This window comes from Chroococcidiopsis sp. [FACHB-1243] (genome assembly GCF_014696895.1).
In the GTDB taxonomy this organism is placed as follows: domain Bacteria; phylum Cyanobacteriota; class Cyanobacteriia; order Cyanobacteriales; family Chroococcidiopsidaceae; genus Chroococcidiopsis.
The window spans coordinates 1-57,671 of the sequence record NZ_JACJQX010000020.1; the positions used below are offsets into that span (position 1 = coordinate 1).

General features: G+C 43.4%; 56 protein-coding genes and 1 tRNA gene (1 of these 57 running past the window's edge). 35 read left to right on the plus strand and 22 right to left on the minus strand.

The features are described 5' to 3' along the window. Positions 1-90: 90 nt before the first annotated feature. Positions 91-1,152 carry an extracellular solute-binding protein gene (locus tag H6G17_RS15900; RefSeq protein ID WP_242038426.1) on the minus strand — a complete coding sequence of 354 codons (1,062 nt, stop codon included), beginning with the start codon at positions 1,150-1,152 and terminating at the stop codon, positions 91-93. A gap of 118 nt (positions 1,153-1,270) precedes the next feature. On the opposite strand from H6G17_RS15900, the gene H6G17_RS15905 reads away from it, so the two are divergent. The 4 genes from H6G17_RS15905 to rd all read left to right on the plus strand — a co-directional run bounded on the left by H6G17_RS15905 (position 1,271) and on the right by rd (position 3,154). Continuing rightward, positions 1,271-1,801: an alpha/beta hydrolase gene (locus tag H6G17_RS15905; RefSeq protein WP_192158765.1), complete on the plus strand. Its 531-nt coding sequence runs from the start codon at positions 1,271-1,273 to the stop codon at positions 1,799-1,801. Then, a complete protein-coding gene (locus H6G17_RS15910; protein WP_192158767.1) occupies positions 1,798-2,004 on the plus strand; it encodes a hypothetical protein in 207 nt (68 codons plus the stop codon). The genes H6G17_RS15905 and H6G17_RS15910 overlap by 4 nt, the downstream gene beginning before the upstream one ends. Positions 2,005-2,124: 120 nt before the next feature. Continuing rightward, positions 2,125-2,916, plus strand: coding sequence for a ChaB family protein (locus H6G17_RS15915; protein WP_192158769.1), 792 nt, complete (start codon positions 2,125-2,127; stop codon positions 2,914-2,916). 76 nt (positions 2,917-2,992) lie between these two features. Beyond that, positions 2,993-3,154, plus strand: coding sequence for a rubredoxin (gene rd, locus H6G17_RS15920; RefSeq protein ID WP_192158770.1), 162 nt, complete (start codon positions 2,993-2,995; stop codon positions 3,152-3,154). Here rd and H6G17_RS15925 read toward each other — a convergent pair. Both H6G17_RS15925 and H6G17_RS15930 read right to left on the minus strand, forming a co-directional pair. After that, on the minus strand, positions 3,151-4,662 hold the full coding sequence (locus H6G17_RS15925; protein ID WP_192158952.1) for an ATP-binding cassette domain-containing protein: 1,512 nt from the start codon (positions 4,660-4,662) through the stop codon (positions 3,151-3,153). The two genes, rd and H6G17_RS15925, sit on opposite strands and share 4 nt — an antisense overlap. Then, positions 4,659-5,723: a BMP family protein gene (locus H6G17_RS15930; RefSeq protein ID WP_192158772.1), complete on the minus strand. Its 1,065-nt coding sequence runs from the start codon at positions 5,721-5,723 to the stop codon at positions 4,659-4,661. The genes H6G17_RS15925 and H6G17_RS15930 overlap by 4 nt, the downstream gene beginning before the upstream one ends. A gap of 163 nt (positions 5,724-5,886) precedes the next feature. Between H6G17_RS15930 and H6G17_RS15935 the strand changes: the two genes are divergently transcribed. After that, entirely contained in the window at positions 5,887-6,381 is a 495-nt protein-coding gene (locus tag H6G17_RS15935) for an ureidoglycolate lyase (protein ID WP_192158775.1), read from the plus strand. Positions 6,382-6,385: 4 nt separating this feature from the next. Here H6G17_RS15935 and H6G17_RS15940 read toward each other — a convergent pair whose 3' ends face one another. Then, complete coding sequence (locus H6G17_RS15940; RefSeq protein ID WP_192158777.1) at positions 6,386-7,267, minus strand: NAD(P)-dependent oxidoreductase; 882 nt, start codon at positions 7,265-7,267, stop codon at positions 6,386-6,388. A gap of 241 nt (positions 7,268-7,508) precedes the next feature. Between H6G17_RS15940 and H6G17_RS15945 the strand changes: the two genes are divergently transcribed. Beyond that, positions 7,509-7,877 (plus strand): DUF1823 family protein, encoded by a 369-nt coding sequence (locus H6G17_RS15945; RefSeq protein WP_192158779.1) that lies wholly within the window; start codon positions 7,509-7,511, stop codon positions 7,875-7,877. 84 nt (positions 7,878-7,961) lie between these two features. Here the strand turns inward: H6G17_RS15945 and H6G17_RS15950 are convergent, their stop codons facing one another. The 3 genes from H6G17_RS15950 to H6G17_RS15960 all read right to left on the minus strand — a co-directional run bounded on the left by H6G17_RS15950 (position 7,962) and on the right by H6G17_RS15960 (position 11,014). Beyond that, positions 7,962-8,531, minus strand: coding sequence for a DUF4126 domain-containing protein (locus tag H6G17_RS15950; RefSeq protein ID WP_199316755.1), 570 nt, complete (start codon positions 8,529-8,531; stop codon positions 7,962-7,964). Positions 8,532-8,665: 134 nt separating this feature from the next. Continuing rightward, positions 8,666-9,961, minus strand: a complete 1,296-nt coding sequence (gene purB, locus H6G17_RS15955) for an adenylosuccinate lyase (RefSeq protein WP_192158955.1) — start codon at positions 9,959-9,961, stop codon at positions 8,666-8,668. A gap of 192 nt (positions 9,962-10,153) precedes the next feature. Continuing rightward, entirely contained in the window at positions 10,154-11,014 is an 861-nt protein-coding gene (locus H6G17_RS15960; RefSeq protein ID WP_192158781.1) for an SDR family oxidoreductase, read from the minus strand. 253 nt (positions 11,015-11,267) lie between these two features. On the opposite strand from H6G17_RS15960, the gene H6G17_RS15965 reads away from it, so the two are divergent. Next, positions 11,268-12,881 (plus strand): peptide ligase PGM1-related protein, encoded by a 1,614-nt coding sequence (locus H6G17_RS15965; RefSeq protein ID WP_192158783.1) that lies wholly within the window; start codon positions 11,268-11,270, stop codon positions 12,879-12,881. Between the two features lie 169 nt (positions 12,882-13,050). Further along, positions 13,051-13,215: a hypothetical protein gene (locus H6G17_RS15970; protein WP_192158785.1), complete on the plus strand. Its 165-nt coding sequence runs from the start codon at positions 13,051-13,053 to the stop codon at positions 13,213-13,215. 161 nt (positions 13,216-13,376) lie between these two features. Here the strand turns inward: H6G17_RS15970 and fabI are convergent, their stop codons facing one another. After that, entirely contained in the window at positions 13,377-14,153 is a 777-nt protein-coding gene (gene fabI, locus H6G17_RS15975; protein ID WP_192158787.1) for an enoyl-ACP reductase FabI, read from the minus strand. Positions 14,154-14,581: 428 nt separating this feature from the next. On the opposite strand from fabI, the gene ntcA reads away from it, so the two are divergent. The 3 genes from ntcA to H6G17_RS15990 all read left to right on the plus strand — a co-directional run bounded on the left by ntcA (position 14,582) and on the right by H6G17_RS15990 (position 17,342). Next, positions 14,582-15,253, plus strand: coding sequence for a global nitrogen regulator NtcA (gene ntcA, locus H6G17_RS15980; RefSeq protein ID WP_015152650.1), 672 nt, complete (start codon positions 14,582-14,584; stop codon positions 15,251-15,253). Positions 15,254-15,405: 152 nt separating this feature from the next. Continuing rightward, positions 15,406-16,920 carry a DUF3084 domain-containing protein gene (locus H6G17_RS15985; protein ID WP_192158789.1) on the plus strand — a complete coding sequence of 505 codons (1,515 nt, stop codon included), beginning with the start codon at positions 15,406-15,408 and terminating at the stop codon, positions 16,918-16,920. Positions 16,921-16,922: 2 nt separating this feature from the next. Next, positions 16,923-17,342 carry a pre-16S rRNA-processing nuclease YqgF gene (locus tag H6G17_RS15990; protein ID WP_192158791.1) on the plus strand — a complete coding sequence of 140 codons (420 nt, stop codon included), beginning with the start codon at positions 16,923-16,925 and terminating at the stop codon, positions 17,340-17,342. 70 nt (positions 17,343-17,412) lie between these two features. Here the strand turns inward: H6G17_RS15990 and H6G17_RS15995 are convergent, their stop codons facing one another. Then, on the minus strand, positions 17,413-17,676 hold the full coding sequence (locus H6G17_RS15995) for a DUF3146 family protein (protein WP_192158793.1): 264 nt from the start codon (positions 17,674-17,676) through the stop codon (positions 17,413-17,415). A gap of 212 nt (positions 17,677-17,888) precedes the next feature. Between H6G17_RS15995 and H6G17_RS16000 the strand changes: the two genes are divergently transcribed. After that, complete coding sequence (locus H6G17_RS16000; protein ID WP_192158795.1) at positions 17,889-19,325, plus strand: GTP-binding protein; 1,437 nt, start codon at positions 17,889-17,891, stop codon at positions 19,323-19,325. Positions 19,326-19,378: 53 nt separating this feature from the next. Here H6G17_RS16000 and H6G17_RS16005 read toward each other — a convergent pair whose 3' ends face one another. Next, positions 19,379-21,130, minus strand: a complete 1,752-nt coding sequence (locus tag H6G17_RS16005; RefSeq protein WP_192158797.1) for a mechanosensitive ion channel — start codon at positions 21,128-21,130, stop codon at positions 19,379-19,381. Between the two features lie 479 nt (positions 21,131-21,609). Between H6G17_RS16005 and H6G17_RS16010 the strand changes: the two genes are divergently transcribed. Further along, positions 21,610-22,050 carry an SRPBCC family protein gene (locus tag H6G17_RS16010; RefSeq protein WP_192158799.1) on the plus strand — a complete coding sequence of 147 codons (441 nt, stop codon included), beginning with the start codon at positions 21,610-21,612 and terminating at the stop codon, positions 22,048-22,050. Further along, positions 22,047-22,169: a hypothetical protein gene (locus H6G17_RS34155; protein ID WP_277876019.1), complete on the plus strand. Its 123-nt coding sequence runs from the start codon at positions 22,047-22,049 to the stop codon at positions 22,167-22,169. The genes H6G17_RS16010 and H6G17_RS34155 overlap by 4 nt, the downstream gene beginning before the upstream one ends. A 43-nt stretch (positions 22,170-22,212) precedes the next feature. Here the strand turns inward: H6G17_RS34155 and H6G17_RS16015 are convergent, their stop codons facing one another. Then, positions 22,213-23,034, minus strand: coding sequence for a tetratricopeptide repeat protein (locus tag H6G17_RS16015; protein WP_192158957.1), 822 nt, complete (start codon positions 23,032-23,034; stop codon positions 22,213-22,215). 195 nt (positions 23,035-23,229) lie between these two features. Here H6G17_RS16015 and H6G17_RS16020 point away from each other — a divergent pair, with 195 nt between their 5' ends. The 8 genes from H6G17_RS16020 to H6G17_RS16055 all read left to right on the plus strand — a co-directional run bounded on the left by H6G17_RS16020 (position 23,230) and on the right by H6G17_RS16055 (position 33,352). Then, on the plus strand, positions 23,230-24,687 hold the full coding sequence (locus H6G17_RS16020) for an ATP-binding protein (RefSeq protein ID WP_192158801.1): 1,458 nt from the start codon (positions 23,230-23,232) through the stop codon (positions 24,685-24,687). After that, positions 24,680-25,354 carry a response regulator transcription factor gene (locus H6G17_RS16025; RefSeq protein WP_192158803.1) on the plus strand — a complete coding sequence of 225 codons (675 nt, stop codon included), beginning with the start codon at positions 24,680-24,682 and terminating at the stop codon, positions 25,352-25,354. Before H6G17_RS16020 ends, H6G17_RS16025 begins: the two co-directional genes overlap by 8 nt. Before the next feature lie 77 nt (positions 25,355-25,431). Then, a complete protein-coding gene (locus H6G17_RS16030; RefSeq protein WP_192158805.1) occupies positions 25,432-25,848 on the plus strand; it encodes a hypothetical protein in 417 nt (138 codons plus the stop codon). Positions 25,849-26,076: 228 nt separating this feature from the next. Further along, the gene (locus H6G17_RS16035; RefSeq protein WP_192158807.1) at positions 26,077-27,051 is read left to right on the plus strand and encodes a glycosyltransferase family 2 protein; all 975 of its coding nucleotides are present in this window, start codon (positions 26,077-26,079) and stop codon (positions 27,049-27,051) included. Positions 27,052-27,210: 159 nt separating this feature from the next. Next, complete coding sequence (locus H6G17_RS16040) at positions 27,211-28,782, plus strand: hypothetical protein (RefSeq protein WP_347276436.1); 1,572 nt, start codon at positions 27,211-27,213, stop codon at positions 28,780-28,782. A 178-nt stretch (positions 28,783-28,960) separates the two neighbouring features. Further along, positions 28,961-29,911: a lysylphosphatidylglycerol synthase transmembrane domain-containing protein gene (locus H6G17_RS16045; RefSeq protein WP_192158809.1), complete on the plus strand. Its 951-nt coding sequence runs from the start codon at positions 28,961-28,963 to the stop codon at positions 29,909-29,911. 113 nt (positions 29,912-30,024) lie between these two features. Then, the gene (locus H6G17_RS16050) at positions 30,025-31,620 is read left to right on the plus strand and encodes an iron uptake porin (protein WP_347276434.1); all 1,596 of its coding nucleotides are present in this window, start codon (positions 30,025-30,027) and stop codon (positions 31,618-31,620) included. 682 nt (positions 31,621-32,302) lie between these two features. Continuing rightward, positions 32,303-33,352, plus strand: coding sequence for a calcium-binding protein (locus tag H6G17_RS16055; protein ID WP_192158814.1), 1,050 nt, complete (start codon positions 32,303-32,305; stop codon positions 33,350-33,352). A gap of 122 nt (positions 33,353-33,474) precedes the next feature. Here the strand turns inward: H6G17_RS16055 and H6G17_RS16060 are convergent, their stop codons facing one another. From H6G17_RS16060 to H6G17_RS16075, 4 genes are all read right to left on the minus strand, one after another. Further along, positions 33,475-34,203, minus strand: a complete 729-nt coding sequence (locus H6G17_RS16060) for a DUF4336 domain-containing protein (protein ID WP_192158816.1) — start codon at positions 34,201-34,203, stop codon at positions 33,475-33,477. Positions 34,204-34,212: 9 nt separating this feature from the next. Beyond that, on the minus strand, positions 34,213-34,350 hold the full coding sequence (locus H6G17_RS16065; RefSeq protein ID WP_192158818.1) for a hypothetical protein: 138 nt from the start codon (positions 34,348-34,350) through the stop codon (positions 34,213-34,215). A 139-nt stretch (positions 34,351-34,489) separates the two neighbouring features. Beyond that, positions 34,490-36,931: a PhoX family phosphatase gene (locus tag H6G17_RS16070; protein ID WP_192158820.1), complete on the minus strand. Its 2,442-nt coding sequence runs from the start codon at positions 36,929-36,931 to the stop codon at positions 34,490-34,492. Positions 36,932-37,521: 590 nt separating this feature from the next. Then, positions 37,522-38,028: a hypothetical protein gene (locus H6G17_RS16075; RefSeq protein WP_192158822.1), complete on the minus strand. Its 507-nt coding sequence runs from the start codon at positions 38,026-38,028 to the stop codon at positions 37,522-37,524. A 187-nt stretch (positions 38,029-38,215) separates the two neighbouring features. On the opposite strand from H6G17_RS16075, the gene H6G17_RS16080 reads away from it, so the two are divergent. Further along, the gene (locus H6G17_RS16080; protein ID WP_192158824.1) at positions 38,216-38,656 is read left to right on the plus strand and encodes a secondary thiamine-phosphate synthase enzyme YjbQ; all 441 of its coding nucleotides are present in this window, start codon (positions 38,216-38,218) and stop codon (positions 38,654-38,656) included. Positions 38,657-38,692: 36 nt separating this feature from the next. Here the strand turns inward: H6G17_RS16080 and H6G17_RS16085 are convergent, their stop codons facing one another. After that, positions 38,693-39,805 (minus strand): AI-2E family transporter, encoded by a 1,113-nt coding sequence (locus H6G17_RS16085; protein WP_192158826.1) that lies wholly within the window; start codon positions 39,803-39,805, stop codon positions 38,693-38,695. 174 nt (positions 39,806-39,979) lie between these two features. Between H6G17_RS16085 and H6G17_RS16090 the strand changes: the two genes are divergently transcribed. Further along, entirely contained in the window at positions 39,980-40,267 is a 288-nt protein-coding gene (locus tag H6G17_RS16090; RefSeq protein ID WP_192158828.1) for a YggT family protein, read from the plus strand. Positions 40,268-40,387: 120 nt separating this feature from the next. Here the strand turns inward: H6G17_RS16090 and accC are convergent, their stop codons facing one another. Further along, positions 40,388-41,737, minus strand: a complete 1,350-nt coding sequence (accC, locus tag H6G17_RS16095) for an acetyl-CoA carboxylase biotin carboxylase subunit (RefSeq protein ID WP_192158960.1) — start codon at positions 41,735-41,737, stop codon at positions 40,388-40,390. A gap of 158 nt (positions 41,738-41,895) precedes the next feature. On the opposite strand from accC, the gene H6G17_RS16100 reads away from it, so the two are divergent. From H6G17_RS16100 to folB, 6 genes are all read left to right on the plus strand, one after another. Next, positions 41,896-41,976, plus strand: a tRNA-Leu gene (locus tag H6G17_RS16100). A gap of 172 nt (positions 41,977-42,148) precedes the next feature. Continuing rightward, positions 42,149-42,760: a chorismate lyase gene (locus tag H6G17_RS16105; protein WP_192158830.1), complete on the plus strand. Its 612-nt coding sequence runs from the start codon at positions 42,149-42,151 to the stop codon at positions 42,758-42,760. A gap of 121 nt (positions 42,761-42,881) precedes the next feature. Beyond that, on the plus strand, positions 42,882-43,766 hold the full coding sequence (locus H6G17_RS16110; protein ID WP_192158833.1) for a restriction endonuclease: 885 nt from the start codon (positions 42,882-42,884) through the stop codon (positions 43,764-43,766). 197 nt (positions 43,767-43,963) lie between these two features. Beyond that, entirely contained in the window at positions 43,964-44,293 is a 330-nt protein-coding gene (locus H6G17_RS16115) for a type II toxin-antitoxin system PemK/MazF family toxin (RefSeq protein WP_192158835.1), read from the plus strand. Positions 44,294-44,391: 98 nt separating this feature from the next. Continuing rightward, positions 44,392-47,415: an FAD-binding and (Fe-S)-binding domain-containing protein gene (locus H6G17_RS16120; RefSeq protein ID WP_192158837.1), complete on the plus strand. Its 3,024-nt coding sequence runs from the start codon at positions 44,392-44,394 to the stop codon at positions 47,413-47,415. Positions 47,416-47,459: 44 nt separating this feature from the next. After that, on the plus strand, positions 47,460-47,822 hold the full coding sequence (gene folB, locus H6G17_RS16125; protein WP_192158839.1) for a dihydroneopterin aldolase: 363 nt from the start codon (positions 47,460-47,462) through the stop codon (positions 47,820-47,822). A 50-nt stretch (positions 47,823-47,872) separates the two neighbouring features. Here folB and H6G17_RS16130 read toward each other — a convergent pair whose 3' ends face one another. The 4 genes from H6G17_RS16130 to groES all read right to left on the minus strand — a co-directional run bounded on the left by H6G17_RS16130 (position 47,873) and on the right by groES (position 51,461). Beyond that, positions 47,873-48,658, minus strand: coding sequence for a DUF3891 family protein (locus H6G17_RS16130; RefSeq protein ID WP_192158841.1), 786 nt, complete (start codon positions 48,656-48,658; stop codon positions 47,873-47,875). A 17-nt stretch (positions 48,659-48,675) separates the two neighbouring features. Next, positions 48,676-49,200, minus strand: a complete 525-nt coding sequence (locus tag H6G17_RS16135) for a dihydrofolate reductase family protein (protein ID WP_192158843.1) — start codon at positions 49,198-49,200, stop codon at positions 48,676-48,678. Positions 49,201-49,403: 203 nt separating this feature from the next. After that, positions 49,404-51,044, minus strand: coding sequence for a chaperonin GroEL (groL, locus tag H6G17_RS16140; protein WP_015152680.1), 1,641 nt, complete (start codon positions 51,042-51,044; stop codon positions 49,404-49,406). Between the two features lie 105 nt (positions 51,045-51,149). Beyond that, the gene (gene groES / locus H6G17_RS16145) at positions 51,150-51,461 is read right to left on the minus strand and encodes a co-chaperone GroES (protein WP_192158844.1); all 312 of its coding nucleotides are present in this window, start codon (positions 51,459-51,461) and stop codon (positions 51,150-51,152) included. 188 nt (positions 51,462-51,649) lie between these two features. On the opposite strand from groES, the gene H6G17_RS16150 reads away from it, so the two are divergent. The 5 genes from H6G17_RS16150 (at position 51,650) to H6G17_RS16170 (ending at position 56,756) form a co-directional block, all read left to right on the plus strand. Then, positions 51,650-52,087, plus strand: a complete 438-nt coding sequence (locus H6G17_RS16150; protein ID WP_192158845.1) for a ferredoxin — start codon at positions 51,650-51,652, stop codon at positions 52,085-52,087. A 512-nt stretch (positions 52,088-52,599) separates the two neighbouring features. Then, positions 52,600-53,247 (plus strand): response regulator transcription factor, encoded by a 648-nt coding sequence (locus tag H6G17_RS16155; protein WP_015152683.1) that lies wholly within the window; start codon positions 52,600-52,602, stop codon positions 53,245-53,247. A 281-nt stretch (positions 53,248-53,528) separates the two neighbouring features. Continuing rightward, complete coding sequence (locus H6G17_RS16160; RefSeq protein WP_192158846.1) at positions 53,529-54,578, plus strand: pentapeptide repeat-containing protein; 1,050 nt, start codon at positions 53,529-53,531, stop codon at positions 54,576-54,578. 37 nt (positions 54,579-54,615) lie between these two features. Further along, positions 54,616-55,467 carry a DUF72 domain-containing protein gene (locus H6G17_RS16165; RefSeq protein WP_192158847.1) on the plus strand — a complete coding sequence of 284 codons (852 nt, stop codon included), beginning with the start codon at positions 54,616-54,618 and terminating at the stop codon, positions 55,465-55,467. 317 nt (positions 55,468-55,784) lie between these two features. Beyond that, positions 55,785-56,756, plus strand: coding sequence for a histidine kinase (locus tag H6G17_RS16170; RefSeq protein ID WP_347276435.1), 972 nt, complete (start codon positions 55,785-55,787; stop codon positions 56,754-56,756). A 46-nt stretch (positions 56,757-56,802) separates the two neighbouring features. On the opposite strand, the gene H6G17_RS16175 is transcribed toward H6G17_RS16170, so the two are convergent. Further along, positions 56,803-57,671 carry the 3' portion of an alkene reductase gene (locus H6G17_RS16175; RefSeq protein WP_192158848.1) on the minus strand. It continues 244 nt past the right edge of the window, so 869 of the gene's 1,113 nt are visible here — the last part of the coding sequence; its start codon lies beyond the right edge, outside the window — the gene reads right to left on this strand; its stop codon occupies positions 56,803-56,805.

Consider the following 57,671-nt stretch of genomic DNA (forward strand, 5'->3'; position numbering starts at 1 on the left):
GAGAAAGAGGAAACTATAGTACCAGGCGTGTTAAATTTCACTCGAATCAGTCTAATTAATTTTTTGTTACATACTTGTAAATTTTCCTGTCTACTTACTTAAATGGGAATCTCGGCGCTGTTCGGGGGTGAGTAGCGGTAAAACTTGCTGGGAAACAGCCCAATAACCAGTAACCTCTGTCATGGGTTTCTGGGCTGCTCCCGTCAGCATATAATCCATCCAAGCATGGGCGATTTCTTTGTGAGGAGAGCCTTTGAGCAACATCCAAGAATCGCTCCATCCAGTTGTCCCTTCTTGAGGAATAGTTGCTCCTACAGGAAAGTTGGCGCGTTTTAGTTCTTCAACTGCTACGGGCCAACCCCAAGCCAGAGCAATTTCTTTATTTAAAAAGAGTTGGGCTAACTCTCCTTGGCTGTTCCAAAATTTTCTTACCTGCGGGCGCAAGCGGAAAAGATCGGGTTTAATGTCTGTTGCTAGCCGTTCTTTACTAATGTCGTAGATATTAGAGCTACCTTTCCACAACGCCACATCAGCATTGAAGATGGGGTAGTCAGGTAGAGATACTTTACCTTGATATTCCGGCTGATAGAGGACATCCCAGCTTTGCGGTTCGGATTTAACGACGGATTTGTCGTAAATTAAAAAATCTGGTCCCCAAGCAATCGAAACACCATAGGCTTGACCGTCAAAGGTGTTATACGCTGGTTGCTGAAAAATTGGGAATAAATCTTTGTAGTTGGGGACTAAACTTAAATCGATCGCCTCTACTAAATTGGCATCATACAAGCGTTTGGTTAAGTCTCCCGAAGCCGTGACGAGATCGTATGTCTTGCCTTTACTGGCTTTAATCTTGGCATACATCTCATCTGAGGAGCCTGCATAAGTTGGGATGACTTTACAACCATATTTTTGCTCGAATGGTTTGGCAAAAGAGGCATCCATATATCCCTCCCAGCCAATTATTCGTAAAGTGCAGCTTTTGGCTTGGGCGATTTCAGGAAAGGACAGACACGCTACCAGTACGAAACAAATGCTAACGATACTTGCTATCAGTCGCTTCATCATAACTGTCTTTGATTCTGAGTGAGTCACGCGATCGCATTCCACCACAAAATTCAGTGGTAGGGTTATGTAATACGATAAGCTCCGCATTCAGTTAAGGTGGGGGTTTTTTCGATTTTCTTATCATCTGAATAGGAATCTCGATCGCCAAAAAACTCATACCGTACATCAGAAGCTAAGCTAGACTTATCCCATACAATCATCTGCGATGAAATTCAAGCGATCGCAAGTTGGATTACTATCACTCATCCTCTGTTGGAGCGCTACCATACCAGCAGCTACTGCAGCCGAGACGGTGACTTTTCGTCTCGGCTCGTTCGAGCAGAAAATTGAAATGAAGGATTTAGAGCGCTTTGCTAAGAAGGGAAAGTTATCGGGTAGCTTGCAACTCTACGCGCCTTGGCTGACGGATGATGTGAGAGATACGTTAAATCGTCGTTTGGATCTCGATCCGAAAAAGTTTGACCGTTCGATGAAACAATGGCAAAGTTCTGCTAGTGGGAAGCAACTACTAGCGGCTTTAGGGTTAGCTTTTCCCGACATGACAGTAGAGCAATTATACGCTGCTGTTTCTCTTGCCTCGCGAGAATACGATGAAATGAATATTATCGGTCTGCTGCGTTCTTATCCCGAAGAAAATATTACTGTGGATTTGAGTCAGGTTGCCGAATTGGATTTATCCAATGTGCGATCGCCTGCTGCATCGGATGAGGTAGATTCAGAAATTAACCGCAGATGAAACAAATCAATCGCTCTACGAAATCGCAAAATCTAGCTTTACGTTTATTTATCATTCTTTTACTAACCGCGATCGCAATTTGGGTGTTGCGCGGCTTGGGAATTATCACGTTTCTCCCTGGTGGTATTATTTGGATTTTACTACTCGTGGCGATCGCGGCGGGTGTTTTTAGCCGTTTTCAACGCAGGTGGGTTCGCTTCTAGTCTGCAATTGAACTCCAGGTATAAACTTTACTAATCAACCTTAAGGGCGACGGCACGGAATTTAGAGGTTGGTATTCTCCTAAATGACATAGCGTGAAAAATCTGTTCTAGGAGAACAAAATGACGGCTACAGGAGAGCAAACCCAACCAGCAGTTACAACGGCTGAGCGTACTGTTTCGGCAATTTTTAAACAGAAGGAACAAGTCGATAATGTCATCCGCCGTTTGTTAGATCGGGGTGTTTCCCGCGATGATATTTCTGTGATCGGGAAAAATTTCCACTCAGAGACTAAAATTGCTGGCTTTCTAACGAAGAAAGATGTAATTTTAGGCGGCTTGAAACAGGGAGCAATTTTTGGTTCCCTTTTCGGTTCGGCTCTCGGTTTACTAACGGGAGTAGGAGTATTGTTTGTACCTTTTGTTGGTACGCTGGTAGCAGCAGGTCCCATTGGTGCGGCTTTGTTAGGTGCTGCTACTGGTGCGATCGCGGGTAGTGCGGGTGCGGGTTTAGCTTCTGCTTTGGCGACTCTAGGAATGCCAGAAGACAAAGCAACAATTTACCAAACTCGCATCGAAGCGGGTGACTTTATGGTAGGTGTTGAGGTTCCCGCAAGCAAATCTGGCGAGATTCAACTATTACTTGAAAGTGCTGGCGGTGAGGAAGTACATATTAATGAAACGCCTCTACCGCGCTTTGGAAAAGGACAAATTGAAGATCCCAGCCATTTGTCTCCTGAAATCCGTTCTCATCTTTCGGAAGACGCACAAAGACTATTCGTTGCTAATTACAACAGCGAACTCGCTCAATCTGGTGATGAATCTAAAGCCGAACATCACGCCTGGGATGTAGTGCGCGAACAGTTCGAGCAAGATGAAAACGGCATCTGGTCTAAATCAAAAATGACCGTATAATTTGTTTTTATGTTTTGTAGGGGCGCACAGATGTGCGCCCCTACAGCATATATAATTTCATTCTGGAGCTGAAAAAATGCAGAAATATATATGTAGCGTCTGTGGTTACATTTACGATCCAGAAGCAGGAGATCCAGAAGCAGAAATAGAACCAGGTACGCAATTTGAGGATATACCGGATGATTGGATATGTCCGGTTTGTGCGGCTGCAAAAGAAATGTTTGAACCAGAAAACTAGATTGGGTTTGCTTTTTCTCCAGCCATTAATAATCCAATTGTTTCTATTGTCGCCCTTTCCCGATCTAAAACATCGATAAATTCGCCCCGATATATGACTGCGATGCGATCGCTTATTGCCAAGACTTCCTCTAATTCTGTAGAAATATAGAGGATAGCCGCACCGCGATCGCGTTGAGATAATAATTGTTGTTGTACTGCTGCTGTCGCCCCCACATCTAGCCCCCGCGTCGGTTGCATGGCAATAATTAATGATGGTTCCCGATCTAATTCTCGTGCTAAGACAACTTTCTGCTGATTTCCCCCTGATAGCTGACTGACCTTCACATTACCATCAGAGGCGCGAATATCAAATTGCTGAATTTTAGTTTCGGCATTTTGCTCGATAACCTGTTTTTGTAGCAAGAAACGCCTTACAAAAGGTAACTGAGTAAAGGCTTTTAAAATTAAATTATTTGCAATACTAAATCTCATTATCAACCCCATTGTTTGACGATCTTCAGGAATATATCCTATTTGTAATTCCCGAACTCGCTTTTGAGAATTCCATAACGTCACGTCTCGTCCATCTAATACAATTTGCCCAGATTTTACAGAACGTAAACCCGCGATCGCATCTGCTAATTCTCTCTGTCCGTTACCATCAACTCCAGCAACACCTAGAATTTCACCTGCATGAAGTTGAAACGAAATATTTCTGATTGCAGCAACACCGCGATCGTCTTCTACTTGTAAAGATTGTACAGATAATATTTTTTGTCCTAGAGAAGTCGCAGATTTATGTAACTGTAAAACAACTTCTCTCCCTACCATTAATTCTGCTAATTGTTGCGGACTAGAATCTTTTGTCGTAGTATTTGCTACGACTTGACCTCGCCGTAATATAGTCACGGTGTTGCATAAACTTATGACTTCTTCCAGCTTGTGACTGATAAATATAATTGTTTGTCCGGCTGCTGCTAGCTGTCGTAAAATTGCAATTAAAGATTCAACTTCTGAAGGCGTGAGTACGGCTGTCGGTTCATCTAATATTAATAGTCGTGCTTTACGGTACAAAGCTTTAAGAATTTCTACTCGCTGTTGTACCCCTACAGGTAAATCTCCTACTTTTGCTTTTGGATCGACTTTTAAACTATAAGCCTGAGATAATTCAGTAATTTCTTGTTGCTGATGTCGCAAATTTAAATTAAAGCGATCGCCTGTTCCCAAAATAATGTTTTCCGTGACCGATAATTGCGGTACGAGCATGAAATGTTGGTGAATCATGCCAATCCCAAGTTGAATTGCCTTACTAGAGGAATTAATTTTAACTGGTTTATCTTCTAAATAAATTTGCCCAACATCCGGTTGATAAAGTCCGCTGAGAATATTCATTAAAGTAGACTTACCCGCGCCATTTTCTCCTAAAAGCGCGTGAATCGTTCCAGCAGCAACGCTCAAACTAATGTTATCGTTAGCTACAAACGAACCAAAGCGTTTAGTAATTCCTTCCAGGCGTAAATAAGTCATGTCGATGCTGTCTTCACGCATCGCGTCTCTTTTCCACCTTCCTGACAATTTTCAAACGTAATTTTATTATCAATAATTGCTTGTCTAGTACTAAGAACCTGTTTTTGCAATGCTTCTGGAACCATTTGACCGAACTTACCTAAATTTAAAATATCTGGTCTAGCTAAACCAAGGGCATAGGTTTGACCTTTAATTTGACCGTTTTTTGCTTGTTCGGCAAGAAAGGCGATCGCTAAATCGATTCGCTTTAAAGCACTGGTTAAAACTGCTTTTGGTGCAACATTTAATTGATCTGTCGTATTGCCAAAAGCGTAAATTCCTTTATCGCTAGCTGCTTGTAAGACTGCTGGAGATGAATTGTCCAACCATTGATAAATCACATCTGCACCCGATGAAATAATTGCTAAAGTTGCTTCTTTTGCCCTAGCAATATCATTCCAATCGCCTGTAAAACTAGAACTAATTTGTACGTTAGGTTTAACAGATTTTGCCCCTAACTCAAACCCGCGCAATTCTTGTAATGTAGCCTCAAAAGATTGTCCAGCTAAATAAGCTAATCTATTAGATTTTGTCATTGATGCCGCAATGATGCCGCATAAATAGCTAGCTTGCAAATGATCGATCCGCAATGCAGCCACGTTTTCTGCATTCACAGAACCATTCACGGCGACAAAAAACGTTTTCGGAAACTGAGTTGCGACTTGTTCCACTGCTGCGTCAAATTGTCCCCCGTGGGCGAAGACGACGTTAAAACCGCGACGGGCGAAGTCTGACAAAGCCTCAGCTTGATCTGGTTGCGCGACTTGTTCGACGTAAGCTGTTTCCGCCCCTAGCTTTTGTTTGGCGATGTTTACGCCTTCGTAGCCTGCTTGATTCCAAGCTTTATCCGATCTTACTCCAGGCAGGGCGATCGCCACCTTAAATCCTTCTCCACCCCCCGCAGCAGTGGGGCTGTTGCTCGTTTGGGTAGGATTAGAATTGCCACAAGCCTTGAGTAACCAACTCGTACTCAATGCAGCCGAACCGTAGAGTAAAAATTTACGCCGACTGATTTCTAACATACAGCGATCCCTCTAATTTATGGGTACCGATCTAGTTACTTATACGTTTTAGTCGTGAAAAGCGGTATTTTATAATACTTTAAAATGGTTTATCTACTCCCTGCTCTCTACTTCCTACTCCCTGCTCCCTGTTATAATTAACAAACCACAGCAGCACAAAGAAATGACTACAGCAAATACAGTACAACAATTACAGGCTGAGTGGGTGACGCAGGAAAAATTTCAGTGTTATGGGCAATTAATTCTTCCCAGTAACGATGGTAAAGCTTACGATTCAAACGATGCTCAATTAAATTTGCAAAATGGTATACCGCGATTTTATCTCATGCGGTTGCAGCGCCGAGGGCGAAAATTTCATACCATAACTCGTCACGTACAATGCACTCAGTGTTTGGGTGCTTTAGCAGGAAAAGATTGGTTAATTGCCGTTGCACCTCCTAATAATGATGTCGATACACCAGCAATAGAAGAGATAAAGGCTTTTCGGATTCCTGGTAACTGTTTTATTAAATTAGCAGTAGGAACTTGGCACGCTGGACCCTATTTCGAGCATGAAATGGTAGATTTCTATAATTTAGAATTAGCCGATACGAATTTAGTAGACCATTTCACCCATAATTTTTTTCAGAGCGATCGCTTGGAGTTTGAGATTATTTAGCTGTTTATTTTATTTCTATTCCCGCTTGTAATTCCAAAGCTTTGATTGCTGCTGAAGCATTTTCCTCGCCCCAGCCATGATTTACCGCAGCTTTAACTGTTTCGCGGGCAAGTGCGATCGCGGGAATGGGAGAATTATTATCTTGAGCGAGTTGCGCGATTAAATTTGCATCTTTTAACAACCACTTCAAGGCAAAACTCGTACTAAAATCTCTTTTAACTAACGTACTTCCCATCCCATCAAAAATGGGTGATTTAAAATCAGTTACGTGCAAAACATCGAGTACATCTTGAGGATTTAAGCCCGCTTTTTTAGCTAAGATCATGGCTTCTCCAAGGGCTTCAATTTGGGAAATTACAACTGCGTTACCAACTAATTTCATTGTCGCACCCATGCCCGTATCGCCCATATAATGAATGGTTTCGCTTAAGGGTTCGAGGATGGGTTTGACTTTTTCAAAAACTTCTTTCTTCCCGCCAATAACAATCCACAAACCACCAGCCGCAGACTCATTTTTACTGCCAAAAACGGGTGCATCGATAAATTCTACACCTTTCTCTGCATAAGCAGCTGCTTCCCGCCGACTTGTATTTGGGTGAACGGTACTCATGTCGATCGCAATTTGTCCCTGATGTACCCCAGAAAGAATACCATCTGAACCAAAAACCGTATCTGCGATCGCTTCTTCATTGCTCAAACAATACATGACGATCTCGGCGTTGGCTACTGCTTGTGCTGGCGTATTTGCTTGACTCGCACCTTTTTCCACCAAGGGAGTGCAGCGATCCGGTGTCCGATTCCAGACTGTAACCGAATGTCCGGCTTGGAGGAGATTACCCACCATCCCGCTACCCATGATCCCTAAGCCAAGATATGCAATCTTCATCAAATTACCTAGTTTGCGAGTGTCTAAGAGGGAATCTAGCTCGTTTTAACGGGAATTCTCGTCTACATATTGGGGGATAATTATTAAGAGAGTGATACGTGGTGCGTGATAAGAATTCTGCTTGATTTTCCTCTTGGCTCCTGTACGGGCGGGTTTTGGTCGAAGATCGATTGCCTTAGTCGTAAATCTGTTGCTAAACCCGCCCCTACGATAACTGACAATTGACAACTAAAACTGCTATATGTCAATACCACCACTTAACACAGAGACGATTTGGGCGATTTTGAACGAAGAAATTGACGATAATACGGTGAATCAATTAGTCTGGCACTATCTAGGCTACCGTTACAATGAGACAAACAATGTCTGGGATACTACAAATGTAGCTCCAGAATGGCGCGAAGAGTATCCGACTACGCCCCCAGATTTTATTGATAGTCGCCCAGCTAGCGTTAAGCTGACTCGTTCGATTCCGTCAGAAAACAAGCAATTATTAAAAGAACAATTGGGTTTTAAAGGTTACAAAATTGGTGAATTTGGTCCACGTCAAACTCGCCGCGCTACGATGGCTAACTGGTTGTTGAGTTATATGCAATTACAAAAATCTTGAATTACAATTTCAAAAATTGCGTGTACGATGCTGTAGGGGCGCACAGCTGTGCGCCCCTACTGATTACGCATGTTAATTAATTCTCTACCGATCGCGTCTTGATTGATACTGCCTAAGATACCATTGCCTTAATTCTTTATAACTATTGACAGCTAATCCTACAAGAATCAGTGCGACGACACCGCCTAACTGCGGTGCTTTCAAAGCGAAATAAACGAGTAAAATACATAAGCTATCTTGCACAAAAGATAACCAAAGAGGAAAACGATTCCAACGATAAAACCATCCAGCTTGGATCAGTTGTAAGAGTAAAGCCATAAAGCCGCCAACTAAGCCAATTAAAATTTTTGGTACACCTTGAATAGGTGCGATCGCTAATATAGCTCCGATAATTGGACAAAGTGGTAAATATGCGATTTGCAGCAAGCGCTGACCGAGCAAATTTTTTGAGGCGATTAACTCAATTAAACAACAACTTATCAAAATACCCAACACGACGGGCGGATAAATATTAGATAAGATGGGAACGTTATACCAAAAACTTTCCCCCTGCAACAATCCCAAAACTAGCAAAGGCAAACTAATTCTAATTCCCGCCGCCGCCGCAATCGAAAGCGCCGCTAAAATTTCTACTATCGCAACATCTAAACTCAATTATCTCCTAAAGTTAGCTATTCTCCTGCCCAAGGGTTTTTAAAAAATGTCGCGCAAAGACGCAAAGACGCTAAGAGTTTGCTTTGCGCCTTTGCGTCTTTGCGCGATCGAAATCCAAAATTTCTTCATTCTATTTAAATCCCCAATCTTTGATACACCTCTTCTAAATGTTGTAGATGATGCTGGGGATCGAAACAAGCTTCAATTTCTTCAGGTGACAGTGTTTGGGCAATCCGAGAATCCTTTGTCACCAAATCTTGAAAATTTCCGCTTGGTGTGTTCCAAGCTTGATGGGCGCAGGATTGGACGATCGCATAAGCTTCTTCTCGGCTCATGCCTTTTTCGATTAAAGTTAATAGCACTCGCTGACTGAAGACAACACCCCCGTAAACATTCATGTTCCGTGCCATGTTTTCGGGATACACCAGCAGATTTTGTACCAGATCGGTTGTCTCTTTAAGCATGAAATGCGTCAAAATGCAAGCATCTGGTAGCATGACCCGTTCGACGGAGCTATGGGAAATATCGCGTTCGTGCCACAAAGCCACGTTTTCTAAAGCTGCTACAGCCGCAGCGCGTACCATCCGTGCCATTCCCGTGAGGCGTTCGGAACGGATCGGGTTGCGCTTGTGAGGCATGGCTGAGGAACCTTTTTGCCCTTTGGAGAAATATTCTTCTACCTCAAGTACATCCGTGCGTTGGAGGTTGCGAATTTCGACGGCAAAGCGTTCGATGGAGGCGGTTAAAAGTGCCAAATGATTGACAAAATTGGCGTGGCGATCGCGGGAAATGACCTGAGTTGAGGCTGTATCTGGTTTGAGTCCGAGTTTGGCACAGGCGATCGCTTCCACGCGCGGCTCAATGTTGGCATAAGTTCCTACCGCACCGGAAATCTTACCCACAGCAATTTCTTCCCGCATTCGGGTGAGGCGTTCTTGGTGGCGCAAGACTTCGGCTAACCAACCAGCTAGCTTAAAGCCAAATGTAATCGGTTCGGCATGAATTCCGTGCGATCGCCCGATTGCTACCGTGTGACGGTGCTGTTGTGCTTGTTTGCGGATGGCAGCGATGACATCTGCTAACCGTGCCAAAATCAAATCTAGACTAGCGACAAGTTGTAGCGCCAATGCTGTATCGAGTACATCCGAACTTGTCATCCCTAAGTGGATGTAGCGCCCTGCATCGCCTACATATTCATTCACGTTTGTCAAGAAAGCGATGACATCGTGACGAACTTCTGCTTCAATTTCTAAGATTCTTTGGGGGTCAAAATTTGCCTTTGCTTTAATTTCTGCTACCGCTGCTGCGGGAGTATATCCCAGTTCCGCCTGTGCTTCGCACACTGCAATTTCTACTTGCAGCCACGTCTTAAATTTATATGTCTCCGTCCAGATGTCGCCCATTTCGGGCAGAGTATAACGCTCGATCACGACCGCCACAGAATCCAACTGTCATATTTTACCAGGAAGGGAGCAGGGAGCAGGGACGAGCTGGGAGCAGGGGGAATGAGAGAGCTGAGGGGGAGTCGCAAAGAAAAAACACTACACCCCACACCCCACACCCCACACCCTTTCTTCACTAGCCACCAGCCACTAGCCACTCCCGACTCCCGCCGTAACATTCTAACCGTTGACAACCGTACCGCCGTTGGGATGAATCACTTGACCTGCAATGTAGGAAGAGTCATCTGAGGCGAGAAATACGTAACTGGGGGCAATTTCTTCTGGCTGTCCGGGTCTTTGCATCGGGACTTGCTTACCGAAATTGGCGACTTTATCTTCTGGGAAAGTTGAAGGAATTAGGGGAGTCCAAACCGGACCAGGGGCAACGGCATTGACGCGAATGCCTTTTTCAATCAAGCTCTTGGATAGCGATCGCGTGAAGGCAACGATCGCGCCTTTGGTGGAAGAGTAATCTAACAGTGTTGGATTGCCTTGATATGCGGTGACAGAAGTTGTATTGACGATCGCGCTACCTTCTTTTAAGTGAGGCATTGCTGCTTTTGTCATGAAGAACATGCTGAAAATATTGGTGCGGAAGGTGCGTTCAAGTTGTTCGGCGCTAATTTGTTCGATGCTTTCTTGAGGATGTTGTTCGGCAGCGTTATTTACTAAAATATCGAGCTTGCCAAGTTCATCAATCGTTTGCTGTATGGCTTGCTTACAGAAGTTTTCATCGCCAATATCGCCCGCGATCGCCACAGCTTTTCTTCCTTCTGCTTCTACAAGCTGTTTTGTCTGCTTCGCATCATCATGTTCGTTCAAGTAGAGGATTGCCACATCTGCGCCTTCTTTAGCATAAGCAATGGCTACAGCCCGTCCGATGCCGCTATCGCCGCCAGTAATTAGCGCTACTTTACCCTGCAACTTCCCACTACCACGATATTTAGAGTCATCGGCTTTGGGTTGAGGAGTCATTTCAGACTCTTTTCCCGGTCTTTGTTCTTGCTGTTGAGGAGGTTGTAATGGTTGTTCTTCTGGCATAAACTTTCTCCTAAATTTATCATTTGTAATGATTTCACTCCGCTTAATTTAGCTAATTGTTCGATGGCGGTTATTCAGTCTGAAGGTGGAAACAGATACAGAATGCGATCGCTCTTTTGGTGTATGGATATTTGTATCCGCAATAGTTAATTGTTGAGAATTATTGATTGCTCCTTAGGACATATATTGCAAAAAATGTGGTTGTAGTACGATCGCAATTAGCGGGATCGCCAAGGATTGAAGGGCAAGGGCAATGCAAATATTAGACCGTCATCTATCGACACAGATAGAAACATTTCGTCAGTTACAAATGCAGTTGCGAGATCGGTGGAAAAATGTAGAAAGCTTCGATCGCAGTGACGGAGATATTTTAGTCATTCCCTCTCTGAGTGTGGATCAGCGAGAGATTCAAAAAATTGAAGGCGTGCTGCATTACGAAGAACGCCTGTTGTTTTCCTTAATTCGCTTGCAAAATCCCCGCACGCGACTGATTTATATTACATCTCAGCCCCTACATCCCAGCGTCATCGATTATTACTTACAACTATTACCAGGCATTCCCTTTTCTCACGCCCGCGATCGCTTATTACTTTTATCTACCTACGATTCTTCCTTCAAACCACTGACTCAAAAAATTTTAGAACGACCCCGCCTGATCGAGCGAATTAAGCAAGCACTGCGCCGGGATCAATCGTTTATGATTTGTTACAACACTTCCCCTTGGGAAAGAGAGTTATCTCTCAAGTTAGAAATTCCCCTTTATGCTGCCGATCCCGATCTCACAATTTGGGGGACAAAAAGCGGTAGTCGGCAAATTTTCGCTGAGAGTGGTGTGCCTCATCCCGATGGGTGTCACGGTCGCCTCGATAGTGTAGAGGATTTAGCCACAGCAACTGCCCAATTATGGGAACGCCAACCGCATCTCAAACGAATGGTTGTCAAATTAAATGAAGGAATTTCCGGTGAAGCAAATGCTCTTTTTGACCTAAAACCTTTACAGGAATTTGCCCCAGGAAAAATTTCTCATGGCGATCGCGTTGCTGCTATCAAAGATAGTCTGCCTTCTTTGCGATTTCAAGCCGCATCAGAAAATTGGACAAATTATGCTAGCCGCGTTCCCGAATTAGGAGCAATTGTTGAGGCGTTTGTTGAAGGAGAAGTGAAGCGATCGCCTAGCGTTCAAGGTCGAATTTTACCTGATGGCACGGTCGAAATTCTCTCTACTCACGACCAAATTTTAGGTGGTCCAGACGGACAAATTTATCTCGGCTGTCGGTTTCCTGCTGACGAAGCTTATCGAGTGCAGTTACAAGATTTGGGCTTGAAAATTGGCTGGACTTTAGCAAAAAAAGGTGCTTTGGAACGGTTTGGCATTGATTTTATGGCTGTACAGCAAGCTGATGGTAAGTGGGACTTGCAAGCAATAGAAATCAACCTTCGTAAAGGTGGAACGACCCATCCTTTCATGACATTAAAGTTATTAACTAACGGGCGTTACGACCTTTCAACCGGACTATTTTACAGCCAACAAGGGCGAGCAAAGTACTATGTTGCTACCGACAATTTACATAAGAAACGCTATCGAGGTCTATTACCAAATGATTTAATGGATATTATCGCTTCTCACCGCTTGCACTTCGACACAGGAACGGAAACGGGGACTGTTTTTCATTTGATGGGTTGTCTGTCAGAATTTGGCAAACTAGGCTTGACAAGTATCGGTGACTCACCTCAACAAGCAGAGGATATCTATCAAAAGGTGATCAAAGTCTTAGACGGAGAGACAAAATCTCATCATAACGCTGCTGCTACTACTACTACTGCCCAGCAGATTATTCCCTTCGGCTGGCGTTTGGAAGGGGGCTGATCGAGGGATGGTAGGAAGTCTTTACATTTACTTAAAAACTTCACATCTTTAAGACTTTACAAACTCTTGCTAGTTTCTAAAGTTTTGATAATATCTACATAGTTGAGCGGGCTAAAATAGCCAAAACTGACTAAGCTGGAAAAAAGCTTAAATTTTCTACTTCAAATTTATGACCAACTTTCAGCCAGTCCAATCTCTCTCACCTACTAAATCGAGCGATTGCGTTGTCGATTATTTCACAAAGCAAGCTTACGCAATCGGTTATATGGCTGGATTTTTGGTTGCTTGTCTAGATGATTTTTGTAACTGGTTAGCAATGCTAATTGCAGAATAGTCATCGATTATTAGTTACGGCTAATTTGATTTTAGAGACAGATTTTATATCTCTAACTTGAAGCAAATATATTAATTTCATCTGCTTCCTATACAAGACAACTTAATACAAAAACAGTTTTGAGCAGTTTCACCTACCCAGGTATTGGGTAGGCTTCTTTTTTACATGCCCATAATTTCGTAACCAGCATCGACGTATATCACTTGACCCGTGATACCGCTAGCTAAGTCGCTGCACAGGAAAGCTGCGGTGTTACCCACTTCAGTTTGCGTGACTGTGCGACGTAAGGGAGCAACTTGCTCGACATGATGAATCATATCTAAGATTCCACCTACTGCTGAAGAAGCTAAAGTCCGAATTGGACCGGCGGAAATAGCATTCACCCTGATGTTTTGCGATCCCATTTCAGATGCAAGATATCGCACGCTCATTTCTAAAGCTGCTTTAGCAATTCCCATCACGTTGTAGTTAGGAATTACTCGCACGCCGCCTAAATATGTAAGAGTGACAATACTACCCCCTGCTGTCATCAGGGGTTTAGCAGCTCCGCTCAATTGCAGTAAAGAATAAGCACTAATATCTAGAGCTTTACCGTAACCCGATCGCGAAGTACTGCTGATATCTCCGCTCAAGTCATCCTTGTTAGCAAAGGCAAGGCAATGGATCAGAATATCTAATTTTTCCCATTTTTCGGCGATCGCCTGAAAGGTAGATTGAATCTGCGCTTCATTCTGCACGTCACAGGGCAGAAACAGGCTGGGGTTCAGGGGAGCTACTAGATCGGCAACTTTTGTTTCCATCCTGCCGCGTTCGTCTGGTAAATAGGTGATCCCCAGATTTGCACCAGCTTTGTGTAACTGTTGGGCGATCCCCCAAGCAATGGAGCGGTTATTGGCTATGCCAGTTACAAGGGCATTTTTTCCAGTTAAATCTAGCATACAAACTGTGTCAGGCTACGTCAGGAAACACATTAGCAGCATACACCTATATTAGTGACTGGTGAGTGGTGACTAGTCACTAGAAAAGAGTCTAGTTCCATCAGCCACTAGCCACTCACAACTTTTTCAAATCAATTAGCTAGAATTTAAGTAAAATTCCTTATTCTCGCTTAAGATATATTGGCAAGTAGTTTTCATGCCAAGTAATTGAGATTTGAGGATACAATACTTTGCCATTTTTGCTTTGGAATCGAGTTCTTTGCGGTCTATTCAAGATTTTGTAGCTTTGAATACAAACAAACTGGAAGATTCTGATTTAGATGCATAAAGAGCAGATCTTCTGGATTTTGACTCGATCGGTTTGTTGATGATGTTATCTGGTGTACTCTTTGGTGTAGTCTTTACGGACATCTGGTTGGGCAAGGAATATGGTCGTGACGCAAGATAGACCGCTAGCACAGGTATTTCGGCAGGTAGGAGCTGGTTCGTTTCCACCAGTCGTAGAAGTATTTGAACGGGGCAAAACAATATTTTTTCCTGGCGATCCGGCAGAACGGGTCTATTTCTTACTCAAAGGCGCGGTGAAGTTGTCTAGAGTATATGAAGCAGGAGAAGAGATCACCGTTGCACTATTGCGAGAAAATAGTGTATTCGGCGTGCTGTCGCTGCTGACAGGCAATCGTAGCGATCGCTTTTATCATGCAGTAGCTTTTACGCCAGTGGAGTTACTCTCAGCACCAATCGAGCAAGTCGAGCAAGCGCTGAAAGAAAATCCCGATCTGTCAATGTTAATGCTGCGGGGCTTATCTTCGCGGATCTTGCAGACAGAAATGATGATTGAAACCCTGGCTCACCGCGATATGGGTTCGCGCTTGGTCAGTTTCTTATTAATTCTGTGCCGCGATTTCGGTCTTCCCAGTCCAGATGGGATCACGGTCGATCTCAAGCTTTCCCATCAGGCGATCGCAGAAGCTATTGGTTCTACCCGCGTGACCGTCACCCGCTTGCTAGGAGACTTGCGCGATAAAAACATGATCTCCATTCACAAAAAGAAAATCACCGTCCACAACCCCGTCATATTGAGTCAGCAGTTTACATAGAAGGCAGAAGGCTCCAAGATAGGAGGCAGAAGGAAGGAGAAAGGAGGTGAGTTTTGACTTTTAACTTCTAACTTTTGACTTCTCTTGCCCTACTCCCTACTCCCTCATTATTAGGGTAGGCTGTATCTGGATGATGTAAATCGCAGCAAGAAATGTCCACCGGATTCATCTGGATTGCAGCAATTATTATTTTGGGGGGTGTAATCGCGACGGTGGGCGATCGCATCGGCACGAAAGTAGGCAAAGCGCGGCTGAGTTTGTTTAAACTGCGTCCCCGCAACACAGCTACTTTGATTACCATCTTGACTGGGATGGTGATTTCTTTTTCCACTTTGGGGGTTTTGCTAGCTTTTGATAAGAGATTGCGAGATGGGGTCTTTGAGATTGGTAGGGTACAACGATTGCTGGAATTAAGGCGACAAGATTTAACCGAAACTCGCCAGCAATTAGAAACAACTACCAAAGCCAAAACTCAAGTCGAGCAAGAACTGACTCAAGCCAGGGAAGAACAGAAAGCTCAGCAGATAGAAGCTCAAAGACAGCAAGCAGTAGCCCAAAAGCGGTTGAAAGAAATTAATCAATCTTTACGGGCAGCCTTAAGTAGACAAGTACAAACCCAAGCTCAACTCAACCGGACTCGCAGTCAACTCAAGCAAATCTCCTCGCAATATCAGCAAGCTCAAGCGCAGCTGAATACGGTGACTGGGCAAGCACGCAAGCTGCGCCAAGAAATTCAACAGAACCAGAAAGAACTGCAAGCATTAGTTGCCCAACGCAACCAACTCAAAACAAGAATTAACCAGCAAGACCGAGAAATTGCCAAATTAGACGCAGAAATTCAGCGGCGAGACCTAAGTATTGCCCAAAGAGAAGCTTTGCTGAAAGATTTGGAAAAAGAAGCAATTGCTTTAGCAAGGAACTTACAACTGCTGCGCCAGGGGAATCTTGCATTAGTCAGGGGTCAAGTACTAGCGGCGCGGGTAGTGCGCATCGTTCGTCCTTCAGCCGCTCGTCAAGCTATCGAAGAAATTCTGCGCGAAGCTAACCGTAATGCGATGAATCAAACTCAACCTGGAGTAGAAAAAATTTCCCAAAGGGTTGTCAAAATTTCGGAAAAACAAGTCGAACAGCTGATCGAGCAAATTGACGATGGGCGAGATTATTTCGTCCGCATTCTCGCTGCAAACAATTATGTGGTCGGGGAAAGTTCCGTACAAGTTTTTGCTGATGTGGCGCTGAATCAACAAGTCTTTAAACCTGGAGAAGTATTATCTAGGATCGAAGCGAACCCAGCAGTAATGACAACTAGAGAAGTCAGACAGCGGATAGATTTGTTGTTAGAAGCTGCTAAATTTAGCGCTCAACGTGCCGGAGTGTTGGATGAGAATCTCCTGATTGCTGACAATCGTATCCAAACCCTAATTCGCTTTTTCGAGCAACTCCAGAGCTACGATCGCCCGCTAGAATTGAAAGCGATCGCCGCTCAGAATATTTACACTGCTGGACCTATAGCTGTGGAGTTACTGGCAACCCAAAACGGACAGGTGATATTTAGTACTCAACAAAGTTTACCGCAGCCGACGGAGCAGGGAGCAGGGAGCAGGGGGCAGGGAGCAGGGGGCAGGGAGCAGGGAGCAGAGGAGCAGGGAGCAGAGAGTGGGGAGTAGGTATGGGGATGGATTCAACTGTGATATTAGGCTTCGATCCTGGTCGAGATAAATGCGGTGTGGCAGTGATGGGACTGGATGGTAATTTGTCCTACCATCAAGTTGTACTAGCAACAGAAGCGATCGCCACTATTCAAGCCTTGCGCCAAAAATACCGCATCTCCTTGTTAGTTATGGGAGATCGAACCACATCTAAACAGTGGCAGCAAAAAATCAGCCAAGCACAACTAGAACCGCTAACAATAGTCATGGTAGACGAGCGCAACACGACTTTAGAAGCACGCGATCGCTACTGGCAGATGTATCCTCCAACTGGTCTTTCTCGCCTCATCCCGCAGGGAATGCGTCAACCCCCACGGGCGATCGACGATATTGTAGCAATATTGCTCATTGAAAGATATTTAGATGCTGGTAATGGGTAATGGGAGCTTCAGGAACAGCAACTAACCAACAACCAACAACCGACAACTACCAACCACCAATTACCAATCGTTAAATTTCTGCTCGAATCTTAAATGCGTAATCTCCGCCTGGTTCTAGTTGATAATCCCGTTGCTCTAAAAAGCGACCAAGAGGTTCTTGGATCAATGCCCGTCCTTGCGAAGGTTTAACAGATAACTCGCCTAGGTGAAACCGCCACTGGAATTGCCACTCAAAATTACCAGCGCACACTTCTCCCTCTAGCAAACCGTGCTGCCAAGATTGTCGTGTAATCCGAACGTGGGCAACAGTTTCTGGTAATCGTTTACGACTCACAATGATACTACCGTTATGAAATGCTTTCCGAATGACTTACTTCCCACAATACCAAAACCAACTTATAGGATCGAAGAGGCAAAAGCGATCTTTCTAACGAAAGAAAGTGAGTCTTGAGTGGTTAGTGGCTGGTGGCTGGCGACTAGATTCCTAGTTTTCGTCTTCACTAGTCACTAGTCACTAGTCACTGAAAACTGAGATTATTTCCATCTATGCACGAGCCTTTAGAAGAGACGGAATTAGCCGATGAATTAGATAAGGCAATTTGGGGCTTTGATGATATTCAGGCAGAAATTAACTACAAACAGGCAAAAGATACTCTTCATAACTTGGTCACTCGTCTCGACCTCAAACCACAAGAAAAAGAGGGATTAGAAACGGAGATCGCCCAGTTAGAGACGATGCTGGAAAATCTAGAGCAGAGGGTGGTGCAAATTGCTGTCTTCGGTATGGTAGGTAGGGGAAAATCATCTCTACTTAATGCTTTGTTAGGGCAGCAAGTCTTTGAAACGGGTCCACTGCATGGCGTGACTCGCAGCACTCAAAAAGCACAGTGGGAAGTTACAGAAGAAAGTATTGGTGCGGGCGATCGCTACGTTAAATTTACCTTGCCTAGTAGCGGCGATTCTCAAGTAGAATTGATTGACACCCCCGGCTTAGATGAGGTTGATGGAGAAACTCGCGCTGCTCTCGCCGCGCAAATTGCCAATCGTGCCGATCTGATTTTATTTGCGATCGCCGGAGATATGACGCAAGTAGAACACAAGGCTCTTTCCCAACTGCGAGACGTTGGCAAGCCGATCCTGTTGGTATTTAATAAAATCGACCAATATCCCCAAGCCGACCGGATAGCGATTTATCAAAAAATTCGCGACGAACGAGTCAAAGAATTACTCTCTCCCGATGAAATTGTCATGGCGGCGGCTTCTCCTTTGACCAAAAAAGCGATCGTGCGTCCTGATGGAACCAGAAGCGTGCAACTCAGCCAGGGACAGCCGCAAGTTGAGGAATTGAAGTTAAAAATTCTCGAAATTTTACATCGGGAAGGCAAAGCTTTAGTTGCTCTTAATACAATGCTTTATGCCGACAACGTGAACGAGCAAATTGTCAAGCGTAAACTCGAAATTCGTGCCAGCAGTGCCGATCGCCTAATTTGGCGGGCAACCATGACCAAAGCCGTAGCGATCGCCCTGAACCCAATAATGATGGTCGATCTGCTCAGTGGAGCTGCGATCGATGCGATCCTCATCCTGTCTCTAGCTAAGTTATATGACATTCCGATGTCACAGACAGGAGCCTTGCAATTGCTACAAAAAATCGCCCTGAGTTTGGGCGGAATTAGTGCCAGCCAATTGCTAGCCAATTTGGGTTTGAGTTCCCTGAAAAGCCTACTTGGTATAGCTACCCCCGCTACCGGGGGCATTACTCTGGCTCCCTACCTTTCTGTTGCTATTACCCAAGCAGGTGTGGCGGGTGTTTCTGCTTACAGCATCGGACAAGTGACAAAAGCATACCTCGCCAACGGCGCAACTTGGGGACCAGAAGGACCAAAAGCCGTCATTACGCGCATTTTGTCCTCCCTCGACCAAACTTCGATTCTGAATCGAATTAAAGATGAGTTGGTAGCGAAACTAGGAGCAAGGGAATAGTGACCAGTGACCAGTGACCAGTTACTACTCCCGACTCCCGGCTCCCGACTATCTCACGTCCGTGGAGGTAAATTACGCTGCTGCTTGAAGGATTCGAGAATTTCCCGTACTTGTTGTCCGGCTATTTCCCGACCACCCAAACCGAAGGCGATCGCCGAAGCAACAGCGATCGCGCCAAATAGCAATCCGAATGCTAAATTCACGATATCTTGGGCAATCCCAATCTGTTGCAGCGCCATCGCTGAGACGAGAGCAATAATTGCTATACGGGCTATCTGTCCTAAAATCTGAGCTTGGCGATCGCCGGAACTGGTGATGATGTTGTAAGCCAAGTTTGCCAGAAATAATCCAATGGCGAATACTACCAATCCAGCTAAAATTCGTCCAAAAATGACGATAATACCGCTCACAAGGGTAGTTAATGCGGGAATACCCAAAATGTTAACTGCCGTCACTGTAGCGAACAGCATAATTCCTACAAATACGATAATCCCCACAATTTCAGCTGGAGTCCGAGCGGAGATTGTCGGCGTTGGTTCCCTTTGAATGACTGTTGGCTGTCCCGTCGTTGGTGGCGGTGGAATTGCTCCTGGTTCCTCATAGGTAGGACTTGGTGCAGCGCTTCTGCGTCTGAGAGTAGGTAGTCCCAGTACAGAGAAGATGTTGTTAAAGCCAATACTTGTGAGAATATTCGTCACCAGATCGCCGACGAATCGTCCCAGGAAGTAAGCCAGGATGAGAATTAATGCTGCTGTAAAAATTAGTGGTAAAGCATTAAGGATCTGTTGCAACATGGCGATCGCCGGAGTCGAGATCGCATCAATGCGCAGTTGTTGTAGTGCCGCGATCGCTACTGGAATCAAAATGAGGACGTAGACAATCGTGCCAATAATTCCCGATAAAGATTGCCCTCCTGCCGTGGTTCGCAGTCCAAAGCGCGATCCTGCTTGGTCAATTCCAGTTGAGATCAGCAAATTGGTGACGATCCGACGCACTACAGTAGCCAACAACCAACCAGCAGCAGCAATAATGACTGCTACCAAAATATTTGGCAACGCTGAGAGAATCTCGCTCACCAAACCCTCTATTGGTTGTAATGCTTGCTGCAAACCAAGAGTATCGAGGATAGGAATTAAAAACAGCAAAAATATAAACCAGTACAAGGCATTACCAATCGTATCGCTGAGCGATACTTGGTTTGGTGGTCGGGTTACTCCTTGCGGTCGCTGGTCTAAACGCTCGTCCAGCCTAGCAGCGCGTAGTGCTCGGACTGTAATCAACTTCACGATCGTCGCAATTGCCCAAGCCACACCTAGAAAGATCAGCGCTCCTAGTATCCGAGGAATGAAGCTCAATACAGTATTGAGGAAGCCACCCAAAGGACGAGACACCACCTCTAGTTGAAGTGCGTTTAGCACCGCTACTACGGTGAAGAGAATCACAATCCAATAGACTAGGTTGGCAATCAGTTCTTCGACTCTGGGTAAGTCGCGGCTATCCGAACGACCAGTAATGCTTGCTGCAATGCGGTTGTCAATATCCGTGCGATTGAGGATACCTTTGACTATAGCTTTAGCGATCGCAGCCACGATCAAACCAAGCGCCAGAATTAAGACTGCTCCCAGCAAGTTAGGAATAAACGCTAACAAGCTACCCCAAATATTTTGTACGTAATCCACACTTCGCTCAACAGCCTGTTGTCCCTGCTGTACTGGTGGTGCTGCTTGCGCCAAATGTTGCCAAGACGCTTGCAGCGGTCTATCCCAGTTAGTCGAGTGGGTTATCCCGTGCCAAATTGCATTCATAATTTTCCGAGTTAACTGTAAATTTCATGAGGAGAGAGTACCAGCCATCGCTCTTTTTGGTAGCAAAATTGAAAATCCTGCTACAACTCCCTTGTATTTTTGTACTTTGTTAGCAAATTAGCTAGTGAGGAGAAATATAGAGTTCTTATACAGAGTGATTCCTCAGTTTCTCATTCCACATCTACCTTAGTGAGTAGTTATGCCAGAAGAATCCCCGGATTAGTGAGTTTTTAGGTTTTCATCATCGCGATAGATGCGAAATAAAATCAGTTTGCTCGTCAAGATTATGATTAAATTTTCTGATAGATAAGGGAGAAGGGAGCTGAGGAGCAGAGGAGCAGAGAGAGTCGCGGAGCTGAGGGAGGAAAAATACCACGCACCACGCACCACTCTGTCACCAACTACCAACTACCAACTACCCATTACCCATTACCCATTACCACCCTTCACGCTCTTACTGATAACTGACAACTGAACAAATGACACAAATATTTGAACAATCGATTGAAATTGCTGCCAGTGCAACAGCTGTTGAGCGATGCATTACTGACTTAAATCTAATGCATCGGTGGTTGAACCGAGCTTTGCGTTGCGAACCTGTAGGCGAGTGGAGTACGGAAATAGGTAGCCGCAGCCGTTTTATTATTCAAACACCCTTAGTCAAACCTACTTTAGAGTGCATCACGATCGATCGCGCTCCTGGGTTAATTGTCTGGGGATTTGAGGGTTTTTTTCAAGGTAGCGATCGCTGGGAGTGTCAGCCCTTACCCCAAGGAACGCGCCTGCTTAACCGCTTTGAATTTGAGATTCCCAATCCCATCGTTCGCTGGGGTTTCCACACCTTCGCAGCCCCCTGGACGCAAGCAGACATGAAAACTCAACTCCAGCGCCTCAAGCAGGTTGCAGAGGAAGTGAAATGAGTGGTGAAGAGGGTGTAGGGTGTGGGGTAAATCAAGACAAGGGGGACAAGGGAGACAAGGGAGAAAAACACGCGCCACTCTCTTGCCAACTACCCATTACCCATTACCCATTACCCTGACAACTGACAACTGACAACTGACAACTGATAACTGATAACTGTTCTATCCTCTTCCCAGTTGGCTCAACAATTTGCGAATTACTGGAGCATCTTCTGCATGGGGGGCTTGGGCAAGATAGGATTCAAAGTCGGAAATGGCTGAAAACCAATGTCCCAACTGGTAGTTAATTAAACCGCGATCGCGTGTTTCACTTGGGATATCTGGAAACAATAGCAAAATTTTTTCTACTGTTTCCAGTGCTTTTTCTAAATCCTGCTGTTGTAAATAAATATACTTCAAATTTGTCAGCATCCGTGCTAAAAATTGCCGATGAGTCACCGATCGCAAAAATTCCGCTCGTAATGCTACAGGCTGTCCGTAAATTTGGCTCAATTTTGCTTGACAGTCCTGGGGAAACAGTACTTCACCGCGATTGAAGGCATCGACAAAAATTTCCATTTCCGGTATGTCAGGACGAATCAGGAAATGCCCTGGCATTCCCACTCCAACCATCGGAAAGTCAATTCGCTTAGCTAACTCTAGGTAGATTAGCGATAGTGTAATCGGGATTCCCGTCCGTCGCTCGATCGCATCGTTTAAGAAGCTATTACGCGGATCGTGATATTCATTAACATTTCCTTTAAATCCTAAGTCTTCATATAAGTATTGATTAATAGTTTGAATGACACGTAAGGGATACCTCTGAATAGGTAGCCGCTCTAGTAATTCTTCTGCCATCGTATCTAGAGCGTTGAGATATTCTGCTGGATCGAGTTCTGGATATTCCTCCTGAGCAATGTATAGAGCTGCTTTGGCTAGATCGATCTGCTCGTCAGAGCGATCGATCTCTTGAGAGAAAAATTGCCTTGCTACCGGAACCATCACTAATTGCAAAGAATAATAAGGATCGTTTTACACTCTTTACATAAATTAAAACAGACAACACAGTATAAATGGTGCATCCTTAAGGTCAGTCTTATGGAACTCAACCAGAGATAGTTGCATCAAAAATAACAAACGTGGGAAGTCAGCGATCGAAGTCAAAAATTCTGCAATCGCTTTGAGCAATCAAAAATAGAAGTGTCACCACCAAATCGTTTCGACAAAACTCAACAATGGCGGCGGATCTTTTATAGCTTGCGTACCAGCATTTTAATTTGGTATGTCTTGCTATTAACTTTTAGTGCATTTCTTTCCACCTTGGTCATCCGGCAGGTCTTACTGACACGCCTAGAGACAAGACATGAAACCTCTTTGCTACAGGAAGTCAAGGAGTTTCGAGTTTTAGCTAATGGCAAAGACCCCAACACGGGAAAACCTTTTCAACATAACCTTAAAGCTTTGTTTAGAGTGTTTCTCAATCGCAACATTCCCGATGACGATGAGTTTTTGATTGCCATCATCGAGGGTGAAATCGATCGCTCCAGCCCTAGAGCGCTACCCGAGCCACTAAAACAGAATTCAGAGCTAATTCAATATTTTGGTAAATTGACTCAGCCCGAACAGGGAGCCAGAGAGACTGCTGTAGGCACGATTCTCTATCGCGCTGCCCCTATTATCAGAGATGAAACTCACGGAGTCTTTGTGGTCGCTCAACTGACGGCAGGGGAACGCCAAGAAGTGAATGAAGCAATGGCAGTGATTATTCAAGTCAAAATTTTTGTCATCATTGGGGCAGCAATCCTTGCCTGGTTAATGGCAGGCAGAACGCTGACTCCTCTACATTTACTCACGGAAACCGCACGCTCGATTCGCGAATCTGACCTCACTCGCCGCATTCCTGTCAAAGGGTCGGATGAAGTTGCCGAACTCGCAACGACTTTTAATGAAATGCTCGATCGCCTTCAAGCTGCTTTTAGCAGCCAACGCAACTTCATTAACGATGCCAGCCACGAACTGCGAACGCCAATTACTATTATCCGCGGTCACTTGGAACTCATGGGCGACGATCCCCAAGAACGAGAGGAAACTGTAGCTTTGGTGACAGACGAATTAGATCGCATGAGTCGTTTTGTTGACGATTTGTTACTCCTCGCTAAGACGGAGCAACCAAACTTTTTAAAGCTGGAAAGATTAGATCTGACTACCTTGGTAGCAGAAATTTACTCTAAAGCGATCGCCCTATCAACGGATCGTCACTGGCAGATCGATCGCCATAGTCCAGGGACAATTATTGCCGACCGTCAGCGCCTCACCCAAGCAATGATAAACTTGGCTCAGAATGCCACCCAACACACGACAACGGGAGATACGATCGCTTTAGGCTGTATGCAGAGACACAATTGGGTACGGTTATGGGTGCGCGATACGGGCGAAGGTATTTCTCTGGCAGACCAACAAAGAATTTTTGAACGCTTTGCTCGCACTACCAAAAGTCAAAGACGTTCTGAAGGTGCTGGCTTAGGCTTGGCAATCGTGCGGGCGATCGCTCAAGCTCACGGTGGCAAAATTGAACTAAGTAGTCGTCCTCATCGCGGCTCTACTTTTACCATCGTACTTCCTATCGAACCCACATCAGAGATATCATCTCATGAGTAGAATTTTAATCGTCGAAGATGAACCCCGGATTAGTGCTTTTATTGAAAAAGGACTAAAAGCCAATGGCTACACAGTCTCAGTAGTTCGGGATGGCGATGAAGCTTTACTTGTAGCCAATAGCAAAGATTTTGACCTCATGATTCTCGATCTAGGACTACCGCGTCAAGACGGTTGGACGATATTATCAACATTGCGCGGTCAAGGAGAATATTTACCGATCGTCATTCTCACTGCTCGCGACGATGTGAATGATAAAGTAGCGGGACTAGAGGGAGGCGCTGATGACTATATGACAAAGCCATTTCGGTTTGAAGAATTGCTGGCGCGGGTGCGTTTGCGGTTACGCGACAAAACTCAGAACGTCACGAAGGAGATTGCGGAACTCAAAGCAGGTAATCTTGTCCTAGATTTGCAGCTGCGACAAGTCAGAATTGGCGATCGCTCAGTCGAACTTTCTGCTAAGGAATTTACGTTGATCGAAACATTTCTACGGCATCCCAATCAAGTCCTCAGCCGCGAGCAACTCCTCAGTGCTGTTTGGGGCTACGACTACGATCCTGGTTCTAATATTGTTGATGTTTATGTTGGCTATTTACGCAAAAAAATCAGTTCTCACCTGATTGAAACCGTCCGAGGTATGGGATACCGTTTCGTTAGTCAGCAGTGAACAGTTGTCAGTTATCAGTGTAGAGATGTTAGATGTAACGTCTCTACATAACGACTCTCATAAACTCTCATCAAATTATGCGTTTAATTCTTAGCTCGATCGCCGCGATCGCTTTTCTGGCATTGCCTACAATTGTGGCGGCGCAATCTACCTCTCCTAAACCAGATAACAGCCCTTCTTTTGAACTTCCACAACGCACTCCTAGAAATCCTAGCAGACCTGCTGAACCACCAGCACCACCAGAAGAATATGAGAAGAAAATAGAAGATATTCAAAATTTAGTCAACAGTAATAAGCAGGTAAAAACAATGTGCGCTAACTATATCAACGATATAGAGTATCAGTTTCTCAGCAATAAGTTGCAGATTGATACTGGTAATAATAGTTGTGCTTTTACCATTATTAAAGAAGTTATTCAACCGCAACTGGCTGAAGGTAAACTTAGAACCTACGAATATACAGGCGATCGCGAAGGGATAATTGTTACGTTTTAATTTAATATTTCAAGAAAGTGGCTAGTGTTTAGTGTCTGGTGACTGGAAAAAATCTAGCCACTAGCGACTTACAAATGACAAATAACTAAAAAGCTTATGAATCCCAATACATCGCAGGTTTTGATTCGGTTCCCCCATCCCCCCTTAAAAAGGGGGGCTAGGGGGGATCTCCAAAGTCTATGTACTCTAACCAAGAAGTATTGTTATGAATCCTGCAGATAATCCCATATGACCAAGCTAATTATTCAAATTCCTTGTTATAACGAAGCAGAAACGTTAGGAATTACTCTTTCTGCTTTGCCGCGAGAAATACCTGGAATTAGCTGTGTAGAATGGTTGGTAATTGATGATGGTAGCACGGATAAAACCCTTGCAGTTGCTAAAGAGTTTAGGGTCGATCGCATAGTAAGATTGAACCACAATCAAGGACTCGCAAAAGCATTTATGGCAGGGATAGAAGCCTGTCTAATTGCAGGAGCAGATATTATTGTTAATACTGATGCAGATAATCAATATTGTGCTGATGATATTCCTAAATTAATTGCTCCTATTTTATTAGGGAGAGCAGAAATTGTTATTGGCACGCGACCAATTCATAAAATCAAACACTTTTCCCCAACTAAAAAAGTTTTACAAAAATTAGGAAGTTGGGTGGTACGCCTTGCTAGTAACACGGACATTCCCGACGCACCCAGTGGTTTTCGGGCAATTAGTCGAGAAGCGGCAATACAATTAAATGTATTTAACGAATATACTTATACGCTAGAAACAATCATTCAAGCTGGACAAAAAGGTATTCCAATTACTGCCGTTCCGATTAGAACGAATAAATATCTCAGACCTTCGCGTTTAGTTAAGAATATTCCCACTTACATCCAGCGATCGCTCTTTACAATTTTACGCATTTTCATGACATATCAGCCGCTAAGATTTTTCACAATTTTAGGCAGCGTTCCTTTTAGTTTGGGTACATTGCTGGGGATTCGATGGCTAATATTTTTTCTTGATGGCACAACTCGTACTCGTATCCCTAGCTTGATTTTAGCAGCAATTTTAATTATTACTGGCGTACAACTGTGGCTTTTTGGCTTAGTTGCCGATCTCCTAGCAGTCAACCGCAAAGTATTAGAAGAAATTCAATTACGACAGCGAAGGGCGGATATTGAAGGGAGCAGGGAGCGCACGAGTAGGGAGCAGGGGTGAAGAGAGCTGAGGGGACAAGGGGACAAGGGGGACAAGGGGGACAAGGGAGAAGAAACTACCAATTACCAATTACCAATTACCAATTACCGATTACCAGTGTCAAATAAAAACCTGTTTGCTAAAGAAGCGATCGCGCAAATTCCTAAAATTTTAACCTTGATGGATCGTAATGTTCACAGCCCTACTTATGGATGTTGCGATCGCAATTTTTGGCATTACAAAATTATCGATTTTCCGAGCGGGATGGCGCAAGAATTTGTCTTACCTCTCGCTTTGGCATACGATACGGATTTACCAGATAACCCTTTTTATCGGCAAAAGATCGTTCCTCAGTGGGTGGAAACAGGAATTTTATATGCTGCTCGTAGCGCTCATGCAGATGGTTCCTGTGACGACTATTTTCCCTACGAACGAGCTGCTGGTGCAGCGGCTTTTTCTCTGCTTGCCTGCATGGATAGCTACACCCTATTAAAACTCAATAATCCAATCGCTCTGCAATTTTTTACTAACCGTGCTAATTGGCTGGCAAAACATCATGAAAGCGGTAGACTCACCAATCACCAAGCCTTAATTGTTTTATGTTTAGAATTACTTTCAAATTTATTACAAACTTCTCAGTGGGATCGGGCAAAAGTTCAGCGTTTAGAACGAGTTTTAGCTTGGCAAAGTAGCGAAGGCTGGTTTCAAGAATATGAGGGTTGCGATCCTGGCTACCATACTTTAACTATTTCTTGTTTAGCACGAATTTATCAACTTAAACCCGATATTCGCATCAAAGAGGCATTAATCAAAGCAGTTGGATTGGCTGCTCAGTTTGTACATCCTGATGGTTCATACGGGGGAGAATATACTAGTCGTAATACATACAATTTCTTCCCTCATGGTTTTGAATTAGTTGGACGATGGTTTCCCGATGCTTTAAGAATTAACGATGCTTTTTTAGTTGGATTAGCAAACGGTTTAGCACCTTGTTATAGTGACGACCATATTATCGGACATCATACTTGGAATTACTTGTTGGCTTGGCGCGATTTTGTTCCTCAACGTCCTTTATCTCAATCTCGTCCTACAGGTAGAATTTGGCTACCAGAAGCAAAGATTTTGATAGATCGACTCCCTAGTACGGGCGCACAGCCGTGCGCCCGTACTAACTCTCCAAGGTACGAACTCTACTTAGCACTGAATAAGGGAGGTACGTTTAAACTATTTCGTAACAACCAGTTGATAGCTTCAGATACGCAGTTTTCACTTTTGGTTAAAGAAGGCAAAAGAATTAAGAATGCGGTTGGACATTTAGTAGAAAATTATGCGATCGCTCTAGAACAAAACAAAATTACAATTCAAGGACAGTTGGGATGGGCGAAACAAAAACAAATGACACCAGCCAACTTAATGATATTACGCATAGTTATGCTGGGTTTCGGACGATTTTTTCCTAATTTGATTCGGAAGCTGTTACAAAAAGTGTTGATTGTTGGCAAGAAAGACGCACCATTCTGGTTTCAACGTCAACTGCTTTGGGAAAATGGGAAATTACACGTAATTGACGAACTAAAAGCTCCGAATTGGGAAAATGTTATAGCTGCTGATATTGGCTGCGATCGCACTTCAATTTATGTGGTTATGAGTCGAACTTTTCAAATTGGTCAACTGCAACCTGAATGGAATTTGACTGAAGAAGTCAAGCAACTCGCCCCAGGTGAATCGCTAAAATTAGAAAGGTATTTTTAAAAGTTATTTTTGATATATCGTCTCTACAAGAACAGGAGTTACGCACTTGAAATCTGAGATCTCGATTTCCCCTAGTTCCCTCCTTCTAAAAAGGGGGAACTCAAAGCCCCCTTTTTAAGGGGGTTGGAGGATCGACTACGTAAGTTTTGAAGAAATTGAATATTTTTTGGGTTCAAACATGAAACGAATAATTTCTATTCTAGTTAGCTTAATAATTTTAGTAATTATTTATTGGAAAATCGATTTTACTAATCTCATCGAAGTATTTCAAAACTCAAATATTTACTGGATGATAGTCAGTCTATGTATGGTCGTACCCATAACAACTATTACAGCATGGCGATTGCAGCAACTAGCTCCTAAACAAGCTCAATTAAGCTTTGGAGAAGCAAATAAATTAATTTTAGCTGCTAGCGTACTTAATATGGTCTTACCTTCAAAGATGGGCGATATTGCTAAAGCTTATTTTATGCGGCAGCAAGGGCATTTAACTGGCTCTTTGTCTTTATCTTTAGTAGTTTTTGAGAAAACTTGCGATTTACTATCATTATTATTATGGTGTGTTTTGGGTTTAATTCTTTATCCTTATAAGAATTTGTTGTTTTGGATAATGACAGTGAGTGTGGGTTTAGGGTTAACCCTTGGCTTACTCTTACTCAGTTCTCATAAATTCGCTCAAATAGTTTTTGTTTTCAGTAAAGCGATCGCTACCAAAAAACTGAAAATCAAAATTCAAAAATTGCAATTTTCTTGGAAGGAAATGCATCATTACTTTTGGCGCGATCGAGCTAATTTATTAAAAATCGCCTTAACTTCTATATTTATTTGGTTTTTACATTTATTACAAATCTGGTTCTTCATTCTGGCTCTAAAAGCCTGGACACCATTTTTAGCAAACCTTGCGCTCTCTCCATTAGCGATTTTAACAGGATTATTACCGCTGACATTTGCTGGTATTGGTACTCGTGATGCTGCATTAATTGCGTTCTACCAACCCTATTTTAATGCTCCTACGGCAGCTGCTTTAGGTTTACTTTGCACGTCTCGCTACTTGCTACCTGCAATTGGTGGTTTACCTTTTTTAGGACAATATTTAACCACTGTCCGCAATCTTTCTCAAGAGCAGTAAAAATGAGATTTTTCTCATCTTAAATTCACAAGTTTGTTACTTTTATAGAGTAGTCTTGCACCTGTGAAGAAAATTCATGTATATTCTATTGAGTGTTTCTAGTCGCAGGGATTGTGTTACAGATTATTAGCAATAATATTCGTACAAGCATATTTGTATTTGGTGCAACGCTTGCACTTACAAATAGCGTATTTGCCAGCGAATTGAAGCAAGAAAATACAAATTTAGAGCGAGCAAATAACTTATCTTCTAGTTTTAGAGCGATCGCACCTTACGAAGCTAACAGTCTCGATCGGATAACGCCTGTTTCCCAACTCGACAATATTAGCGCTCGCGATTGGCAGTGGCAAACATTAAAATTTCTGAGCCAACGCTATAATACGGCAATTGATTTTAATGGCGATCGCAGCTTCACACGTTATGAATTTGCCGCTACTTTAGATACTATTCTCACTGAGATCTCAAAACTAATTGCTACAGGTGACGCTGAACTTCTGAGTCAAACAGACATCACCAAATTGCAAAAATTGCAAACAGAATTTGCTACTGAATTAGCTAATCTACAAACAAGACGAGTAGAGGGATTAGAAAGTCAAACTCAACAGCTTGAAGCACAACAATTTTCTACAACTACAACTCTCTCAGGTCAAGTCATCTTTTCTGTCAGTGGCGCTGTAGGTGACAAAAAAGCAGATGGTAGTGGTGAAAAAGTAGATAGCAATTTAGTTTTGAGCGATCGCGTACGACTGACTTTTAATTCTAGTTTTATGGGGGAAGATCGTCTGAGGGTGCGCATACAAGCGAATAACTTCCCCGGAGTTGAAGATGCGACAGGGACAACAATGGCGCGATTGGGATTTGAAGGGGATAGCGAGAATCAGTTTGAGTTAACTCGCATCGAGTACCGCTTTCCCGTTGGCGAAAAAACTACAGTTTATGCGGGAGTCTTTGGTAGTGGAATAGATGACTTTGCCGATACAGTCAATTCTTTCCTTGATAGTAGCAGTCGGGGGGCAGTATCCCGCTTTGGCAGGCGCAATCCGATTTACAGACAAGGTTCGGGTACGGGAGTAGGTGTTGAATACGATTTGACTGAAGAGATCTCTCTGCAACTGGGTTATGTTGCTGAAGATGCTAACGAACCGGAATCTGGAATTAGTGGTAGTGCTTACGGCGCGATCGCGCAATTGTATTTTGAGTATAGCGATCGATTTGAGTTAGGTTTAACTTACGTACATTCCTACAACCAAATAGATACAGGTACGGGAAGCGAATTAGCCAACGATCCTTTTGATGAAAACAGCGATGCTATCCGCGCAAATTCTTATGGTATTGCTACAACTTGGCAGATTAATCCTAAATTTGCGATCGGTGGATGGATGGGTTTGACAAATGCGACAGCCGCAGATTTACCAGGTAATCCAACAGCAGAGATTTTTAATTATGCTATCACCCTTGCCTTTCCTGACTTAGGGAAAGAAGGTAACTTAGGTGGAATTGTTATCGGTCAACCACCAAAGATTATAAATACCGATTTTGGGAGATTTCGCGATCGAGATATTTCACTACACTTGGAATTATTCTATCGCTTTCAAGCCACCGAAAATATTTCAATCACCCCTGGTGTATTAATAATTACTAATCCCGAACACGACAACAACAATAACTCTGTATATGTCGGTACAGTTCGTACTACTTTTGACTTCTAAGTGCGGAAATTTAAATGAGTATTAAAAAAACCTTAAATAACTTGTTCAGCTTAACTAAGCTTGCACTTAGGCTATAGCAATTCTAGTCAATTATTTGTGGCATGAACATCTTGTTTATGCCACGAGTATCTTTTCCATACAAGCACTTCAGCCTGCTCTACACTCGTTGGTGAAATAGGATGACTTCTGATTAAATCGGGGGAGAGAATTTTTGTACGCTAAAGTTTTTCGGTTGAATTATCCGAGTGCTTTTTTTGCTTGAATTGACCTAAAATATGCTGTTAATAATGCTTTCAAGCCTTTGATACTGTACTTAAGGCAACATTCAGTAGAACCACCGTATTCAGCAGATTAAATACTCAAGTAAATTTTAATCAACTCAGAAGAAAACAAGCACTTACACTGAGTACAAAATCCACCCAATTAGGACAACACTCAAGTTTTTGAAGAACGTCTGTCATCGATTTGATGTTGCGTTTTTCTCTGAAAAGCATGGGTAAAAGTTTCATGTTTACCTACGCAGAGTGCTTGGGCAAAATTATTGCGATCGGTAGCCGCATTAGGCTAATGATTCAATTATTTTCATTTTTTCTGATAGTAAAAGCATTACAGGTAAGGCTTCGTTTGGAGCAATTTACCTGTAATAGATCTGTTTGTTCACCATTATTTACCTAATCAAAACATGAGTACTATCAACGGCACAAACGCTAGTGAAACCATTAATGGTACTAGCGCTGACGATCTAATTAATGCTTTTGGAGGCAATGATATCGTTAATGCTGAGGACGGAAACGATACTGTTTTTGGCGGCGATGGTAATGACACTATCAATGGAGAAGATGGCGATGACTTTCTCTATGGTGGAAATAATAACGATACTATAAATGGTGACGACGGTAACGACGAAATCTTTGGCGATTCGGGTAATGATATTCTCAGAGGTGATAACGGCGATGACATCATAAATGGCGGAGTTGGTGACGACCAACTCTTCGGTCAAGAAGGTAACGACACCCTCACAGGTGGAGATGGAATAGACCGCCTCAATGGTGAAGATAGCAACGACACCCTCGATGGTGGACTCAATAATGATATTCTTGATGGCGGATTTGGAGACGACATTATTTTCGGTAGAGATGGCAACGACCAACTTTTTGGTAGAGATGGAAGCGACCAACTAAATGGTGAAGCAGGAGATGATACTATTAGCGGTGAAACAGGTGACGATACTATTAGTGGTGGCATTGGTATAGACAACGTTACTGGTGGATTTGGCAACGATAGTATCAATGGTGGGGATGGTAATGACACCCTCAACGGTCAGGAAGACAACGACACCATTCTGGGTGGAAATGGCACAGATACCATAACAGGTGGTTTTGGCAGTGACATCTTAACGGGTGGTGCTGGTAATGACACCTTTATCTTTACTAATTCAAATCAAGGAATTGACACCATCACAGATTTTTCTAATGTCACAGGTAATAATGATATCTTCCGAGTTTCCGCTTCTGGTTTTGGCGGAGGTTTAGCACCGGGTGCTGTAATTACGGCTGCTCAATTTCAATTAGGTGCAGCAGCCAACGATGCTAACGATAGATTCATCTACAACAGCAGCATCGGTACTCTTTACTTTGACGTAGATGGCAACGGTAGTACATCTCAAATTGAACTCGTCAGACTAGATGGTAATCCTACAATTACTAGAAACGATATTTTTGTGATTGCGTAGTGACTTCTACATAAATCCATAAAGTACCGTATCTCGTTTGTTGCTGAGGTAAAAGTTAAATCTAAAGCTAAGTAATAAATGAGATACGGAAAACAGCTACAAAATCTCAAATTATCAAATTACTAACGAGCTATCTGTAAATTTTTTGTAGATAAAAACTTCTCATATCCCGCTTGTAATTGACGTTTACCGTCACGTTCGATAATGCTGCCATGAGCCATGATGACTCGATGAAAATCCCAGCAAAGAACTTTTTGAATTGACTGTTTTACCCGTTCTTTATCACGAGAAGCAAGTTTTTCTAATAGTGTTGGTTCTAAGGAGCGATCGCCTCCTAAAATCTTAGCAACCAAGCGCATTTGCCATGGAAAACTAGCATCAAAATGAAAAGCTGTATCAGTCAAGATCAAGGTTTGGCTTGCTCGATGCCAAAACACAATTTCATTGAGTACTCCCGATCCACCGATACCTATAGTTTGAAATCCGGCAAATAAGAGATATTCAACTTCATTTGAATTGCCAATTTTACCACGTTCGTTGAAGATGCGATCGCTCGTTATATCTGGTCTTTTCAAGTCTAAACCTGGAGCAGTCCAAATCTCGGCATTGGGATATATCTCCTTGAAGTTAGTGAGAAAAAGATGATGATAGCAGTTTGGCGCGATAATTGTGATGACGTTACCCAGTGCGTTAATTTGCTGGATAGTTATTTCATCAACATCAATGGGAGAAATAATTATCAGTTCGCCATTGTCAAGGCGAATTACTGTCATTCTCGTTCCCACTTCTAGACCGAAAAACTGAAATTGCCGTTCGCCAACCCAGATATTTTGATCGATTTCTCTCAGCATAAGATTAGGTTATGGTAAGGGTTTCCTTGCTCCCTTTTCCCTGCCGTTAGTCCGCCGAGAAATGCCACAAGTCAGAAAATCGGGAGTTAATATTGAGGCGATCGTGCTAATTTTAAATCCTCTTATTAAAGACGATCGTGAAGCCATTTGCAAGATAACTTAAGGAAACTTATCTGACTGGATAACTGAAGAAATTTTTTATAATTTAGCAATAAAAAATAGGTGGGCATTGCCCACCCTACTAATAACTGACCACTGATAACTGTTAACTGATAACTGTTAACTGTTAAACAAAGCGATCGCCTTTACCACCTTTACGGCGAATGCCGATTACAGAAGGACGGGGTGGTCCGTAGAGATCTCCCGCTAAATTGCTGGGCCAATTACTACCGCGTGGAACAGTTCTGTTTTGCGTAAACAGAGTCCCATCCAAATTCAGCATCTCAATGTCGCGATTGAGACTTTGAGGTGGATTAAAAGGAACGTTTTCCCCTGGATGCTGCACGCAGATAATTAAGGTATCGCTGACAAAGGTAGGTCCTGTCATTTCGCAGCGCGGGGGACCATAGGCAAAAGGTACGATTTGCCCTGCATTCTCACCATCTAGAGGAATGTAGAACAGCCAGTTATTACCGAAAACTCCAATTAAATCGGATGTTTGAACGTTGAGATCGGAGGACGCACCTTCTACCACAGCTCCAACTACTGTATGGTCGATGTTGAGTGGTTTTGCTTCTGCTCCTTCACCAAAACCGTTATGAGCGCCAGTGGACATATCCGTGACACCCCAAACGTTATTTTGGCTGTCGAAAGCAAGGTTATCCACGTTAGCAAAACCGTCTCCTGGCTCGGCTCCTGCTTCCCCACCTTTGGCTAAGCGTTCCCAACGGAAAGTTAGACCTGTATTATCGGAGCTGTTTTCAGTAATCTTAAACAGTTCTCCTGAAGGCTGTCCCGCGTTGACATCTTTGCTGTATTTAGAAACAACAAACATACGGGAATCTGGATAACCATCGCTACCTGGCGCACCGTCAGTATAAGCGATGAAGACTTCTCTTGAATTGCGAGGATTGATTTCCAAATCTTCAGGACGAGCGGTAGGAGTACCACCGATTAGGTTAGCAGCTAAAAAGGCATCAACTAATACCGCGCCTTGACTTGTATAGAAATCTGAGAGTTTCTTACCTTGGTAGTCTTTTAAAGCCGTAGCTTCATTCTCAGTGGTAATGTTGTACTTACCACCATCTTTTGTTTGTGCGGCAATGCCGTTGCGTCGCGGTAGTGGCAGTAGTGCGTTGCGCGTTGCTTTACCCAAAGCTTTAATTTCTACCGAGCCAAGCGTGGAAGGGGAAATGGGGTTGGTACTCGCACCAATCTCCAACGGTAGCCATTCACCCGTACCGTCAGGATTGTATCGGGCGACGTAGAGCGTACCCGTCTCAAATAGTTCGCTATTTTTCTTGTCTTCAGGGGATTTGACCTTCCCTGCACTGACAAATTTCCAAGTATGTCCGCCACGGCGATCGTCACCCATATAGGCAACGAGTTTTTTTCCAGACTCCGCCACCATAGTGATATTCTCATGGCGGAAGCGACCGAGAGCAGTATGTTTGCGCGATCGCCATTTTGGATCGGCGGGATCGATTTCGACCATCCAACCGTATTTTTCCCCTACCATACCGAATTCAGCGCCAGTCGTGCCTTCGGTGTATTCTGTCTGCGTACCGTTGGGTAAAACGGCTTCTGTCACTCCGACGAAGAACTCTTCACTAGCTTGGAAGTTCTCCTCTGCGGACATGATGGTTCCCCAAGGAGTTGTACCACCAGAACAGTTGTGTCCCGTACCGATGATTTTGCTACCCAATCCATCGGTGTTAACGGCTTCAAACACGTCTTTAGCAGCCGTACCCGTACCGATGAGGTAGTTGAGATCGCCTTTCTGGTAGCTTTTTTCGCCCCAGGACGTGACTTCTTTGTAAGCATCAGTGCGATCGCTGTTGATTCCTAAGCCTGACAAGGTGTGGATGCGGCGGTTTTTCGGGTCTTTGACAACGCTGTAACGTCCGTCATTACCTTGGCGAATTCTGACAATCGAACCACCCATGTTGTAGAGAAACTCACCTAGCAAGGTGCGGTTTTTCTCGCTAATATTGATTCCTAAATAAGGAAAAGATTCGGAGAACCCTGCCAAATCTTCTGGGGTTTCAGGTGCGAGCAGGGAAATGGGGTAGGAAACGTATTCGTGATTCACCCACAAGTAGCCGTCTTTAACAGCAATGCCGTCGTAGTGGATGCCATTACCAATGTCGTTCTCTTTTCCCCTAACTTTGGTGCCGTTAATTGGTACGAAGCCAGTGTAGTCGCAGTTGTAACCAAAATAATCATCTGGGTTGGAGAAGACGCGATCGCCCCAGCCAACAATGACGTACCGCTCGTATTCTGGTGGTACGATGACATCATCGTAGACGGTATATTTCGTCAATCTCGCATCTGTCGATGGTTGTAAAACTTGCCCTTTTTCGCTGCCTGCTGGTAGGTAACTAGGCAGTTGTTGATAAATGGGTAACGGATGGGGCAATCGTACAGGGGTGAACGATAAAGCCTCAGCTGCTTGGGCGGTGCTAGAACCAGCACCAAACAGTTTATTCTCTAGCACGGGTGAGAAAGCAGCAGCACCAACACCCGCACCGAAGAAAACTAACAGCTGCCTCCGAGTAATTCTAGACATGAAACTCCCTCTTGATTCGGAATCGCCAGATCCTCAAGTTTGAAAATGTCTGTATTGCAATTATTAATAGAGAGTGCAGAGTGCTATTAGCTCTTGGTTCCTTCAGATTTCAACGCGATAACTATGCTCGCGCCTTTTCTATTAGCTTATGTATTTTTAATTACAAACATATCAGACAAAAGCTTGATTTGAGCTGTAACCAAAAGACGCGCTCTCGCTTTTTCTCTACTACTAATTCTTAAGACAGAGACTTATTTTCAAACAAATATTGTTGCCTCTGTTACGATAATCCCACAACATTAAGGTGAGTTAATCGCCTGGTTAATACTGAGTCTTTTTTTTACCTTAACTTGCTCTGGTTAACTTTTATAGAGCAGAATAAGCAAATATATCTAGTCATCAATCTGCAAAATTTAGTTTGCTTGCTGAAGGCGATTTTCTTAATTCAGCTAGTAGTTTAAATGCGAATCTATCGGATATACTTTTTTATTTAAACGATTTTCTCCGCGCCACCTCTGCGATCGCAACGATAGATCGGCGTGTATAAAAAAAATTAAAATTTGCAGAATTACGTACATTTCTCGTTGCAATTAGTCATCGCGATAGGCGGGATCGTCTTCTTTTAACATACGCGCAGTATTTACATTCGCAGGAGTACGCTGACTGGCGGTTGCAGTTCCATTTGGCGATGAGGAAAAGCCTAACAAAAGTGCGGAATTGCTGAAGTATCTCGTCCAGTGACTCAACACGGGTTGCGATCGCCAATCGACTCGCGAGACTTTAGTATAGAGTAAAGGGACTTGTTGCCCATTGTGATCGCCGACTACTGTTACAGCGATTTCTGTGATTCTGGGTTTTCGCTCGAACTCTTGCTGAATCAACTTGCTAGTCTGTGACTCGGCTTGCTGCATCAAACGAGCAAAAGAAGGCATTCCCTCAGAACTGAGGACGAGATTTAAAGATTTAGGTTGCGCTCTAGCTGGGGTAGAATACCAGCAGCTTACACACATTGTTGCGACTAAAATGATTTTTACTGGAATTGTTTTGACTGGGGCGATCGCTTTAAATAATTGAAGTTGTTGAAAAACACTCATCATCTTGACTAAATGCTTAATTTCTGCATAGCTACGAGGAGGAAAGGAGAAATGCAGACTGTTCCTAAGCTTAGCGATCGCGCTTTAATAAGTCAGTAAGCTCGGGTTAACTTTCAGTTATTAGCGAGCAGTTAGAGGTAAGTAGTGAAAATACGTCTTACTACCCACCAATTACCAATTACTCATTACCATGCCAATCGTTAATAAATTTATTGAAATCGAAACCACTGCGGGAATTAATATTCACAATATTACGCCAGCAATTGAGAAGATAGTTTTTAATACAGGAATTAATAACGGACAAGTTCTAGTCTTTTCTCGTCATACAACGACCGCATTAGCGATTAATGAAGCGGAAGAAAGATTACTAGAAGATATCAAAATTTTTTTAAGCAAATTAGTTCCCGAATCAGAACGCTACTTGCATAACGACTTGCACTTAAGAAAAAATATCCCGGAAGACGAGCCGATAAATGCTCACTCGCACTTAATGGCGATGATGCTTAATAATAACGAAATTATTCCCATAGTCGATGGGAAACTTGGATTAGGAACCTATCAATCAGTTTTATTTTTTGAATTAGACGGCGCTCGAAAAAGAAAAATTCTGTGTCAAATTTGGGGCGAATAATAAAAGTAGGGTGGGTATTGTCCACTTTAATATAAATCAAAAACTGAGATTGTCTTTTCCTTCAGTAGAAGCCGCATCCTCATGCGTGATGGTAATTTTAGCCGCTACAGTAGAACGCCGCAGGTTACGAATTGCATCAATAGTATTTTTGATCGTACCAGCCAGGGGAACAGCTACAATTGCACCCAAAAAACCACCCATTTCAGCTCCAGTCAAGATGGCAATAAAGATCCAAATTGGGTTGAGTCCCGTAAAATTGCCCATCAATCTAGGTGCTAGCACGTTATCTTTAATTTGTTGCAACACAATTGCCGCCAAAGCAACTTGCAACCCCAGCAACCAATTTTGCACCATGACTAACAGCGTGACTGTACCAATGCCTAAGCTAGCGCCAATAAAAGGGATGAGTTCGGCTACGCCAATTAAAAGGGCAAACAATAGAGCAAATGGCACGTTGAGGACTACGAAAATTGGGGTTAAAGCGGCAAACATGAATAACCCCAGTAATAGTTGAGTCAGAAAGAAATTTTGAAAATTGAGTCGCAAGGAAGCACTAAACGGAAGTCCAATCTCTGGTGGTAGGAAGCTAATGAGACCGCGCCAGAGGCGATCGCCGTAGAGCAGCATGTAAAATGCCAGTACCACCACTAAAATTGTCTCAATTAACCACGACAGCGTACCAAGGGCAACTCCAAATGCCTGTTCTGGTATAGATGGCAAGCGTCTTTCAATCGTATCGTTAACGCGATTGCTAAAACCGCTCAGATCGAGAGGTAACTTTCTTACCCGCGCCCAGCTATCTAGTCTTCCCAACTGTGTTTGAATTGTATTTAACCAATCGGGAATTCTTTGAATCAATTCGATCGTTTGGTCGTAGACCAATGGTACTAGAGTTAGACCGATCGCCACCAACAAGACTAAACTCAAAAATAGAACGACGATGACTGCCTGAGAGCGGCTAAAGCCAATTCGCTCGAAAAACCGAACTGGGTAATTGAGTAGAAAAGCCAAAATAGCCGCGATCGTCAATACGGCGATCGTATGCTGAAAATATTGAAAAGCTTGACTCAATAACCAAATATTCAGAGCAATAACAGGACCGCTCAAACCGTAAATCGCTAAACGCTGCCAAGAGGCTGAACGGCGCATTTCTCACACCACCCACAATAGTTGCTCCACCACTAACCCTCGATTTTAGTGGCAAAATCTATTTAAGTGACAGGGTAAAGTCGTAAGTCGGGTATTCGTAAGTCAGAAATCTAAATTCGCCTCTTACCTCATGCCAACTACCAATTACCCATTACCAATTACCAATGACAATTTATGACAACTGCTGCGATCGCAAATTTAGTGCTGGGGATCTTTCTCGGCTTGATGATTCTACTGTTTATCTTCCGTATCGTGCTGACTTGGTTTCCCCAAATCGACCTTAAGCGTTTTCCATATAATCTCATTGCCGTACCAACAGAACCCTTGTTAGTACCGACGCGAAAACTAGTACCGCCCATTGGTGGCGTGGATATCACCCCCATCATCTGGGTCGGAATTTTTAGCCTGCTGCGAGAAATATTACTAGGTCAGCAAGGACTGCTGATGATGCTGATGCATTGAAATTTTATGTAGAGACGTTACATGTAACGTCTCTACACTACTCCTGTACGGGCGGGTTTAAGCACTGAATTATTTGTTCTAGTATAGGTATCTTCAAAAAAAACCCGCCCCTACGACTCCCTATTTTTTCAACATCACCTGCTCGACAAAATTGGTGTAAACCTCTGCCTGAAGAAACTCTGGAGTATCTAAAATCCGTTGGTGAAAGCCGATAGTCGTCGGTACGCCTGTGAGGGCGAATTCCCGCAAGGCGCGTCGCATTCGCCTAATTGCAGTCGGACGGTCTGGTCCCCAGACGATCAGCTTACCAATCAGAGAATCGTAGTAAGGCGGGATGCGATAATCGGTGTAAATGTGAGAGTCCATCCTGACTCCTGGTCCCCCAGGAGCGAGATAGCCGCTGATCCGTCCTGGTGCGGGACGAAAATCTCGGTCTGGATCTTCAGCATTAATCCGACATTCAATTGCGTGTCCCCGTAACTTTACCTGCTCTTGGGTGAATTGTAGGCTTTCGCCTTGAGCAACGCGGATTTGTTCGGCAATTAAGTCAAGTCCTGTAATCATTTCCGTGACGGGATGCTCGACTTGAATCCGCGTATTCATTTCCATGAAGTAAAATTCTCCAGTTTGCGACAGGAGAAACTCTACCGTCCCTGCACCGATGTAATTAATCGACTTTGCCGCCATTACCGCTGCTGTTCCCATTTTTTCCCGTAATTCGGGAGTTAAGGCAGGGCTGGGAGCTTCTTCTAATAGCTTTTGGTGGCGGCGCTGGATCGAACAGTCCCGTTCGCCCAAGTGGACGACATTGCCGTAGCTATCTGCTAAGATTTGAAACTCAATATGGCGCGGGCGATCGACAAATTTCTCGACATACAGACCAGGGTTGCCAAAGGCGGCTTCTGCTTCTCCTTGAGCCGCTAAAAATAATCGCCCTAAATCTTCATCGTTGCGAACCAGACGCATTCCCCTGCCACCACCGCCAGCAGTGGCTTTAATCATGACTGGGTAGCCAATTTGACGCGCGATCTCCCGCGCTTCTTTTTCGTCTCTGACTAACCCATCACTCCCAGGGATGGTGGGGACTCCCGCCGCGATCATCGTTTCCTTTGCTGTGGATTTATCGCCCATAGCTCGAATTGCTTCTGGGGTTGGTCCAATAAAGGCAAGCTGGTGGTCGGCACAAATTTCCGCAAATTTCGCATTTTCCGCTAAAAAGCCATAACCAGGATGGATGGCAGTCGCGTTGCGCGTCAGAGCTGCGGCAATAATACTAGGGACGTTGAGATAACTTTTGCTACTGGGAGCTTCGCCAATACACACCGCTTCATCAGCTAATTGGACGTGGAGCGCGTCGCGGTCTACGGTTGAGTGTACCGCGATCGTCGCAATTCCCATTTCTTCACAAGTACGGAGAATTCTCAGGGCGATTTCCCCTCGGTTAGCAATCAGAATTTTGTCAAAGCGCATCTTCCAGCAAAGGATGTCGGTATCATCAGCATAGGGGTTGGCAGAATTCGTAATTCGTAATTCGTAATTCGTAATTATTTTGGCACGAGCGATCGCCTCTTTTTTGTTCAACTTTGCTGGTCTTGCTCCACAAGTATGCTAAATTATATATCTGCTAAGCGGATGTGGCGGAATTGGTATACGCGCACGTTTGAGGGGCGTGTGGCTTTGCCTTGCGAGTTCGAGTCTCGCCATCCGCATTTTTTCAGGGAGCGCACGAGCAGGGAGTAGGGAGCAGTGAAGAGTAGTTAGTGTTAAATCCTCTTCAGCCCTTCCAATTGTTCGTACCTACAAGTCTTTCTTCTGACTTCTGACTTCTGGCTCCTGACTCCTGTTATATTAATAAGAAAGTCATGAATTTTTGTAAACAAATTGACTGCGACTTACAACTTTACAGATAAGCAGGCACTACCTAAGTCTTGGTATCGTCTTTCACCCATCTGGGAAGGCGATGAGAATACTATACAACCAGGCTTGCCTCACAATCGTCTCGCACCAGCTTGGCAGTTACTTTTGTTAGGTGATGGTTCTCCTACACGCCATCTACAGTTATTAACTGGGGAACCCACGGAAGTTGACGTGATTGACATGTCAGTAGTTGGCATGGATTTAGATGATGCACCAAGTATCATTGAAGCCGTACCAGGACCGAGGTTGAGGCGACAAGTGTGGCTGCGGAAACAATCAGGACAGCGTTTGGCATATGCTGCATCTTGGTGGGAAGCCAGCCACGTAGATGAATATTTACAAAATCGTTCTTTACCAATTTGGGCTAGTTTAGCGCGTTTGCGGACTGAGCTATATCGGGATGTCCAAGGAGTTTATTACGGTCACTCAGAGGCTTTAGAAGCAGGATTTCAACACCAGGGACCCTTTTGGGGTCGTCACTACTTGTTCTGGCATCATGGAAAGCCTTTGACATTGATTTATGAGGTGTTTTCGCCTTATTTAACGAAATATCTAGGGTTGACGCAAGTAGATTGAGGTAGTTGCCAACGAATTGCAAATCGGACAGTGTAAGTAAACTGTTAGCTACGCATATTGTGAATGTCGATTTATATTGGACAGAACCAATATTTCAATAGATCGGCTCAGCAGTCCTCCAATGAAGCGCTCCTCTCATTCTGTACCTACGTTTGATGTAATGCTACTGCCCACAATTAAAGCTTTACAAATCTTGGGTGGTTCTGGCACGACGGAAGAAATATACGAAAAGGTGATAGAGGTACTCAACTTACCCGATAAAGTGCTGGAGATTTCACATGGCAACACATCACAGAGCGAAGTTGAGTATCGGCTTGCTTGGAGTCGTACTTATTTGAAGAAGTACGGATTGCTAGAAAATTCTGCCCGTGGAGTTTGGTCTTTAGTGTCCACTTCGGTGAATCTTGACGAGCTAGATGCTAAAGAAATTGTTAAGACCGTTCAAGAGGCTGAGAAGAATAAATCTACACAAGCAGATACCTTGGGTGAATCACAAGCAAATACGTTGGGTGAATTAGTTACACCTACAGAGGCTATAGAGGAACTTGCATGGTATCAGCAGCTTCATAAAGTTTTGCTGTCTTTAGAACCTGCTGCATTTGAGCGCTTAACACAAAGACTGCTACGCGAATCTGGTTTCATCCAAGTACAGGTTACAGGTAAGTCTGGGGACGGCGGTATTGATGGTGTAGGAATTGCTCGTATCAATGGCTTCTTGAGCTTTCATATTTTATTTCAGTGCAAGCGTCATCAAGGCTCAATTACAGCGGGGCAGATTAGAGATTTTCGTGGGGCTATGCAAGGGCGTACCGACAAAGGCTTATTTGTTACCACTGGAACATTTACCAGAGATGCTATTAAAGAAGCTACACGAGATGGCGCACCTCCTATTGACTTGATTGATGGCGAACAATTAGTACAACGTTTAAAAAAGTTAGGGCTTGGTGTCAATATAACAATGATTGAGTCTGTTGAAGTTGATTCTGACTGGTTTACGAAGATTTAGGATGTAATCTATCGAGTAAAGGTTGAACCAGTAGTATGACCGACTCAAACGGATGCGATCGACAAGAGCTAAAAATAATTGCGAATATAAACTTGTATCCGATAGACAAGCGATCGCCTACTTTACAATGAGATGTAATCTTTGCATCTTTAACTAAACCTTTGATACTGTATGGGATAATACAGAGGATGATGTTTATGCCCAGTTACTGGAAAAATGACATCATCTTAGTACGCTATCCTTTTTCAGATTTATCCAATTCCAAAGTTAGACCAGCGATTATAGTAAATGCACTGCACGTTTCTCAAGATATTTTTATTGTTCCACTAACTAGTAAAACGTCATCTTTACTAGCTGAGGAATTTGTACTTTCCGATTGGGAAGCAGCCGGATTGAATGTTGCAACGGCAGTAAAAAGAGGTTTGTATACAGTACATCAGAATTTAGTCGTGACAGAAATTGGTAGATTAACTGAATCTGAAGCCGAACAGTTAGAGCAGTCACTACGCTATTGGTTAGGATTATAAAAGAATTTTAGCTATGTTAAAAAGTATAGATTTTATAGTTTAGATCGACAAGCGATCGCATCCTTTTTAAATCTTTAATAGTCAGCTATGTAGGTTTTATGCTTCCCAAGCTAAATCTCAAGGATAATCTCAAATCCGAATATCTACTTTTCCTAGAGGCACTGGCGAAAACACCGTTTACAGGAGAAATTCGCCCTGATTTTGCTAGTCGGCTGATGATGTCTACTGATAATAGTATTTATCAAATTTTACCGCAAGCGGTTGTTTATCCTAAAACTGAAATAGACTTGGTGTATTTGTTTCAACTAGCACAGCAAGATCGATTTAAATCTGCCACATTCTCACCCAGAGGTGGAGGAACGGGAACTAACGGTCAATCGCTTTCCTCGGGAATTATTATTGATTGTTCTAAATACATGAGCCAGATTTTAGAAATAAATCTGAAACAGGGATGGGTACGAGTGCAGCCAGGGGTAGTTTTAGATAAATTAAATGCCGAACTAAAGCCTTATGGAGTGTTTTTTGCACCGTCTTTATCTCCTAGTAACCGTGCGACAATTGGAGGTATGATTAATACTGATGCTTGCGGTCAAGGTTCGCGAATTTACGGACGCACCAGCAACCATATTTTAGAATTAAGTTGGATTTTACCAGATGGTACTGTGGGGCGATCGCATTCCATTAACCCTATTACATTAACTCATCTAAAGCAACAGCAAAATCGTATCGGACATATTTACAGTCAGGTTGATGAAATTGTTACGACAAAGCAAGAACTCATCGAGCAAAACTTTCCCAAAATGCCTCGATTCATGACGGGATATAATTTAGCCAAGGTTTACTCGCCGCAAGATAAAACATTTAACTTGAATTGGCTTTTAGCAGGTTCAGAAGGAACGCTTGCTGTTATTACTGAAGCCAAATTAAAGTTAACTCCGATTCCTAAATATAAAAAATTATTGGCAATTCACTATAACTGTTTTAACGATGCTTTATTTGCAGCAGAGACTTTATTAACTTTTGCACCCGTAGCTATAGAAACCATTGACGAAAAAATTCTCGGTCTGGCGAGACAAGATGAGATTTATGAAAAAGTCAAACATTTTATTCTAGGTGCAAAAGCAATCAACTTAGTTGAGTTTAGCGGTGACGACTTAGAGGAATTAGAACAGAAACTTACTCGAATCTGCCAAAGCATTACCTTAAATCGAAACCAGCCTCAGCAACCAATTGGTTATTATTTGGCGCAAAACGAAACAGAAATTTCTCATTTATGGGACTTACGCAAACGTGGTGTAGGATTACTAGGAAACGCTAAGGGCGATCGCAAACCAATTGCTTTTATTGAAGATACCGCAGTTCCGCCAGCTTGCCTAGCTAATTATATTCGTGAATTTCAAACTTTACTCAATGCCTATCAGCTTGATTATGCCATGTATGGTCATGTAGATGTGGGCTGTATGCACGTTCGACCAGCACTCGATCTGAAGGTATCGCCAGATGAAGCACTGATAAGAGAATTATCTGACAAAGTTGTGGCGCTGGTCAGAAAATATGGTGGCGTAATGTGGGGAGAACACGGCAAAGGTTTTCGCAGCGAATATACTCCTACCTTTTTTGGCGAACTCTATCCCGATTTAGGCAAAATCAAAGCAGCTTTCGATCCTGAAAATCGCTTAAATCCAGGTAAAATTGTCGCACCACACGCCAGTTCTAGCGAAGTGGTACGAGTCGAAGCACCTTTACGGGGACATTTCGATCGCCAAGTTGCAAAAGAAGTGCGATCGCAATACGAAGTTGCTTTTAGCTGTAATGGGAATGGCGCGTGCTTTAACTACAATCCCGATGATGTCATGTGTCCGTCTGCCAAAATTACAGGCAATCGCATCCACTCGCCTAAAGGTCGTGCCAGTTTGATGAGAGAATGGTTGCGGCAATTAGCCATCAATAAAAGTGAAGAAATTGAAAACTCTGGAAGTTTACCCCTCAAGTTCTGGAATAATTTAACTAGGATCTGGGCAAGTTATGACTATTCCCATGAAGTGTATAACGGAATGCACGGTTGTCTCTCCTGTAAAGCGTGCGCTAGTCAATGTCCGATTCATGTAGACATTCCCAGTCTGAAAGCGCAATTTCTCGAACTTTACCACACCCGCTATCTGAGGCATTGGCGCGATTATTTCGTTGGGAATATTGAAACTCTCACCAATTGGCAATCTCACGCACCTGTCTTATTCAATTTTCTGACTCAAAACTTAGTGACGCGCTGGTTAATTCAAAAATTTGTCCGAATGGTCGATCCACCCGCAATCAGCACGCTGACTGTCAGACAGGGATTAAAACAAAGACGAGCACCAGTTTTTAATCTAGATACATTATCTACTCTTAGCAAGTTAGAACGAGCAAACAGCGTTATTTTATTGCAAGACGCTTTTACTAGTTTTTATGAATCGCAGATATTGCTCGATACTTACGATTTCTTGTGCAAGTTAGGTTATACAGTGTACGTTCCACCGTTTTTTCCCAATGGAAAGCCATTGCACGTTAAAGGGTTTTTAAAAACATTTCAAGCGATCGCGCAAAAAAATACTGACTATTTAAATCAAATATCACAACTAGAAATTCCCCTTGTAGGAATTGAACCTAGTATTGTCCTAACCTACCGAGATGAGTATATCAAAATTAAAGGTTTAAAAGCAAGCTTTCGAGTGCAGTTATTGCAAGAATTTTTGTGGGAAAACCAAGAGCGGTTAAAGCAAAAAATTGGCGATCGCATATCTGAATTAAATCGTTATTACTTATTCGGTCACTGTACCGAAAAAACGATTGCTTTAAACTCACAAAAACAATGGCACTCTATCTTTCAAATGTTAAAAATTCCTTTGAGCTTAGTTGCTACAGGCTGTTGTGGCATGGCGGGTATTTACGGACATGAAGCCGAACATTATAATGAGTCTCAAGGAATTTATGCTATGAGCTGGAGACGACAAATTTCATCCGATGTAGAACAGAGAAAATTTTGTTTAGCTACTGGTTACTCATGCCGTTCTCAGGTAAAACGCTTTGATAGTTTCGTACCTTTACATCCAATTCAAGTTTTACTCTCGCACTGTAAAATATAATTAATTGACTTTAAATTATCCCAATTACCAATTACCCTAATTATATGGATTGCATTCATTTAGAAAAAATTTGCTGTTATGGTTATACGGGATATTTACCAGAAGAACAGGTATTAGGACAATGGTTTGAGGTTGACGTAACGCTGTGGTTAGATCTATCAGTGGCGGGTAAGAGCGATGCTATTGAAGACACAATCGATTATCGTAATATTATTAGTAACGTTCAACATTTAGTTAAGACTTCTAAGTTCGCATTAGTTGAAAAATTAGCAACTGCGATCGCAGAATCTATTTTAGCAGTGAAGGGGATAGAACAAGTTAAAGTAAAATTATCTAAACCCGCCGCACCCATACCAGATTTTAGCGGCAAAATTTCAATTGAAATTACGAGAAATGCTCTAGAATAATTTTCAATTTAATGTAGAGACTTTACATGTAAAGTCTCTACAGAACGTTGCTACATTGGAATCAAAACAGTAGACATATTTACCCATTCTGGATTTGCTAAAGCTTGTCGCATTTGAGTTTCATCTGTAAAGCGATCGCGTAACACTCGCCCATCATAATTGAGTTTCACTTCATCTCGTTCAAATGCCCAAGGTTCAACTTTAATTTTGTCAAAATTATCATCTACAGGAATTAGAGTCAGAGTCGTTTCCCCAGATGCAGTAGGAATATCATGAAATTGCCTTTCTTCTTGCAGTCCCATACATAAAGCAAGCGATAATAAATCCCAAATAGCTACTAATTTGCGATTGCGTTGAATCACTTCTGGAGTTGCATGATTTGCATAGTAAGAGTCATTCTGTAAATAATTAACGAGTTGTTTTTGATAAGCATATTCTTGCTGTAAATATTCTTCTACTAACTGAGTAGATTCAGGTGAATTTTTCCATTTTCGGAAGCGTTCAAACAATCCCGTACCGTGAAGCGAAACCAATAACGCTGCATATCTACCGTAAGACGAAGTTAAATGCTTAACACCAGACCAAATCTTAACCGAGATTTCTGAAGGGAGTTCCATAAAATTATGAGGATAACCCGTCTGGAGATTTAAAGTCGGTTCGTTTTCCCAAAAGACCCAACCAATATCGTGTATCGCCGCACCAAGACAAACTTCTGCTTTTGGTGCGAAAGTGCCAAAATCTTGATTTCCCCAAGCCTGTGCCAGACAACCCGCAATCCAAGCATGAGTTGGTTGTGCGATCGTAATTATTCCTGCTGGCATTTGGCGGTGTAACATATTATCCTGTTCGTGACTTAATTTTTATAGTGAAGTTCTACAACACCATGAGGGGAGAATTTTTCTCTAACCCTAACTAGGTTGAGCTTGAGTTCTGGTAGCGACTGGTAAAGAGATATTCCTGCTCCTAAAATAACTGGGATGATGAAAATGAAGTATTCATCAACTAATTCCTTTTGAATAAATGGAGATGCAGCTTTTCCACCCCCCATTAACCACACTCGTTGATATCCTCTTTTACTTGCATCCTCTACAATTTCTTCCACACTTTTCATAAAAACTATATCAGTGCGTACCGTTGATAAATTTCGACTAGTTAAGACATAGGAAAGCTTTCCTGGATACGCCCAATCTCCAAATCCTAAAATCTGCTCGTAGGTAGTAGAACCCATGACTATAGCATCAATTGAGTTATAGAATTTAATGTAATCTTCATCTTTATATAATTCTTCAGGCGAAGGTAACAACCAATCAAGACTTCCATCCGAGCGGGCTATGTATCCATCAATGCTTGTTGCAACGTAAAGAATAAATTTTGTCATTTTTATCTCTTGCGGCTTTTATTAACTCAATTTTAATTGCACCGTCCACAATAGATCTGACTTGAAAAAGGTAGACGCTCGGTAGGAGTACGCAGCTATGCGCTTCTACAAAATTCATGCTTATAAAAAAACAGCCACCTCCCCAAGGAAAGCAGCTGTATTCTTTACAATAAAGGTAGACAAAAGCCCACCTCTAACAGACTTTAGTAATCGAAATCTCCGCCACCCATACCAGCTCCAGCACCAGCAGGAGCGCCATCTTTTGGTTCTGGCTTATCAACCACGATACACTCAGTGGTCAGCACCATACCAGCGATAGAAGCAGCATTTTGCAGCGCGGAACGAGTCACTTTAGCAGGATCGACAATACCAGCGCTAAACATATCGACGTACTCGTTTTTAGCAGCGTCGAAGCCGATATTAAAATCTTTTTCCTTGACGCGCTCGGCGATGACCGCACCGTTTTGACCTGCGTTTTCAGCAATCCGCTTCAGGGGAGACGTTAGAGCGCGAGCTACAATTGATGCACCGATTAATTCTTCACCCTTGAGGCTGCTACTTGCCCACTGTTCCAACTGTGGAGCTAGGTGAGCCAAGGTTGTACCACCACCAGGAACGATCCCTTCTTCTACGGCTGCTTTGGTAGCGTTAATCGCGTCTTCCAGGCGTAGTTTGCGGTCTTTCATTTCGGTTTCAGTTGCAGCACCGACTTTGACCACAGCAACGCCACCAGCTAGTTTAGCTAAGCGCTCTTGTAGCTTTTCTCTGTCGTAGGAAGACTCTGTTTCGTCCATTTGACGACGGATTTGTTCGCAACGAGCCTTAACAGCTTGTTCGTTACCTTCAGCGACAATGGTGGTGTTGTCTTTGGTAATGGTGATCCGGCGTGCTTTACCGAGCATGTCTAGCTTGGTGTTATCCAGCTTCAGACCAGCATCTTCAGTAATCAATTGACCACCAGTGAGGATAGCGATATCTTCCAGCATAGCCTTGCGGCGATCGCCAAACCCAGGAGCCTTGACCGCAGCTACGTTGAGTACGCCACGCAGACGGTTAACTACCAAGGTTGCTAGAGCTTCTTTTTCAATATCTTCTGCTAAAATCAGCAGCGGACGACCAGAACGAGCGACTTGCTCTAGAACCGGGACTAAATCTTGTACCAAAGCGATTTTCTTGTCGGTAATCAAGATGAAAGGTTCGTCTAGAACAGCTTCCATCCGCTCGGGATCGGTGGCAAAGTAGGGAGAGATGTAACCTTTGTCAAAGCGCATCCCTTCGGTGATCTCCAGTTCGGTTGTCATGGACTTCCCTTCTTCTAGGGAAATGACACCTTCTTTACCAACTTTATCCATCGCCTCGGCGATCATGCTGCCAACTTCTTCATCGTTACCAGCAGAGATCGAACCAACTTGAGCGATCGCTTTAGAATCTTCTACAGGACGAGCGTGTTCGGCAATTTTTTCGACTAGGAAGTTAGCTGCTTTATCGATCCCGCGCTTGAGGGAAATTGCATTTGCACCCGCAGCAACGTTACGCAAGCCTTCTTTAACAATGGCATGAGCTAATACGGTTGCAGTGGTTGTACCATCACCCGCAGCGTCATTGGTTTTAGAAGCAGCTTGACGAATTAGAGATACACCAGTGTTTTCTACGTGATCTTCTAATTCAATTTCTTTAGCGATGGTTACGCCATCATTGACGATCTGCGGTGCGCCAAACTTTTTCTCTAGCACCACGTTACGACCCTTTGGACCCAGCGTAACGGCTACCGCTTCAGCTAGAATGTCCATACCCCGTTCTAGGGCGCGACGAGCGTTTTCGTTGTAAATAATGCGCTTTGCCATAGTTGCCTAAATTTCTCTTGCTTGTGAGTTCCCAAATTTGCTTTAACTGTCATTTGTCATCGGTCATTTGTCATTTGCGAATGAGGGATGACGGACGACGAATGACTATGAAACAACTGCTAAAATGTCTTTCTCGGACAACAGCACATACTCCTCTGTACCTAGTTTTACGTCTGTGCCAGCGTACTTAGAGTAAAGAACTTTGTCTCCAACCTTAACTTCTAATTCTTGGCGAGAACCATCATCATTACGCTTACCAGGACCAATGGCGACGATTTCACCAACTTGGGGTTTTTCTTTAGCAGTGTCGGGCAAGTACAAACCGCCAGCGGTTTTCTCTTCTGAGGCGCTGACCTTGACAAATACGCGATCGCCTAGTGGCTTAACTGTAGAAACGCTTAAAGATACTGCTGCCATACAAATTCCTCGCCTTGTTAGCACTCTCAACTCCTGAGTGCTAATTTAGCCAAAAGATAGAGATCATGGCAACAAATCCAATTGTACGGGTTTCCGAACTAGAGAGTCGGGGGACAAGGGGGACAAGGAGGACAAGGGGACAAGGAGATAAGAGAGAATAATCACAAATGACAAATGACAAATGACAAATGACCAACAACGAAACTTGTAAACCAAAAGATGATGAAGCTTTGGCTGTTTGCGTCCAGGCTTTAGGTTTACCGCAAATTCAACGCCATGTTTTTATTTGTGCCGACCAGACTTTACCGCAGTGCTGTTCTAAGGAAGCTAGTTTAGAATCTTGGGATTACTTGAAAAAACGCCTCAAACAATTAAAACTCGATAAACCAACGAGCGATCGCCCCAGTTGTATCTTTCGCACGAAGGCTAACTGCTTGCGCGTTTGTACTAATGGTCCAATTCTCGTAGTCTATCCCGATGGGGTTTGGTATCGTCAGGCAACTCCCGAAGTTATCGAACGGATTATCCAAGAACATCTCATCGGCAACAAAATTGTACGCGAATATGCCTTTCTCGTTCATCCTCTTCCAGAACCGAGATCGATCGCGATCGCAGATGACAACTAGTGCAGCATCAGAGAAGTCAATAGAATTGGCAAATAACTTGGCAAAATAACAGAAAAGCTATCAGTTCTTTTGCACGAAACCCCATCTCATCACAATTTATTAAGGATAGTTACAAAGAATATTTGATTTAGCAAACAAAATTGACTGACTTTTCTCAGTACAAATTTTGGCGTTTGCTCCTACTTTAGTGGGTTTTACTGATTTCTTCAAATAAAGACAGGTATATTTTGTTATTGTATCAGGTTTTATACGACAACGCCGAAAAAAGAATATATAATGATATCGCCTAAGTTATACCAAATAGGGCGTATCATTAGGTGTCCGTACTAAGACTGAAATCTTTGCAGTTGCAGTGCAGCACTAAAGCTATAAATCTTCTTTGAAGATTAAAATGGCTTTCCGACTACAATTCAGCGAGACCGAGGTCAGCAAAATACCACCAAACCGATAAATTGCAAGAGAAACTGCTATTGAAAAGTTCGACTGACTCAATTGTGGCGAGTAAGCGCAGCATGAAGGAAACTAGCGTAAAAGAGCACAAGCGACTGCTATTAATAGATGATGACCCCAACCTCATATTACTCGTCAAGGATTACCTAGAATTCCGAGGCTATGAGGTCATCACCGCAGAAAACGGGCGAGAGGCTTTAGAAGTTCTGGAGCAGGAAATTCCAGATATGATTATCTGTGACGTGATGATGCCAGAAATGGATGGCTATCAGTTTGTCAATCAGGTAAGACAGGACGAACGCACCAGTTGGATTCCGATTCTATTTCTTTCTGCCAAGGGTCAAAGCCAAGACAAAATCAAAGGTTTAAACATCGGTGCTGATGTCTACATGGTCAAACCATTCGAGCCAGAGGAACTAGTGGCTCAAGTGGAAGCTTCTCTCAAACAAGCTTATCGCCAGAGACAACAATCAGGTGGCAACGGCGAAAACGAGACAAAAATTCAAGTTCCTTTTGACGTGCATCTGACGCAAACAGAGCTAAAAGTCGTGCAATATGTGGCGAGAGGTCTAGCTAATCGCGACATTGCCGAAGAACTGAATGTGAGTCAGCGGACAGTTGAAAGCCATGTGTCTAATATGCTTGGTAAAACGGGATTGCACAATCGTACTGAGCTAGCACGTTGGGCAATTGAAAATCAAATGGCATGACTCGACATGGAAAATTGGAGGCTGGAGACTGGGGAATTCAAGAAAAAATGTAGCGGATTATGGCAAGAATAACTATATAGTTGAATCAGCACGACTGGCTGATGCCGTATAGATTAAATCCTGCTGCCATCTGCCTCCTGCTTTCTTGCGCTAGTGTTGTCTCAGTAGTGATAAGTTTAGTTTAAGTTTCTTATTAGGCGATCGCCTAAAAGAAGGTAGCGAATACGCAATTAGCTGCCTATCATGGGTAATACCAAGCTAGTGAGGATGCGGCAGTAGTAATGTTAGACCTGAACCACTGCTACAGAGTACTTGGATTAGAGCCTGGAGCCTCCCTGGAAGAAATCAACCAGGCGTATAAGGACTTGGCTTTTATTTGGCATCCCGATCGCATCCCGAAAGAGAATCAGCGGTTGCAGCAAAAAGCGCAAGAAAAATTAAAAGAAATTAATCAAGCGCGAGAGCAATTGCGGCTCATTCAAACTCGCTCCGGCAAATTTACTCCCGCGCAGCCTAAACCAGAGTCACGGAGTAGAACTAAACAGTCGCAGGCTCATTCTCAGTCTCATTACTACTCAGCGTCACAATCGCGCCAGCAAAGTTATTCGCAGTCGAGCAGCAATAATTCTCAGTCATATTACGATTCAACGGCGCGATCGCGTCAACAGGCAAGTTCGCAGTCGAACGGCAATAATTCGCAATCTAGCTACAAACAACCGTCGCAATCGCACTACGACTCTACTCAGTCGCACCAGCAGGCAAATTCGCAATCTAGCTATAAGCAACCGTACCAGTCAGATTACTACTCAGCTTCACAGTCAAGTTACAAGCAGCAATCACCTCCCTCAAGCTATTACTCAGAATCGCAATCGCCCCAACAGAGCAGTTCTCAATCTTACTATTCTGCTTCTAAGTCGCCCCAGCAAGCCACTGCTTCATCTTCCCAGCAGCCCTACCGTCCTCACTATCCCGATATGACTGGAGCCGATTTACGGGGTGCTGAGTTGAAAGAAAAAGATTTATCAGGGAGAAACTTGAGCAAAGCTAACTTAAGTAAAGCCGATCTGAGCGATTCTTTTCTGCACAAAGTTAATTTACAAGAAGCAAATCTGTCTCAAGCAAATTTATTTCGTGCCAACTTATTAGGCGCAAATTTAACTTCAGCCAATTTACAGGAAGCCAATTTAATTGGTGCTGACTTGAGTGGAGCAGATTTAAGTAAAGCTAATTTAAAAGGAGCCAAAGTAGGCACAAAAGACCGAATTATGGTCAAATTAACCGGAGCAATTTTAACTGGAGCAATTATGCCCGATGGCTCAGTTCATCAGTAAAAAATCCTTTTAGTTTTTGACTTTTAACTTTTAACTTTTGACTTTTCATCTTGGCTGTGCTGTTTGGTCGTATAAAGGTTGGGTAGGCGATTTTTATCCGACTGGAAGCCGTGCGACAGAATTTTTACGTTTATACAGCCAACGTCTCACAACTGTTGAAGGAAACACCACCTTTTACGCTATCCCTGATGCCGATACTGTAGCGCGCTGGGCAGCAGAAACACCACCAGAATTTAAATTTTGCCTCAAGTTACCGCGAGATATTACCCATCAAGGCTTGCTAGAACCACATATTCCCGATGCTTTGAGTTTCATAGCACGAATGCAGGGTTTAAGCGATCGCTTGGGACCAATTTTTGCTCAACTCCCGCCACGATATAGTCCAGAAGCAATAGAAGACTTAACAATATTCTTAAACGCTTTGAGAGAAAAAACGTCGCTGGCTTTAGAGGTACGTCATCCAAGTTGGTTTCAAGAGCCTCACGCTAGTCAACTAACAACGCTTCTGAAACAATTAGGGATAGGTAGAGTTTTACTCGATAGCCGTCCGATATACGATGCACCAGACGATCCGCAGATTCACTCCGAACGCCGCAAACCTAAGTTACCAGTAGAATTTAGTATCACCGCGCCGTTTAGCTTAGTTCGTTTTATCAGCCACCCAAAATGGGAGTTAAATCAGCTGTTTCTTGAGGAATGGGTTGATTTTATCGATCGCAATTTACGCCAAGGAACCCACATTTATTTCTTCGTTCATTGTCCCACAGAAGAGCGATCGCCGCACAATGCTCGTTCTTTTCACCAGTTATTGACACAAAAAGGGGTTGTGGTTCCGCCGCTTCCCTGGAACGATTTGCAGCCATTTCCTCAGCAACTCAGCTTGTTCTAGATCGACTTTCATCCGTCAGAAAGAGTGCGATTGGATTTGTTTGTCTTTAATGTAGGGATAAGTCATATTAAGTTCGTTGCAATAACCAGAGTATTGCAAGGGTGGGTTTACCAGAATTCATTCTGACGGTATTTACGAGCGATTAACCGAACACAATATCAGAGATTTTTTCTTAGATTGGATAAAGTTTTGATTGTGTTTCATGCATGAGCCGAAGGCGAAGCGTTAGATGCAGAGGCACAAAGAAGAAAGCAAAAACAATTTTTTTACTACAGTTCAGTTTTAGTAGTTCAATTTAGTAAGTAGGAGAAACAACAGTGACTTTAAGTAATGAAGAAAAACAAAAAATCATGAACGATCTAGCTCAAGGTAAGCCAGGATTGGTTCATGAGGAAAAAACTCATAATCTTGACCAGTATGACTCTAGTTTCGATGCTAAAGACTACGAGAACTTTGAGGATTTTGCTCAACGTCCTGTAGATGAGACAAGCACGCAAAATTATCCGCAAGGAAACATAGTCGAGCAAATTAGGGTGCAAATTCGCTCCGAATTTGATGAAGCAAAAACCACTGGACAGTTGCGATCGAGTAGGATTCGCGAAATCGTTCAATCTGCTATATATGATGTCCGCACGGAGATAAAAGCAGGTACTAGTGATATTCGTCAAATTTTCAGAGATACCATTTCAGCAGTTAGCGATAACTTTAAGGATAAGGGTAGCGAAATTAAAGAGGAAGTTACTGCTGCGGTTGAAGGCTTTATCGAAGGTTACAGTAGTGGCAAACGGCAAACTATTGTCAAAGATCAGGCAGAAGTTCACCAACTACAATCCAGAATTGACACTCAAGAAGAGGAACTACAACAAGAGATCGATCGCCTCTTGGTTGATGTAGAAGAAGTTGGTAAAGAATCAGATTCTAGTTTGAAAGATTCGATCCAATCCGCCATTAATGCCTTCAAAAATAGCGAAGAATTCGCTTTAATGAAGAAGCGTTACGCTCAACTCCAAGCACAATTGGCGATCGTTCGCGCCAATCTAGCCGCACGCTATGGTGGACGTTACGAAGAAATCAAAGAAAGAATAGACGAGGCTACGCACTGGTACAGCCGCACCCGTAACAAAGCTGATGTCGGAGAATCAGTAGAAGGGCGATCGCTTGAAGATAGACTTAAAGAAGTAGGAGAAGCGATCGCGAAAGGAGAGCATCAACTACGCAAGATTCTGCGCGATCTGCTCAAAGTTGCCAATGATTTGCTCAAAGATAAAGAACCACCCGCTAGTAAATAGCATGGGTAAAGTAGGGGCGCATAGTTGAGCGTCCCTACTGCTTCTTTTAGCTAGCAGTCTGTAATTCCAAAGATGGATAATCTGTATAACCCCTCTCGTCTCCGCCATAAAAACTGGAGCGATCGTAGGGGTTTAATTGTGCGTCTAGAGCAAAACGCTGGGGTAAGTCGGGGTTAGAGATAAAAAGTCTACCGTAAGCAACTAAGTCAGCATCTCTAGAGGCTAATACTGCACTTCCCGATTCGCGATCGTAGCCGCCAGCACTGATGAGAGTCCCTTTGTAGATCGGACGGAAGTATTTTGATGATAATTCTGAAGTAGGATTTTCTACTGTCTCGTTACCAGCAACTCTCGGCTCTACCAAATGCAGGTAAGCTAATTCAAATTGGTTGAGCGCATCAACTACATAGGTAAATAATACTTTGAGATCGGAGTCGTAGACGCTGCCAAAAGTGCCACTGGGTGAAAGTCTGACTCCCACTCTATCTGCGCCCCAAACGCCAACGACTGCTTCAGTCACTTCCATTAGCAAGCGGGCGCGATTTTCAATCGAACCACCATATTCATCTGTACGGTGATTGGAGCCATCGTGGAGAAATTGATCGAGCAAATAGCCATTCGCGCTGTGAATTTCTACGCCATCAAACCCAGCCGCTAAAGCATTTTTTGCCCCTTGACGATACTGTTCTACAATTCCTGGGATTTCTGCTGTTTCTAGGGCGCGGGGTGTAACGTAAGGCTTTTGTCCTTCGTAGGTTGATGCCATGCCTTCTGCTGGAGCGATCGCGCTAGGTGCAACGGGCAATGCTCCATTGACTTGCAAATCGGGGTGAGATATTCGTCCGACATGCCACAACTGGAGAAAAATTTTGCCACCGCGATCGTGTACGGCTTTCGTCACCAGCCGCCAGCCTT

Bases quoted from the DNA above. Each gene is read 5' to 3' on its own strand.
- H6G17_RS15900 (WP_242038426.1), bottom strand. From the start codon at position 1,152: ATGCGGAGCTTATCGTATTACATAACCCTACCACTGAATTTTGTGGTG.
- H6G17_RS15905 (WP_192158765.1), top strand. From the start codon at position 1,271: ATGAAATTCAAGCGATCGCAAGTTGGATTACTATCACTCATCCTCTGT.
- H6G17_RS15910 (WP_192158767.1), top strand. From the start codon at position 1,798: ATGAAACAAATCAATCGCTCTACGAAATCGCAAAATCTAGCTTTACGT.
- H6G17_RS15915 (WP_192158769.1), top strand. From the start codon at position 2,125: ATGACGGCTACAGGAGAGCAAACCCAACCAGCAGTTACAACGGCTGAG.
- rd (WP_192158770.1), top strand. From the start codon at position 2,993: ATGCAGAAATATATATGTAGCGTCTGTGGTTACATTTACGATCCAGAA.
- H6G17_RS15925 (WP_192158952.1), bottom strand. From the start codon at position 4,662: ATGACTTATTTACGCCTGGAAGGAATTACTAAACGCTTTGGTTCGTTT.
- H6G17_RS15930 (WP_192158772.1), bottom strand. From the start codon at position 5,723: ATGTTAGAAATCAGTCGGCGTAAATTTTTACTCTACGGTTCGGCTGCA.
- H6G17_RS15935 (WP_192158775.1), top strand. From the start codon at position 5,887: ATGACTACAGCAAATACAGTACAACAATTACAGGCTGAGTGGGTGACG.
- H6G17_RS15940 (WP_192158777.1), bottom strand. From the start codon at position 7,267: ATGAAGATTGCATATCTTGGCTTAGGGATCATGGGTAGCGGGATGGTG.
- H6G17_RS15945 (WP_192158779.1), top strand. From the start codon at position 7,509: ATGTCAATACCACCACTTAACACAGAGACGATTTGGGCGATTTTGAAC.
- H6G17_RS15960 (WP_192158781.1), bottom strand. From the start codon at position 11,014: ATGCCAGAAGAACAACCATTACAACCTCCTCAACAGCAAGAACAAAGA.
- H6G17_RS15965 (WP_192158783.1), top strand. From the start codon at position 11,268: ATGCAAATATTAGACCGTCATCTATCGACACAGATAGAAACATTTCGT.
- H6G17_RS15970 (WP_192158785.1), top strand. From the start codon at position 13,051: ATGACCAACTTTCAGCCAGTCCAATCTCTCTCACCTACTAAATCGAGC.
- fabI (WP_192158787.1), bottom strand. From the start codon at position 14,153: ATGCTAGATTTAACTGGAAAAAATGCCCTTGTAACTGGCATAGCCAAT.
- ntcA (WP_015152650.1), top strand. From the start codon at position 14,582: ATGGTCGTGACGCAAGATAGACCGCTAGCACAGGTATTTCGGCAGGTA.
- H6G17_RS15985 (WP_192158789.1), top strand. From the start codon at position 15,406: ATGTCCACCGGATTCATCTGGATTGCAGCAATTATTATTTTGGGGGGT.
- H6G17_RS15990 (WP_192158791.1), top strand. From the start codon at position 16,923: ATGGGGATGGATTCAACTGTGATATTAGGCTTCGATCCTGGTCGAGAT.
- H6G17_RS16000 (WP_192158795.1), top strand. From the start codon at position 17,889: ATGCACGAGCCTTTAGAAGAGACGGAATTAGCCGATGAATTAGATAAG.
- H6G17_RS16005 (WP_192158797.1), bottom strand. From the start codon at position 21,130: ATGAATGCAATTTGGCACGGGATAACCCACTCGACTAACTGGGATAGA.
- H6G17_RS16010 (WP_192158799.1), top strand. From the start codon at position 21,610: ATGACACAAATATTTGAACAATCGATTGAAATTGCTGCCAGTGCAACA.
- H6G17_RS34155 (WP_277876019.1), top strand. From the start codon at position 22,047: ATGAGTGGTGAAGAGGGTGTAGGGTGTGGGGTAAATCAAGACAAGGGG.
- H6G17_RS16025 (WP_192158803.1), top strand. From the start codon at position 24,680: ATGAGTAGAATTTTAATCGTCGAAGATGAACCCCGGATTAGTGCTTTT.
- H6G17_RS16030 (WP_192158805.1), top strand. From the start codon at position 25,432: ATGCGTTTAATTCTTAGCTCGATCGCCGCGATCGCTTTTCTGGCATTG.
- H6G17_RS16035 (WP_192158807.1), top strand. From the start codon at position 26,077: ATGACCAAGCTAATTATTCAAATTCCTTGTTATAACGAAGCAGAAACG.
- H6G17_RS16040 (WP_347276436.1), top strand. From the start codon at position 27,211: ATGGATCGTAATGTTCACAGCCCTACTTATGGATGTTGCGATCGCAAT.
- H6G17_RS16045 (WP_192158809.1), top strand. From the start codon at position 28,961: ATGAAACGAATAATTTCTATTCTAGTTAGCTTAATAATTTTAGTAATT.
- H6G17_RS16055 (WP_192158814.1), top strand. From the start codon at position 32,303: ATGAGTACTATCAACGGCACAAACGCTAGTGAAACCATTAATGGTACT.
- H6G17_RS16060 (WP_192158816.1), bottom strand. From the start codon at position 34,203: ATGCTGAGAGAAATCGATCAAAATATCTGGGTTGGCGAACGGCAATTT.
- H6G17_RS16065 (WP_192158818.1), bottom strand. From the start codon at position 34,350: ATGGCTTCACGATCGTCTTTAATAAGAGGATTTAAAATTAGCACGATC.
- H6G17_RS16070 (WP_192158820.1), bottom strand. From the start codon at position 36,931: ATGTCTAGAATTACTCGGAGGCAGCTGTTAGTTTTCTTCGGTGCGGGT.
- H6G17_RS16075 (WP_192158822.1), bottom strand. From the start codon at position 38,028: ATGATGAGTGTTTTTCAACAACTTCAATTATTTAAAGCGATCGCCCCA.
- H6G17_RS16080 (WP_192158824.1), top strand. From the start codon at position 38,216: ATGCCAATCGTTAATAAATTTATTGAAATCGAAACCACTGCGGGAATT.
- H6G17_RS16085 (WP_192158826.1), bottom strand. From the start codon at position 39,805: ATGCGCCGTTCAGCCTCTTGGCAGCGTTTAGCGATTTACGGTTTGAGC.
- H6G17_RS16090 (WP_192158828.1), top strand. From the start codon at position 39,980: ATGACAACTGCTGCGATCGCAAATTTAGTGCTGGGGATCTTTCTCGGC.
- accC (WP_192158960.1), bottom strand. From the start codon at position 41,737: ATGCGCTTTGACAAAATTCTGATTGCTAACCGAGGGGAAATCGCCCTG.
- H6G17_RS16110 (WP_192158833.1), top strand. From the start codon at position 42,882: ATGAAGCGCTCCTCTCATTCTGTACCTACGTTTGATGTAATGCTACTG.
- H6G17_RS16115 (WP_192158835.1), top strand. From the start codon at position 43,964: ATGCCCAGTTACTGGAAAAATGACATCATCTTAGTACGCTATCCTTTT.
- H6G17_RS16120 (WP_192158837.1), top strand. From the start codon at position 44,392: ATGCTTCCCAAGCTAAATCTCAAGGATAATCTCAAATCCGAATATCTA.
- folB (WP_192158839.1), top strand. From the start codon at position 47,460: ATGGATTGCATTCATTTAGAAAAAATTTGCTGTTATGGTTATACGGGA.
- H6G17_RS16130 (WP_192158841.1), bottom strand. From the start codon at position 48,658: ATGTTACACCGCCAAATGCCAGCAGGAATAATTACGATCGCACAACCA.
- H6G17_RS16135 (WP_192158843.1), bottom strand. From the start codon at position 49,200: ATGACAAAATTTATTCTTTACGTTGCAACAAGCATTGATGGATACATA.
- groL (WP_015152680.1), bottom strand. From the start codon at position 51,044: ATGGCAAAGCGCATTATTTACAACGAAAACGCTCGTCGCGCCCTAGAA.
- groES (WP_192158844.1), bottom strand. From the start codon at position 51,461: ATGGCAGCAGTATCTTTAAGCGTTTCTACAGTTAAGCCACTAGGCGAT.
- H6G17_RS16150 (WP_192158845.1), top strand. From the start codon at position 51,650: ATGACCAACAACGAAACTTGTAAACCAAAAGATGATGAAGCTTTGGCT.
- H6G17_RS16155 (WP_015152683.1), top strand. From the start codon at position 52,600: ATGAAGGAAACTAGCGTAAAAGAGCACAAGCGACTGCTATTAATAGAT.
- H6G17_RS16160 (WP_192158846.1), top strand. From the start codon at position 53,529: ATGTTAGACCTGAACCACTGCTACAGAGTACTTGGATTAGAGCCTGGA.